The organism is Streptomyces sp. NPDC107559 (assembly GCF_055657365.1).
On the sequence record NZ_JBVKBD010000021.1, the window covers coordinates 1 to 57,671 of the forward strand.

At 71.9% G+C, this 57,671-nt stretch carries 44 protein-coding genes and 1 pseudogene (1 of these 45 running past the window's edge); 10 read left to right on the forward strand and 35 right to left on the reverse strand.

The annotated features are described in order from the left end of the window. Nucleotides 1-259, reverse strand: a pseudogene (locus ACZ7OY_RS37890) (methylmalonyl-CoA carboxyltransferase); the annotation flags it as partial. Nucleotides 260-479: 220 nt separating this feature from the next. Further along, on the reverse strand, nucleotides 480-1,010 hold the full coding sequence (locus tag ACZ7OY_RS37895; protein ID WP_472250128.1) for a hypothetical protein: 531 nt from the start codon (nucleotides 1,008-1,010) through the stop codon (nucleotides 480-482). Between the two features lie 270 nt (nucleotides 1,011-1,280). Here ACZ7OY_RS37895 and ACZ7OY_RS37900 point away from each other — a divergent pair, with 270 nt between their 5' ends. Together ACZ7OY_RS37900 and ACZ7OY_RS37905 are read left to right on the forward strand one after the other, a co-directional pair. Beyond that, nucleotides 1,281-1,901, forward strand: a complete 621-nt coding sequence (locus ACZ7OY_RS37900; RefSeq protein WP_472250129.1) for a YceI family protein — start codon at nucleotides 1,281-1,283, stop codon at nucleotides 1,899-1,901. Nucleotides 1,902-2,207: 306 nt separating this feature from the next. Beyond that, entirely contained in the window at nucleotides 2,208-2,990 is a 783-nt protein-coding gene (locus tag ACZ7OY_RS37905) for a serine protease (protein WP_472250210.1), read from the forward strand. 100 nt (nucleotides 2,991-3,090) lie between these two features. On the opposite strand, the gene ACZ7OY_RS37910 is transcribed toward ACZ7OY_RS37905, so the two are convergent. Both ACZ7OY_RS37910 and ACZ7OY_RS37915 read right to left on the reverse strand, forming a co-directional pair. Further along, nucleotides 3,091-4,518 (reverse strand): hypothetical protein, encoded by a 1,428-nt coding sequence (locus tag ACZ7OY_RS37910; RefSeq protein WP_472250211.1) that lies wholly within the window; start codon nucleotides 4,516-4,518, stop codon nucleotides 3,091-3,093. A 69-nt stretch (nucleotides 4,519-4,587) separates the two neighbouring features. After that, nucleotides 4,588-7,608: a glycoside hydrolase family 3 protein gene (locus tag ACZ7OY_RS37915; protein WP_472250130.1), complete on the reverse strand. Its 3,021-nt coding sequence runs from the start codon at nucleotides 7,606-7,608 to the stop codon at nucleotides 4,588-4,590. A gap of 288 nt (nucleotides 7,609-7,896) precedes the next feature. Between ACZ7OY_RS37915 and ACZ7OY_RS37920 the strand changes: the two genes are divergently transcribed. Next, nucleotides 7,897-9,759, forward strand: a complete 1,863-nt coding sequence (locus tag ACZ7OY_RS37920; protein WP_472250131.1) for a ricin-type beta-trefoil lectin domain protein — start codon at nucleotides 7,897-7,899, stop codon at nucleotides 9,757-9,759. Between the two features lie 54 nt (nucleotides 9,760-9,813). On the opposite strand, the gene cimA is transcribed toward ACZ7OY_RS37920, so the two are convergent. The 5 genes from cimA to ureA form a co-directional block, all read right to left on the reverse strand. Beyond that, nucleotides 9,814-11,418, reverse strand: coding sequence for a citramalate synthase (gene cimA / locus ACZ7OY_RS37925; protein ID WP_472250132.1), 1,605 nt, complete (start codon nucleotides 11,416-11,418; stop codon nucleotides 9,814-9,816). 351 nt (nucleotides 11,419-11,769) lie between these two features. After that, nucleotides 11,770-12,390, reverse strand: coding sequence for a TetR/AcrR family transcriptional regulator (locus ACZ7OY_RS37930; RefSeq protein ID WP_472250133.1), 621 nt, complete (start codon nucleotides 12,388-12,390; stop codon nucleotides 11,770-11,772). A gap of 17 nt (nucleotides 12,391-12,407) precedes the next feature. Continuing rightward, a complete protein-coding gene (locus ACZ7OY_RS37935) occupies nucleotides 12,408-13,445 on the reverse strand; it encodes an agmatine deiminase family protein (RefSeq protein ID WP_472250134.1) in 1,038 nt (345 codons plus the stop codon). 9 nt (nucleotides 13,446-13,454) lie between these two features. Beyond that, nucleotides 13,455-15,164 (reverse strand): urease subunit alpha, encoded by a 1,710-nt coding sequence (locus ACZ7OY_RS37940; protein ID WP_351613328.1) that lies wholly within the window; start codon nucleotides 15,162-15,164, stop codon nucleotides 13,455-13,457. Continuing rightward, nucleotides 15,161-15,865, reverse strand: coding sequence for an urease subunit gamma (gene ureA, locus ACZ7OY_RS37945; protein ID WP_472250135.1), 705 nt, complete (start codon nucleotides 15,863-15,865; stop codon nucleotides 15,161-15,163). Before ureA ends, ACZ7OY_RS37940 begins: the two co-directional genes overlap by 4 nt. A 179-nt stretch (nucleotides 15,866-16,044) precedes the next feature. Between ureA and ACZ7OY_RS37950 the strand changes: the two genes are divergently transcribed. Beyond that, on the forward strand, nucleotides 16,045-17,484 hold the full coding sequence (locus ACZ7OY_RS37950; protein ID WP_472250136.1) for a cytosine permease: 1,440 nt from the start codon (nucleotides 16,045-16,047) through the stop codon (nucleotides 17,482-17,484). Nucleotides 17,485-17,491: 7 nt separating this feature from the next. On the opposite strand, the gene ACZ7OY_RS37955 is transcribed toward ACZ7OY_RS37950, so the two are convergent. Together ACZ7OY_RS37955 and ACZ7OY_RS37960 are read right to left on the reverse strand one after the other, a co-directional pair. Then, nucleotides 17,492-18,580 carry a branched-chain amino acid aminotransferase gene (locus ACZ7OY_RS37955; RefSeq protein ID WP_472250137.1) on the reverse strand — a complete coding sequence of 363 codons (1,089 nt, stop codon included), beginning with the start codon at nucleotides 18,578-18,580 and terminating at the stop codon, nucleotides 17,492-17,494. Between the two features lie 248 nt (nucleotides 18,581-18,828). Next, nucleotides 18,829-19,872, reverse strand: coding sequence for a 3-isopropylmalate dehydrogenase (locus tag ACZ7OY_RS37960; RefSeq protein ID WP_472250138.1), 1,044 nt, complete (start codon nucleotides 19,870-19,872; stop codon nucleotides 18,829-18,831). Nucleotides 19,873-20,024: 152 nt separating this feature from the next. Here ACZ7OY_RS37960 and ACZ7OY_RS37965 point away from each other — a divergent pair, with 152 nt between their 5' ends. Next, a complete protein-coding gene (locus tag ACZ7OY_RS37965; protein WP_472250139.1) occupies nucleotides 20,025-21,623 on the forward strand; it encodes a purple acid phosphatase family protein in 1,599 nt (532 codons plus the stop codon). Nucleotides 21,624-21,691: 68 nt separating this feature from the next. Here the strand turns inward: ACZ7OY_RS37965 and ACZ7OY_RS37970 are convergent, their stop codons facing one another. From ACZ7OY_RS37970 to ACZ7OY_RS37985, 4 genes are all read right to left on the reverse strand, one after another. Next, complete coding sequence (locus ACZ7OY_RS37970; RefSeq protein ID WP_472250140.1) at nucleotides 21,692-21,823, reverse strand: hypothetical protein; 132 nt, start codon at nucleotides 21,821-21,823, stop codon at nucleotides 21,692-21,694. Between the two features lie 181 nt (nucleotides 21,824-22,004). Further along, complete coding sequence (locus tag ACZ7OY_RS37975; RefSeq protein WP_472250141.1) at nucleotides 22,005-22,886, reverse strand: alpha/beta fold hydrolase; 882 nt, start codon at nucleotides 22,884-22,886, stop codon at nucleotides 22,005-22,007. Between the two features lie 81 nt (nucleotides 22,887-22,967). Continuing rightward, nucleotides 22,968-24,599 (reverse strand): L-glutamate gamma-semialdehyde dehydrogenase, encoded by a 1,632-nt coding sequence (gene pruA, locus ACZ7OY_RS37980; protein ID WP_472250142.1) that lies wholly within the window; start codon nucleotides 24,597-24,599, stop codon nucleotides 22,968-22,970. Nucleotides 24,600-24,637: 38 nt separating this feature from the next. Continuing rightward, nucleotides 24,638-25,564 carry a proline dehydrogenase family protein gene (locus tag ACZ7OY_RS37985; protein ID WP_162468506.1) on the reverse strand — a complete coding sequence of 309 codons (927 nt, stop codon included), beginning with the start codon at nucleotides 25,562-25,564 and terminating at the stop codon, nucleotides 24,638-24,640. A 163-nt stretch (nucleotides 25,565-25,727) separates the two neighbouring features. On the opposite strand from ACZ7OY_RS37985, the gene ACZ7OY_RS37990 reads away from it, so the two are divergent. Continuing rightward, nucleotides 25,728-27,008 carry a PucR family transcriptional regulator gene (locus ACZ7OY_RS37990; protein ID WP_472250143.1) on the forward strand — a complete coding sequence of 427 codons (1,281 nt, stop codon included), beginning with the start codon at nucleotides 25,728-25,730 and terminating at the stop codon, nucleotides 27,006-27,008. A gap of 68 nt (nucleotides 27,009-27,076) precedes the next feature. Here ACZ7OY_RS37990 and ACZ7OY_RS37995 read toward each other — a convergent pair whose 3' ends face one another. Then, nucleotides 27,077-27,649 carry a TetR/AcrR family transcriptional regulator gene (locus ACZ7OY_RS37995; protein ID WP_472250144.1) on the reverse strand — a complete coding sequence of 191 codons (573 nt, stop codon included), beginning with the start codon at nucleotides 27,647-27,649 and terminating at the stop codon, nucleotides 27,077-27,079. Nucleotides 27,650-27,746: 97 nt separating this feature from the next. Here ACZ7OY_RS37995 and ACZ7OY_RS38000 point away from each other — a divergent pair, with 97 nt between their 5' ends. Beyond that, nucleotides 27,747-29,309, forward strand: coding sequence for an MFS transporter (locus ACZ7OY_RS38000; RefSeq protein ID WP_472250145.1), 1,563 nt, complete (start codon nucleotides 27,747-27,749; stop codon nucleotides 29,307-29,309). Nucleotides 29,310-29,479: 170 nt separating this feature from the next. On the opposite strand, the gene serA is transcribed toward ACZ7OY_RS38000, so the two are convergent. The 6 genes from serA to ACZ7OY_RS38030 form a co-directional block, all read right to left on the reverse strand. Then, nucleotides 29,480-31,069, reverse strand: a complete 1,590-nt coding sequence (gene serA, locus ACZ7OY_RS38005) for a phosphoglycerate dehydrogenase (protein WP_351600650.1) — start codon at nucleotides 31,067-31,069, stop codon at nucleotides 29,480-29,482. Between the two features lie 300 nt (nucleotides 31,070-31,369). Beyond that, nucleotides 31,370-32,368, reverse strand: coding sequence for a ketol-acid reductoisomerase (gene ilvC / locus ACZ7OY_RS38010; protein ID WP_472250146.1), 999 nt, complete (start codon nucleotides 32,366-32,368; stop codon nucleotides 31,370-31,372). A gap of 119 nt (nucleotides 32,369-32,487) precedes the next feature. Then, complete coding sequence (gene ilvN, locus ACZ7OY_RS38015) at nucleotides 32,488-33,012, reverse strand: acetolactate synthase small subunit (protein ID WP_152887256.1); 525 nt, start codon at nucleotides 33,010-33,012, stop codon at nucleotides 32,488-32,490. 20 nt (nucleotides 33,013-33,032) lie between these two features. Then, entirely contained in the window at nucleotides 33,033-34,889 is a 1,857-nt protein-coding gene (locus ACZ7OY_RS38020; protein WP_472250147.1) for an acetolactate synthase large subunit, read from the reverse strand. Between the two features lie 235 nt (nucleotides 34,890-35,124). Next, a complete protein-coding gene (locus ACZ7OY_RS38025) occupies nucleotides 35,125-38,205 on the reverse strand; it encodes a putative bifunctional diguanylate cyclase/phosphodiesterase (RefSeq protein WP_472250148.1) in 3,081 nt (1,026 codons plus the stop codon). A gap of 393 nt (nucleotides 38,206-38,598) precedes the next feature. Then, entirely contained in the window at nucleotides 38,599-39,549 is a 951-nt protein-coding gene (locus ACZ7OY_RS38030) for a 2-hydroxyacid dehydrogenase (protein ID WP_472250149.1), read from the reverse strand. A gap of 74 nt (nucleotides 39,550-39,623) precedes the next feature. On the opposite strand from ACZ7OY_RS38030, the gene ACZ7OY_RS38035 reads away from it, so the two are divergent. Continuing rightward, nucleotides 39,624-40,622 (forward strand): aldo/keto reductase, encoded by a 999-nt coding sequence (locus ACZ7OY_RS38035; protein ID WP_472250150.1) that lies wholly within the window; start codon nucleotides 39,624-39,626, stop codon nucleotides 40,620-40,622. A 139-nt stretch (nucleotides 40,623-40,761) separates the two neighbouring features. After that, nucleotides 40,762-41,931, forward strand: a complete 1,170-nt coding sequence (locus tag ACZ7OY_RS38040; protein ID WP_472250151.1) for a PQQ-dependent sugar dehydrogenase — start codon at nucleotides 40,762-40,764, stop codon at nucleotides 41,929-41,931. A 34-nt stretch (nucleotides 41,932-41,965) separates the two neighbouring features. Here the strand turns inward: ACZ7OY_RS38040 and ACZ7OY_RS38045 are convergent, their stop codons facing one another. The 12 genes from ACZ7OY_RS38045 to ACZ7OY_RS38100 form a co-directional block, all read right to left on the reverse strand. Next, nucleotides 41,966-42,208, reverse strand: coding sequence for a DUF6191 domain-containing protein (locus tag ACZ7OY_RS38045; RefSeq protein ID WP_472250152.1), 243 nt, complete (start codon nucleotides 42,206-42,208; stop codon nucleotides 41,966-41,968). Nucleotides 42,209-42,244: 36 nt separating this feature from the next. Continuing rightward, nucleotides 42,245-45,373: a helix-turn-helix transcriptional regulator gene (locus ACZ7OY_RS38050; protein WP_472250212.1), complete on the reverse strand. Its 3,129-nt coding sequence runs from the start codon at nucleotides 45,371-45,373 to the stop codon at nucleotides 42,245-42,247. A 260-nt stretch (nucleotides 45,374-45,633) separates the two neighbouring features. Then, entirely contained in the window at nucleotides 45,634-45,819 is a 186-nt protein-coding gene (locus tag ACZ7OY_RS38055; RefSeq protein ID WP_351600672.1) for a hypothetical protein, read from the reverse strand. A 217-nt stretch (nucleotides 45,820-46,036) separates the two neighbouring features. Beyond that, complete coding sequence (locus ACZ7OY_RS38060) at nucleotides 46,037-46,660, reverse strand: hypothetical protein (protein WP_472250153.1); 624 nt, start codon at nucleotides 46,658-46,660, stop codon at nucleotides 46,037-46,039. Between the two features lie 69 nt (nucleotides 46,661-46,729). Then, nucleotides 46,730-48,958 carry an MMPL family transporter gene (locus ACZ7OY_RS38065; RefSeq protein WP_472250154.1) on the reverse strand — a complete coding sequence of 743 codons (2,229 nt, stop codon included), beginning with the start codon at nucleotides 48,956-48,958 and terminating at the stop codon, nucleotides 46,730-46,732. Between the two features lie 193 nt (nucleotides 48,959-49,151). Beyond that, nucleotides 49,152-49,763 (reverse strand): hypothetical protein, encoded by a 612-nt coding sequence (locus ACZ7OY_RS38070; protein ID WP_472250155.1) that lies wholly within the window; start codon nucleotides 49,761-49,763, stop codon nucleotides 49,152-49,154. Nucleotides 49,764-50,054: 291 nt separating this feature from the next. Further along, the gene (gene gatB, locus ACZ7OY_RS38075; RefSeq protein ID WP_472250156.1) at nucleotides 50,055-51,569 is read right to left on the reverse strand and encodes an Asp-tRNA(Asn)/Glu-tRNA(Gln) amidotransferase subunit GatB; all 1,515 of its coding nucleotides are present in this window, start codon (nucleotides 51,567-51,569) and stop codon (nucleotides 50,055-50,057) included. A 15-nt stretch (nucleotides 51,570-51,584) separates the two neighbouring features. Beyond that, nucleotides 51,585-51,827, reverse strand: a complete 243-nt coding sequence (locus tag ACZ7OY_RS38080) for a hypothetical protein (RefSeq protein WP_351151463.1) — start codon at nucleotides 51,825-51,827, stop codon at nucleotides 51,585-51,587. After that, nucleotides 51,824-53,317 (reverse strand): Asp-tRNA(Asn)/Glu-tRNA(Gln) amidotransferase subunit GatA, encoded by a 1,494-nt coding sequence (gene gatA / locus ACZ7OY_RS38085; RefSeq protein ID WP_351600686.1) that lies wholly within the window; start codon nucleotides 53,315-53,317, stop codon nucleotides 51,824-51,826. Before gatA ends, ACZ7OY_RS38080 begins: the two co-directional genes overlap by 4 nt. Nucleotides 53,318-53,324: 7 nt before the next feature. Then, nucleotides 53,325-53,621 carry an Asp-tRNA(Asn)/Glu-tRNA(Gln) amidotransferase subunit GatC gene (gatC, locus tag ACZ7OY_RS38090; RefSeq protein WP_015036350.1) on the reverse strand — a complete coding sequence of 99 codons (297 nt, stop codon included), beginning with the start codon at nucleotides 53,619-53,621 and terminating at the stop codon, nucleotides 53,325-53,327. 102 nt (nucleotides 53,622-53,723) lie between these two features. Continuing rightward, on the reverse strand, nucleotides 53,724-54,215 hold the full coding sequence (locus ACZ7OY_RS38095) for a cupin domain-containing protein (RefSeq protein WP_472250157.1): 492 nt from the start codon (nucleotides 54,213-54,215) through the stop codon (nucleotides 53,724-53,726). 63 nt (nucleotides 54,216-54,278) lie between these two features. Continuing rightward, the gene (locus tag ACZ7OY_RS38100) at nucleotides 54,279-54,650 is read right to left on the reverse strand and encodes a DUF4267 domain-containing protein (protein WP_472250158.1); all 372 of its coding nucleotides are present in this window, start codon (nucleotides 54,648-54,650) and stop codon (nucleotides 54,279-54,281) included. Nucleotides 54,651-54,737: 87 nt separating this feature from the next. Here ACZ7OY_RS38100 and ACZ7OY_RS38105 point away from each other — a divergent pair, with 87 nt between their 5' ends. Further along, complete coding sequence (locus ACZ7OY_RS38105; protein ID WP_472250159.1) at nucleotides 54,738-55,325, forward strand: TetR/AcrR family transcriptional regulator; 588 nt, start codon at nucleotides 54,738-54,740, stop codon at nucleotides 55,323-55,325. A gap of 127 nt (nucleotides 55,326-55,452) precedes the next feature. On the opposite strand, the gene ACZ7OY_RS38110 is transcribed toward ACZ7OY_RS38105, so the two are convergent. Next, on the reverse strand, nucleotides 55,453-57,671 hold the 3' portion of the coding sequence (locus ACZ7OY_RS38110) for a putative bifunctional diguanylate cyclase/phosphodiesterase (RefSeq protein ID WP_472250160.1). The gene runs 16 nt beyond the window's last position; the window shows 2,219 of its 2,235 coding nt (coding positions 17-2,235); the start codon falls outside the window, past its right edge — the gene reads right to left on this strand; its stop codon occupies nucleotides 55,453-55,455.

Sequence of the window (57,671 nt, forward strand, 5' to 3'; positions counted from 1 at the left end):
GCTCGATCCGCTCCCGGGCCGTCAGCTTGCCCTTGGCATGCTGCGCCTCGGTCGCCCTCTCGCTGGGTCCTGCCAGTGCCTGCACGCGGATCTCGTGCAGCTCGGCCACACGCCCGCGCGCGTCCGTCGGCTCACCCGTCGTCTCTTCCAAAACGGTCATGTAGCGACCATACGAAGCCCGCCAAGGAAAGCGAGCCGTCGACTCCGTACAGTCTCCGGACCGTTTTCCTGGTGCCACTGAACAGAACGGTGGCCCCATGCAAGCCTTCCGACTGCTCAGGGGGCTCCCGGCTTGTAGGGGTCGCACAAACTCCAGGACCGAGAGCCTGCTCACATCCACGGGTGGCACATGCCATCGCCGGAGTGACACCGGGACCCGTTCGGCGGTGTGCCGGACGCGGGGTCCGCCGTCGGCACGCAGTATGAACGGCCCTCGCGGCAGGACGCCGCGAGGGCCGTTCACGAGGACGCGGAGCAGGTCAGCAGCCGCCGCAGTTGTAGTAGAGGACGTCCCAGTGGTTGCCCTCGTCGGCGTAGATGTTGCCGGCGCCGGACCGGTACTGGGGAGCGCCGTCGCCGCGCAGCCCGATGTAGCTGAAGGTGTTCTTGATGTAGTTCGTCACGCAGGTGTTCTTGCCGTAGTCGAGCTTGTAGCCGTTCCAGTGGGAGTACGTGCCGGAGGCGTGGCCGGTCTCGGTGCCTCCCGTGATGTTCAGGGCGCAGCCGCTGGCGCTCTTGAGGGTCTGGGCGCCCTGGGCGGTGGCGAGGTTGAGCTGCTCGAAGGACGTGCAGGTGGAGTTGTTGCGGTCCGAGCAGTTGCCCGAGGACGACCAGGTGATGCCGGACGAGCGGAACATCGAGGTCGCGGTGGCGTGACTGATCTTGGTGGCGGCGAAGGCGTCGCCGGCGGTGCCGAGGACGGCCACACCGGGGGCGACGAGAAGGGCCAGGACGGTGAGGACGGAGCGGAGCCGGAGGTGGAGCGGTCGCGCGGTCTTGGCGGGGACCATGAAAAACCCTTTCCTGCTGTGGGCCGTGCTTCCTGTGGGACGGCTGTGCAGGTGGCGCAGGGAGATGGTGCCCGAGCTCTACGCGCGTCCGCCAGAGGGCGGTGAATAATCACAGACCGTAGCCTGAGAGACACGTAGTGGATGATGTTGAAACCTGTACGGATTGGGGCTAGCGTCTATCCCGCACCTCGTTGAAGATTCAACAGAATCCTCCGCACCGGTTCCGCGGCTTCGGACGAAACCGCGACCCCGTCCCCCAAGGAGCACGTCATGGGCATCTTCGGCCGCAAGGACAGCGACGACACGACCTCCGAGACCGCTGCCACGACCCCCGGCGCGGTGTCCCCCGAACTCGCCGCGCTGACCGGTGAGTACACGATCGACCCGGCCCACTCCTCGTTCGGCTTCGTGGCGCGCCACGCGATGGTCACGAACATCAAGGGCAAGTTCAACGAGTTCTCCGGGTCCCTGCACCTGGACGGCAGCGACCCCGCCAAGTCCACGGCGACCATCGACATCACCATGGCCAGCGTCGACACCGGTTCCGCCGACCGTGACGGCCACCTCAAGAGCGCGGACTTCTTCAAGGCCGACGAGTTCCCGACGATGACCTTCCGTTCCACCGAGGCACAGGCGCTCGGCGGCGACGACTACCGCATCACCGGCGACCTGACCATCCTCGGCGTCACCAAGCCGCTCACCATCGACCTGGAGTTCAACGGCTCCGCCAAGGACCCCTTCGGCAACGAGCGCGTCGGCTTCGAGGGCAAGGCGGAGATCCTGCGCTCCGCGTGGGGCCTGACGTGGAACGCGGCACTGGAGACGGGCGGCGTGCTGGTCTCCGACAAGATCAAGCTGAACTTCGACATCTCGGCGATCAGGAACGCGTGAGGCGCACCGGACAGCCGCCTCTCGCGCAGCGCGCCCGCCTTTCTCCCGCCCCCGGCGGGGAGGGCGGGCGCGCTGCGTGTTCGGCGCCGTCGGTCCGTGCCCGCGCCCGACGGGACGGAGCGCGAGGTGCCGCGCCTCGCGGCGGGGCTGGCCGGAATCGCCCCCTTGTGCGACGGCTCACAGCGTTCTCATAATCCAGCAACAGATTTTGACGAGCTCATGCCAGCACATGGGCATTCCTTTACGGCTCCCCCGGCACGTTTGCTTGGCATGTGCATGTCATCCACCCCCACGGAAGGCATCACGGTGAAGAAGCTCCTCACGGCGCTCCGCAGATGCGCGGTCGCCGGCGCGGCCGCCCTCGCGGTCGTCAGCCTCCAGCCCGTCTCCGCCGCGCAGGCCGCCCCGACGCCCGTCGTCGGCGGGACCCGGGCCACGCAGGGCGAATTCCCGTTCATGGTCCGGCTCTCCATGGGCTGCGGCGGCGCGCTCTACACCCCGCAGATCGTGCTCACCGCCGCGCACTGCGTGAGCCGCACCGGAGCCAACACCGGCATCACCGCCACCGCCGGCGTCGTGGACCTCCAGTCGACCACCGGCCGGGTCCAGGTCAAGTCCACCTACGTCTACCGGGCGCCCGGCTACAACGGCAACGGCAAGGACTGGGCGCTCATCAAGCTCGCCTCGCCCGTCAACCTGCCCACGCTGCCCATCGCCACCACCACGGCCTACAACAGCGGCACCTTCACCATCGCGGGCTGGGGCTCGGCCACCGAGGGCGGCTCCCAGCAGCGCTATCTGCTGAAGGCGACCGTGCCGTTCGTCAGCGACGCCACCTGCCGCTCCTACAGCGGCTACAGCGGTCTGGTCGCCAGCGACGAGATCTGCGCCGGGTACACGGCGGGCGGCGTCGACACCTGCCAGGGCGACTCGGGCGGACCCATGTTCCGCAAGGACAACGCCGGCGCGTGGATCCAGGTCGGCATCGTCAGCTGGGGCATCGGCTGCGCCCGCGCCAACGCCCCGGGCGTCTACTCCGAGGTCTCCACCTTCGCCTCGGCCATCGCCGCGGCCGCCGCCACGCTCTGACCGGCGCCCCGGGTCCCCCTCGGGACCGCCACGGGGCACGGGCTCGCCGCCTCCCGGCGCCGGGCCCGTGCCCCGTCGTACGTCATGCCGCGCCAGTGCGTCAGAAGCCGCCGCCGAAGTCCCCGCCGCCGCCCCCGCCGCCGAAGTCGCCTCCCCCGCCGTCCCCGAACCCGCCGCCGAAGTCGCCCGGGTCGAAGTCCGCGCCCGAGACGTCGCCGCCCTGGTAGCCACCGGCGCCGAAGTCGCCGTAGCCGCTGCCGTAGTCGGACGCGTAGGACGGGGATGCCATCACACCGCCGAGCGCGGTGCCCAGCAGCAGGCCGGGCAGGATGCCACCGCCGAAGTAGCCGCCCGCCCAGGGGCCGTAGGCGGGACCCGCGTCCCAGTAGGGGCGGCGGCCGTACTCGGTGTCGACCTGCCGGATCACCGGGTCGCGGCCGTCGGCCAGCCGGGTCCGGTCGGCCGCGCACACGGGTACCTCGCGCGTGGCGCCGCCCACCGGGGTCCAGGCGGCGTCGGCGACCGAGGGGCCGTGGCGGGGGTCGAAGAAGCACGGCGGCCGGCGTTCGGGCAGCGGGCCGCCCTCCCGGCGGGCGGCGAGCTGGGCCAGGCTGAAGCGGCCGTCCTCGACGGCCTGGGTGACCGCGCGCACGTCCTCCGGCCCGGCCGCCTGCGCCATCAGCGTCTTCGCCCGGTCGTAGGCGTCCAGCGCGCGCTCGTAGTCCGCTCGCATGGCGTCGTCGGCGCCCGCCTCCGCCGGGTGGAAGTCCAGCCGGTCCAACTCCTCGCCGAAGGCGGTGATGTCCTCGTCCACCACGACGCGCAGCTGGTCGAGGGCGGCCCGCCGCTCCGCCTCGCGCCGGCGGCGGTTGCGGCGGGCCAGCCCGAAGGCGGCCGCACCGCCCGCCACCAGGCCGACGCCCACGGTGATCAGCGCGGCGGTCGGCACCCCGCCGGCCCCGCCGGGGGAACCCCAGGCCGAGGGCGCCGAGCCGCCCATGTTGGCCACCGCGCGGCTGGTGAAGTCGCCCAGCTGCGTCTTCGCGTCGCTCTCGCCCTGGACGCTGGTGACGAGGTTCTGCACCGCGCTGCGGGACAGCACGGAGGCGTCGGCGCGGGCGTCGAAGCGGTCGCCGAGGCGGATCGCGTACAGACCGGTGATGCCGGTGGCGGTGCGCAGGTCGGCGAAGAGGTTCGCGGTCGGGTACCCGGCCGGGAGGACCGCGATGAACAGGGGCTTGTCGGCCTTCCTGATCTGCTCGCGCAGGGCGTTCGCCTCGGCGGGCGACAGCTGGTCGGCGGCCGCCGGATCGACGTAGACCGGACTCTCGCGCAGAGCGTCCGCGACGGCGCCGACGCTGGTGACGGACGGGACGGCGCGGACGGCCGGGGCCGCGGCGCCAACCGGGGCGGCCGAGGCGTCGAGGGCGGCCCAAGCGGGTGCCGGGCCCGCCCACACCCCGGCGAGGGCGGCGAGCAGGAGGGCCGGCACCAGTCGGGGGAGGCTTCGGGTCCGTACCACGTCCATCATGGTTCGAAGTTACCCGAAGCCTCCCAAAAGAGGGCATTCACTCGTACGGGAGACGCGGTGCCCGGGTCAGGCCGCCCGGTACGCCTCCGTCAGCTTCTGCACGGCCGCGCCGTAGCGTCCGGTCAGCAGCAGGTGGTCGGCGTCGGCGAAGGGCTTCGCCAGCGCCGCGGTGATGTGCTGCCCCGCCTTCTGCTGGACGAGCAGCCGGGCCTTCGTGACGAGCGCGCGCCCTGCCGTCCCGCGGTGCGCCCGTTCGGCGGCGGCGGCCGCGGCCCCGAGCGCCTTCAGTGCCGGCAGGCCGCCCGCGGGTGCCCTGCCGAGCGTCGTCAGGCCCCAGCCGTACGGGAACTGCGGGTCGTACGCCGTGTCGCCGACGTTGACCGGCAGCTGGGCCTCGGACCTGGGCCAGGTGACGGGGAGCTGCCCGGTGAACGGGCGCTTTCCGTACAGCACGTCCGCCACGCCCGCGCCCTCGGTGCCCGGCAGCCAGGAGGCCACCAGGGCGTCGATGGCGCCGAGCCGGTCGCCGATGAGCTGCGGGCGCCCCGAGACGATCAGCACCGCGCACTTCATGGCCGCGCACACCTTGTCCACCGCCGCCTTGTCGGCCGCGGTCAGCTCCAGGTCGTTGCCGTTGCCGACGTCGCCGACGCCCTCGGCGTACGGGGTCTCGCCGACCACGACCACGCCCACGTCGTAACCGGTGGTCGGCGCCGAGGCGTCCTTGGAGTAGGTGACGTCACCGCCCGCGTCCCGCATGCCCTGGAGGATCGTCGTGCCCTTGGTGATCGGCCCGGACGAGCCCTGCCAGGTGAGGGTCCAGCCGCCGGTCTGGTTGCCGAGGTCGTCGGCGTTCGAACCGGCCACGTACACCTTCTGGGACTTCTTCAGGGGCAGTACGCCGTCCGCGTTCTTCAGCAGGACCTGGGACTCGGCCGCGGCCTGCCGCGCCACGGCCCGGTGCGCGGCCGAGCCGATCCGCGAGGCGCCGCTCGTGTCCGCGTAGGGCTTCTCGAACAGGCCCAGTTCGAACTTCTGGGTGAGGATGCGGGAGACGGCGTCGTCGATCCGCCGCTCGCCGACCCGGCCCGCGGTCACCTCGGCGACGAGCGCCGTACGGAAGTCCTTGTAGGAGTACGGCACCATCATCATGTCGACGCCCGCGTCGACCGAGGTCCGCACGTGCGAGGCGTAGTCGCCGGGGAGCTGGTCGATGGCGTTCCAGTCGCTGATCACGAAGCCGTCGAAGCCCATCCGGCCCTTGAGCACACCGTTGATCATGTCGGCGCGGGCGTGCATCTTCACCGGGCCCAGGCCGTCGCCGACGATGTCGAGCGAGGAGTAGGACGGCATGACCGTGCCGACGCCCCGGTCGACCGCGGTCTTGAAGGGGGCCAGGTGGACGGCCTCCAGCTCCTGCCGGGTGACCTCGGTGACGCCCTGGTCGAGGGTGTACGAGCCCGTGGTGGACGTGCCGTAGCCGGTGCCGCCGTCGCCGACGTAGTGCTTGGCGGTGGCGAGGACCTTGTCGCCGCGCTTGAGGTCCTTGCCGCTGCGGGCGCCCTGGAGGCCCTGGACGACCGTCTCCATGGACTCGACGAGCGCCGGGTCCTCGCCGAAGGACTCGTAGGAGCGGCCCCAGCGTTCGTCGCGCGACACGCACAGGCAGGGCGCGAAGTCCCAGGGGATACCGGTGGCGCGCACCTCGGCCGCGGTCACCGCGCCCGTCCGCTCGGCGAGGGCGGGGTCGCGGGTGGCCCCGATGCCGATGTTGTGGGGCATGACCGTGGCGCCGGCGAGGTTGTTGTGGCCGTGCACCGCGTCCACGCCGTAGATCAGCGGGATCTGGAACCTGGTCGCCTGCGCCCGGAGCTGGAAGCCGTCGATCATCTTCGCCCAGGCCGCGGGGGTGTTGGGGGTCGGCGTGGAACCGCCGCCGGAGAGCAGCGAGCCGAGGTCGTAGGCGGCGACGTCACCGCCGTTGCCCACCGCGCCCCGCTCGGCCTGGGTCATCTGGCCGGCCTTCTCCGCCAGGGACATCCGGGACAGCAGGTCGGCGACCCGCTTCTTCACAGGCAGTTTCGGGTCCAGGTACGGCAGTCCGTGGGCGTCGACGACGACCTGCGGGGTCTCGGCGGGGGCCTTGGCGCCGGTCACCGTGAGCTTGAGCGGGATCGTCTCGGCCGCTTCGGCGGACTTGTCGCGCAGGGTCGGGACCTTGATGACGCGGCTGGTGCCGGACAGGGTGCCCGCCGGGAAGGTGATCTCGCCGTGGACCGGGGTGTAGTCCCGGCCGGGGGTGGCGGTGCCGCCCGCGCTCTCGTAGGCGACGGTCACGGGCTCGTCGATCGGGGCGGCGCCGGTGGTGGCGACGGAGACCTGGACGGCGGCCGTGCCGCCCTCCCGGACCGGGTAGACCGCGGCGTCGGTGGTGACGGAGGCCCGCAGGGACTGGTCGGCCCTGCCGTACAGCTCGACGTCGTCCATGGCGAACTGGCCCTGGAGGCCGACCGGGAGGGTGAGGGCGTAGCCCCACATCTGGGTCAGGCCGAGGACGTGGTCGATCCCGCCGACGGGCTGGTAGTCCGTGCGGTAGACGAAGTCGGCGAAGGGGATCTCGATCTGTTTCCAGCCGGTGAAGTCGTCGGTGAAGGAGGTCGTCCACAGCTCGGAGGCCTCGCCGTTCGCACCGCCGTCCTTGATCTCGAAGGAGATCTTCCTGGTGGTGTTCCGGCCGTCCCACCAGAAGCGGATGCCCCGGTGGGCGGACCAGTCGTGGGCGGGCTCGGTCGCGGCGAAGTCGTGGGTGAAGCCGCCGTAGCCGCTGATGTCGTAGGTGCCGGTGAGGACCTTGGCGCCCTCGGGGGCGTCGGCGCGGTCGGCGAGCTGGAGGGCGGGCGGGTCGTCGGCGTCGCCGCCCCAGGTGAAGATGCCCTCCGCGGGCTGGCCGGCGAAGGGGACCTCGCCCTCGAAGCGGTCGACGGGCACCGGCGGCGGGTCGGCGGCGCCGGACGCGGTGCCGGCGGCGGTCAGCGGCAGCAGGGCGGTGAGCAGGGCGGCGGAGGCGATCAGGGCGGTTCTTCGCATGGACCTTCCCTTTGGCTCTCGTGAGTCCACTGACGACTGGCCGGGGCGCGGCCAGCGCAACACGTGACCCAGTCCAACTCACGACTTAGATCACGGCGTGAGTTAACTGGTGGTCCCGGGCGCCGTCAAGACTTCACACCAGAACCGGTACGCACTCAACTCCCGGCCGGATCTGGCATGTTGATCCTTCAGAATGTGAACGCCCGACCTCTTGACGCCCATCCGAAGCCGTCATTTACTCACGGCTCGCACGCCTCCCCACCCCCACCTCCAGAAGGGCGGCGCTCCATGAAGAGATCGACCCGGGCCATCCGGCTGCTGATCGCCGGGCTGCTCACCACGGCCGGCTTCACCGCGGCCGTACCGGCCCACGCGGCCGGTGAGCAGGTCACGGTCTGGCTCACCACCACCGACGACAGCGGCGGCCGGCATGTGGTCCGCGGCCTCCAGGCGCAGGCCCCGTTCGCCTTCCAGGCCGGGGCGGGCGGCAGCGGTGAGAACATCACCGTCGACGAGAACACCCGCTACCAGACCTTCACCGGTGGCGGCGCGTCCTTCACGGACACCGCGGCCTGGCTGATGAACAGCAGCGGGGCGCTGTCGCAGGCGACCCGGGATGCGACCATGCGCAAGCTGTTCTCGCCGACGGACGGGATCGGACTGTCGTTCCTGCGCAACCCCATGGGCGCCTCGGACCTGGCCCGGTACGGGTACACGTACGACGACGTGCCGGCCGGGCAGAGCGACGCCTCGCTGTCGAAGTTCTCGATCGCGCACGACCTCGCGGACGTCGTGCCGCTGACGAAGCAGGCCCTCCAGCTGAACCCGTCCCTGACGGTGATGGCCTCGCCGTGGACCGCGCCGGCCTGGATGAAGGACAGCGGGCAGCTCAACGGGGGCTGGCTGAAGGCCGAGGACTACGGGGCGTACGCGTCGTACTTCGTGAAGTACCTCCAGGCGTACCGGGACCAGAACGTGCCGGTCTCGTACGTGACCGCGCAGAACGAGCCGACGTGCTGCTCCGGGTATCCCTCGATGAGCTGGAACGCCTCGGGACTGGCCTACTTCACCAAGAGCGAACTGCTGCCGAAGCTGGCCGAGGCGGGACTGTCGACGAAGGTGCTGGCGCACGACTGGAACTGGGACGTGTACGACGGGTACGCGGCGCAGACGGTGGACGACGCGGCGGTCCGCTCGCACCCGAACTTCGGCGGCATCGCCTGGCACGGCTACGGCGGTGACGTCGCGAAGCAGACGAGCGTGCACAACCAGTACCCGGGCCTCGACGCCTTCGGGACCGAGCACTCCGGCGGCACCTGGATCGCGAACCAGCAGCGCGAGGACATGCTCAACATCGTCGACTACACCCGCAACTGGGCGAAGTCGGTGACCAAGTGGTCGCTCGCCGTGGACCAGAACATGGGCCCGCACAACGGCGGTTGCGGCACCTGCACCGGGCTGGTCACGGTGCACAACGGGGACGGGGCGAGCGGCACGGTCGACTACACGATCGAGTACTACACGATGGGGCACCTGACGAAGTTCGTCCGGCCGGGCGCGCAGCGGATCGCCTCCACGGCGTCGTCGGCCGTCCCGAACGTCGCCTGGCGCAATCCGGACGGGTCGAAGGCGCTGATCGCCTACAACGACGGCTCGGCGGCGAGGACGGTCACCGTCAACTGGGGCGGCCAGCACGCGACGTACGCACTGCCCGGCAAGACGTCGGCGACCTTCACCTGGTCGGGCACGCAGTCGGGCGGGGGCGGCCAGTCGGGGGCGTTCGTCGGGCTGGCGGGCAAGTGCCTGGACGTGGCGGGCGCGTCGAGCGCCAACGGCACCGCGGTGCAGCTCTACGACTGCAACGGGACCACCGCGCAGTCCTGGACCGTGCCGGGCGACGGATCCGTGCGCGCGCTCGGGAAGTGCCTCGACGTCACGTCGGGGTCGACCGCCGACGGCGCCAAGGTCCAGCTCTACGACTGCAACGGTTCGGGCGCCCAGCAGTGGTCGTACAACGCCTCGACCGGTGACGTGGTGAACACGGCGGCGAACAAGTGCCTGGACGTCACGGACAACTCGTCGGCGAACGGGGCACGGGCCCAGATCTGGTCCTGCACCGGCGCCGCCAACCAGAAGTGGCGGCTCCAGTAGTCACCGCGCCTCGCGGTCCCCGGGGGTGCTTCCCCCCGGGGACCGCGACAGCGTCTAGGCGGCGGGTTCCACACCGGCCCGCAGCAGGCCGTACGTGTACGCGTCCTCCAGGGCCTGCCAGGAGGCGGCGATGACGTTCTCCGCGACACCGACCGTCGACCACTCGCCCGCGCCGTCCGAGGTGGAGATCAGCACCCGGGTGGTGGACTGGGTGCCGTGCTTGCCCTCCAGGATGCGGACCTTGTAGTCCACCAGCTCCAGCTGGGCGAGCTGGGGGTAGATCTTCTCCAGGGCCACCCGCAGGGCCCGGTCCAGGGCGTTGACGGGGCCGTTGCCCTCCGCCGTGGCGACGATGCGCTCGCCCTTGGCGAAGAGCTTGACCGTGGCCTCGTTGGCGTGCGAGCCGTCGGGGCGGTCCTCGACGATCGCGCGCCAGGACTCGACCTCGAAGTACGTGCGGGCCCGGCCCTCGGCCTCGGCGCGAAGCAGCAGTTCGAAGCTGGCGTCCGCCGCCTCGAAGGTGTAGCCCTTGAGCTCGCGCTCCTTGACCCGTTCGACGACCCGGCCGACGAGTTCGCGGTCGCCGCTGATGTCGATGCCGAGTTCCTTGCCCTTGAGCTCGACCGAGGCGCGGCCGGCCATGTCGGACACCAGCATCCGCATGGTGTTGCCGACTTCCTCGGGCTCGATGTGCTGGTACAGGGCCGGGTCGACCTTGATCGCGGAGGCGTGCAGGCCGCCCTTGTGGGCGAAGGCCGAGACACCGACGTAGGGCTGGTGGGTGGCCGGGGTCAGGTTCACCACCTCGGCGATGGCGTGCGAGATCCGGGTCATCTCGCGCAGCGCGCCCTCGGGCAGCACCTTCTTGCCGTACTTCAGCTCCAGCGCGGCGACCACCGGGAAGAGGTTGGAGTTGCCGACCCGCTCGCCGTAGCCGTTCGCCGTGCACTGGACGTGGGTCGCGCCCGCGTCGACGGCGGCGAGCGTGTTGGCGACCGCGCACCCGGTGTCGTCCTGGGCGTGGATGCCGAGCCGGGCGCCGGTGTCGGCGAGGACGGTGGCGACGACGGCCTGGACCTGGGCCGGGAGCATTCCGCCGTTGGTGTCGCACAGGACCACCACGTCGGCACCCGCCTCCGCGGCGGCTCGCACGACGGCCTTGGCGTACTCCGGGTTCGCGCGGTAGCCGTCGAAGAAGTGCTCGCAGTCGACGAAGACGCGGCGGCCCTGCGAGCGCAGGAAGGAGACGGTGTCGCGGACCATCTCCAGGTTCTCGTCCAGCGTGGTGCGCAGCGCCAGTTCCACATGCCGGTCGTGCGACTTCGCGACCAGCGTGATCACCGGGGCGCCGGAGTCGAGCAGCGCCTTGACCTGGGGGTCCTCGGAGGCCTTGGCGTTGGCGCGGCGGGTGGAGCCGAAGGCGACGAGCGTGGCGTGCTTGAAGTCGATCTCCTGCTGCGCGCGGGCGAAGAACTCCGTGTCGCGCGGGTTGGCGCCGGGCCAGCCGCCCTCGATGAAACCCACGCCGAAGTCGTCCAGGTGCCGTGCGATGGCCAGCTTGTCGGCGACGGTGAGGTTGATGCCCTCCCGCTGGGCGCCGTCGCGCAGGGTGGTGTCGAAGACGTGGAACGAGTCGTCGAGTTCGCTGGTTTCCGTCATGGGTTCAAGGCTCCTGTTTTGGATCTCGGTCTACCGGAATGACCGGCTCCACCGTCCCCCCACGGTTCCGCGCGCTTCGCCCCTGGCTGAAGGTGGGCCGGGAAAACGAAAAACCTCTCGCGGGTGCGAGAGGTCTGCGCGCGGGTCGAGGACACGATGGCCGCCCGTACCTGGTCGTACGTGGCGGTCACTGCGGACCGGCGCGCCTGCTGCCAATAATCATGGCGAACGAGAGCACTGCGGCAGTCTGGCACAATTCGCCCTCGTGCTCACCGTCCGTCTCAGGATGCGAACAGCGCGCTGCTCACCCGTGGACACGGCACACGGGCCGCCCGAAGCCCGGGACAGCTCTCAGCCGTCCGCGGGCTCCGGCCGCTCCAACGTCTGGTCCAGGAACTCCCGGGCGTGGCCGAGGACCTGCGCCCGGCCGGTGCCGCGCAGCCCGATCGCCACGTGGATGGACAGGCCGTCGAGGAGGGCGCGCAGCCGGGTGGCGTAGCGGTCGGGGTCGACCGGGCGGATCTCGCCGCGCGAGATGCCCTCCGCGAGCAGGGCGACGAGATCGCGGTGCCAGGCACCCTCGATCGCGGCCTGGCGGTCGCGGGCGTCGTCGTCCGCGTTCTGCGAGCGGTTCCAGACCTCCAGCCACAGGGTCCAGTGCGGGTCGTGGTGGCCGTCGGGGACGTACAGGCCGACGAACGCGTCGAGGCGTTCGCGGACGGGGGCAGCGCGGGTGAGGAGCCGGCTCCGCTCGGCGCCCAGCCTGCTCTCGCTCCACTCCAGGGTCTGGAGCAGCAGCTCGTCCTTGGAGTGGAAGTAGTACAGCAGATGGCCGCTGCTCATGCCGACCTCGCGGCCGAGCCCCGCCATGGTGAGCTTCTCCAGACCGCGCTCGGCGATCATTTCCATGGCCGCGGCGAGGACCTCCTCGCGTGGCGGCGCGTTCTTGCGCGCCCGCGCCGCACCGGCCATCCGTTGCTCCTGTGGTGTCAGACCTTCGGCTGCTGCTGGGTGATGCAGTGGATGCCACCGCCACCGGAGAAGATCGTACGGGCGTCCACCAGCGTCACCGTCCGCTCGGGGAACAGACGACCGAAGATTCCGGCCGCCTCCTCGTCCCGCGGGTCGTCGAAGCCGCACAGCACCACACCGTCGTTGCAGAGGTAGTGGTTGATGTAGGAGTAGTCGGCCCAGTGGCCGTCGGCCTCCAGGACGGTGGGGGCGGGGACCTCCACGACCTCCAGCGGGCGGCCGTGCGCGTCGGTCTGGGCGCGCAGGATGCCGATGACCTCGCGGGTCACCTCGTGGTCGGGGTGCGCCGGGTCGGGCTGGTGGTGCGCGACCACCACGCCCGGACGGGCGAAGGCGGCGACGATGTCGACATGGCCGAGGGTGCCGAAGCCGTGCGGGGGGTAGTCGCCGGTGAGGCCGCGCGGCAGCCAGATCGCCTTGCGGGTGCCGAGCTGGGCGTGGATCTCCGCCTCCACCTGCTCCCGGGTCCAGCCCGGGTTGCGCTCGGGGCCGAGCTGCACGGTCTCCGTCAGCAGGACGGTGCCCTCGCCGTCGACGTGGATCGCGCCGCCCTCGTTGACGAGCTCCGAGGCGTACGTCCGGGCCCCCGCGAGGTCCGAGACCTGCGCGGCGATCTTCGCGTCGTGCTCCCAGCGGGCCCAGTGCTGGGCGCCCCAGCCGTTGAACGTCCAGTCGACGGCCGCGAGTCCCCCCTTGCCGTCGGTGAGGAAGGTGGGGCCGATGTCGCGCATCCAGGCGTCGTCGAGGTCGCGTTCGACCGTGTCGATGCCGGGTCCGAGGAGCTCGGCGGCCTGCGCGCTCTGCCCGGGGCCGCACACCACGGTGACGGGTTCGAAACGGCGGACCGCACGGGCGACCGACGCCCAGGCGGCGCGGGAGGCGGCGAGGTCCTCGGGGTCGTCGAAGGTCGGGTTGGGGCCCGGCCACGCCATCCAGGTGCGCTCGTGCGGGGTCCACTCGGCGGGCATGCGGAAGCCGTCGGCGGCAGCAGACATGGGTGATCCTTAGAGGAAGTACAGGCGGTTGAGGGCGACCGAGTCGGCCGGTTCGGAGCGGACGGGTTCGCCGTCGAGGGTGACCAGGCCGGTGCGCTGGTCGACGTCGACCGCTCCGGTACGGGAGTTCAGGCGCAGGTCGGCGGGGCCGATGCCCCGGGTGCCGCGCACCGCGACCCGGCGCCGGCGGGTCGGCATCGTGTCGTTGCCCTGGTCCAGGGCGGCCCGGGCGACGAAGGCGACGGAGAGGTCGGCGGGCGTGCCGCCGTGTGCGCCGAACTGCGGTCCGAGCACGAGGGGTTCGCAGGTGTCGGTGGCCGCGTTGGGGTCGCCGGTCACGCCGTACGCCGGGAAGCCGGCCTTGAGCACGAGCTGCGGCTTGGCGCCGAAGTACTCCGGCCGCCACAGCACGATGTCGGCGAGCTTGCCGGTCTCGATGGAGCCGACCTCGTGGGCGAGGCCGTGCGCGATGGCGGGGTTGATGGTCAGCTTGGCCATGTAGCGCAGGACCCGCTCGTTGTCGTGGTCCTCGGGTGCGCCGAACTCGGCCTTCATCTTCCCGGCCATGGCGAACGTACGGCGTACGGTCTCCCCCGCGCGCCCCATGCCCTGCGCGTCGGACGAGGTGATGCCGATCGCGCCCAGGTCGTGCAGCACGTCCTCGGCGCCCATGGTCCCGGCCCGGATGCGGTCGCGGGCCATGGCGGCGTCGCCGGGCAGGTCGGTCTTGAGGTCGTGGACGGAGACGATCATGCCGTAGTGCTCGGCGACCGCGTCCCGGCCGAAGGGCAGGGTGGGGTTGGTGGAGGAGCCGATGACGTTCGGCACGCCCGCCATCTTCAGCACGTTCGGCACGTGTCCGCCGCCGCAGCCCTCGATGTGGAAGGCGTGGATGGTGCGGCCCTCCAGTACCCGCAGGGTGTCCTCGACCGACAGGCACTCGTTCAACCCGTCGCTGTGCAGGGCGACCTGGACGTCGTGCTCCTCGGCGACGCGCAGCGCGGTGTCCAGCGCCCGGGTGTGGGCGCCCATGTCCTCGTGCACCTTGAAGCCGGACGCGCCGCCCTCGGCGAGCGCCTCGACCAGCGGGGCCGCGTGCGAGGAGGAACCCCGGCCCAGGAAGCCGATGTTGACCGGCCAGGCGTCGAAGGCGTTGAACGCGTGCCGCAGCGCCCAGGGCGAGTTGACGCCGACGCCCCAGACCGGCCCGAACTCCTGCCCGATGATCGTGGTCACGCCGGAGGCCAGCGAGGCCTCCATGATGCGCGGCGACAGCAGGTGGACATGGGTGTCGACGGCCCCGGCGGTGGCGATGAGCCCCTCGCCGGAGACGATCGAGGTGCCCGTGCCGACGACCACGTCGACCCCGTCGAGGGTGTCGGGGTTGCCGGCCCGTCCGATGGCGTGGATACGGCCTTCCCGGATGCCGATGGAGACCTTGCGGATCCCCTGCACGGCGTCGATCACGACGACGTTGCTGATCACGACGTCGCAGGTGTCACGGACCGCGGCCGCCTTGAGGTGCAGTCCGTCGCGGGCGGTCTTGCCGAAGCCGGCCAGGAACTCGTCGCCGTGCCGCTGGGCGTCGGACTCGACGCGGATCGTCAGACCGGAGTCGCCGAGGCGGATGCGGTCGCCGGCCCGCGGGCCGTGGGTGGCGGCGTACTCGTGCGGGGTGAGACGGCGGGTCTCGGCGGGGTGGCCTCCGGGGCGGCTCATCGCTCGGCCTCCTGGTCAGGGGTGTGCGGTACGCCGAGGTAGCCGCAGGCGGCGGCCCGGCGCAGGGCCTCTTCCCGGGCCCCCGGCGCGTCGAGCGGCCCGTCGACCAGTCCGGCGAAGCCGATCGCGATCCGCTCGCCGCCGATCGGCACGAGCCCGACCTCGGCGCTCTCGCCGGGGCCGAAGCGCACCGAGGATCCGGCCGGGACCGCCAGGCGCATCCCGTAGGCCTGTCCGCGCGGGAAGTCCAGGCGCGGGTTGGCCTCGAAGAAGTGGAAGTGGGAGGTGACCGAGACCGGAACGGCCGCGGTGTTGGTGACCGTCAGCCGGACGGCGGCCTCGCGCTCGGCGTGCTCGGGGCCCGGCAGCAGCGCGCCGGGGCCCTCCTCGCCCAGTCCGCCGCCGATCGGGTCGCTGACCACCGCGAGGCGCGAGCCGTCGTCGAAGACGGCCTCGACGTGCACCTCGGTGACGATGTCGGCGACGCCCGGCAGGACGTCCTGCGGCCCGAGCACGGACCGGGCCGCGGCGATCGCCTCCGCCAGCCGCCGGCCGTCGCGGGCGGCCTCGCAGACGGTGTCCGCGATGATCGCGGTCGCCTCCGGCACGTTCAGCCGCAGGCCGCGGGCGCGGCGGGCACGGGCCAGTTCGGCCGCCCCGAAGAGCAGCAGCCGGTCACGCTCGGTGGGGGTCAGTCTCACGACACGGCACCTCCTTGCCTTCCTCAGGTTAGAGCATCACTCTAAACGCGGGATTCATTCAACCGAAACATTGACGGTCGACCTTCGAACACGTCACATTGAGCGTCGCTCAAACTGTGCCCCGGGTGGCACGCACTCACCCCTGCCCGAGGTTTGCCGTAGGTCGAAGGAGACCGGTCATGCCGATAGAACAGCGCGGAGTCGACACCATCCCCGACGAGGAACGCACCAGCGGGCCGCGCGACCTCGTGTCGATCCTGCTCGGTTCCAACCTCTGCCTCGGCGTGATCATCTTCGGCTGGCTGCCGCCGTCCTTCGGGCTCGGCTGGTGGGCCTCGGTCAGCTCGGTCGTGGTCGGCACGCTGGTCGGCACCGCCCTGACGGCCCCGCTGGCACTGGTCTCGCTGCGCACGGCGACCAACCTGTCCACCTCCTCCGGCGCCCAGTTCGGGGTGCGCGGCCGGCTGGTCGGCTCGGTCGTCGGGCTGCTGCTCGCGCTCGGCTACACCGCGCTGACGGTGTGGATCGGCGGCGACGTGATGGTCGGCGTGCTGCACCGGCTGTTCGGGATGTCGGCCTCCGGGACCGCGTACACCCTGGTGTACGGGCTGCTCGCGGCCGCGACCGTGGCCGGCGCGGTCTACGGCTACCGGGTGCTGCTGGCCATGTCCCGCGCCCTGGCGATCGTCATGACGGCCCTGCTGGTGCTGGGCGTGATCGCGTACGCCCCGCACTTCACCACCGCCGCGCTGCCGGAGGCCGGCGGCTATCTGCTGGGCGGGTTCTGGCCCACCTGGCTGCTGGCGACGGTGGCCGCCGGTCTGTCCGGGCCGATCGCGTTCATCACCCTGCTGGGCGACTACACCCGCTACATCTCCCCCGCCCGCCACTCCTCCCGCCGGGTCCTGCGCGCCACCTGGCTCGGCCTGATCCTGGGCCTGCTCGTCCCGCAGCTGTTCGGCACCTTCACGGCGTACGCGGCGGGCGCGGCCCTCGACTACGCGGGCCCCCTGGTCGACGCCTCCCCCGGCTGGTACCTGGTCCCGCTGCTGCTCTCCGCCTCGGCGGGCTCGGCCGGCAACGCGGGCCTGATGCTCTACTCCATGGGCCTGGACCTGGACGCCATCCTGCCCCGGGCCTCCCGGGCGCGAGCCACGGTCACGGTCGCCGTGGTGGCGACGGCCTGTGTGTTCATCGGCCACTTCGCATGGAACGCCCAGTCCGCGATGACGTCCTTCGTCCTGCTGCTGACCGCGATCGGCACCCCCTGGGCGGTCATCACCCTCATCGGCTTCGTCCGCAACGGCGGCCACTACGACGCCGACGCCCTCCAGGTCTTCAACCGGCGCGCGCGGGGCGGGATCTACTGGTACCGGGCCGGCTGGAACGTGCCGGCCACGGTCTCCTGGGCGCTGGGCGCGGCGGTCGGCCTGCTGGCGGTGTCGCTGCCGTCGTACGAGGGTCCGCTGCTGTCGCTGACCGGCGGGGTGGACTGCAGCTTCCTGCTGTCGGGGCTGGTCGGCGGGGCGGTCTACCTGCTGTGGACGGCCGGCGCCGCGAACGGCGGAGCCGCCGCGGACGAGGAGTCCACGGCGGCCCTGGTGAGCAGCGAGGCGTAGCGACTAACTAACCCAGCTCGTGCATCCAGCCGTGCTTGTCCTCGGCCGTGCCGCGCTGGATGTCGAGCAGAGCCCGGCGCAGGCGCATGGTGACCTCGCCGGGCTCGCCGCCCGACTGGGTCCACTCGGCGCCGGCCCGCTTGACCTTGCCGACCGGGGTGATGACGGCGGCGGTGCCGCAGGCGAAGACCTCGGTGAGGGTGCCGCTCTCGGAGTCGGCCTGCCACTGCTGGATGGAGACGCGGGACTCCTCCGCCTCGTAGCCCAGGTCGCGGGCGACGGCCAGCAGGGAGTCACGGGTGACGCCCTCCAGGATCGAGCCGCTGAGGGTCGGGGTGACGATCCTGTCCCCGTACACGAAGTACAGGTTCATGCCGCCGAGTTCCTCGACCCACTTGTGCTCGACCGCGTCGAGGTAGCAGACCTGGTCGCAGCCCTGGGCGGCCGCCTCGGCCTGGGCGAGCAGTGAGGCCGCGTAGTTGCCGCCGGTCTTGGCGTCGCCCATGCCGCCGGGGACGGCGCGGACGCGGTCCTCGGACGCCCAGATGGAAACCGGGCGCACGCCGCCGGGGAAGTACGCGCCGGCCGGGGAGGCGATGACGATGAACAGGTACTCGTTGGCGGGCTTGACGCCCAGCCCGACCTCGGTGGCGATCATGAAGGGACGCAGGTAGAGGGACTCCTCGCCGCCGTGCGCCGGCACCCAGTCCTTGTCCTGCTGGACCAGCAGGTCGCACGCCTCGATGAAGGTCTCGACCGGCAGCTCGGGCATCGCCAGACGGCGGGCGGAGCGCTGGAACCGCTTGGCGTTCTGGTCCGGGCGGAAGGTGGCGACGGAGCCGTCGGGGCGGCGGTAGGCCTTGAGCCCCTCGAAGATCTCCTGGGCGTAGTGCAGGACGTTGGTGGCCGGGTCGAGCGGGATCGCCGCGTACGGAACGAGCTGGCCGTCGTGCCAGCCGCGCCCCTCGGTCCACTTGATCGTCACCATGTGGTCCGTGAAGTGGCGGCCGAACCCGGGGCTCTTCAGGATCGCCGCACGCTCCGTGGCGGAGAGCGGGTTGGCGGAGGGCTTCAGCTCGATCGTGGGCGTCGTCATGAGTAGGTGTCCTTCACCGGTTGTAGTGACGGGCCGCGCTCACTCCCGCACGGCCGGTGGCCAGTGCTAGGACGTCCGAGCATTCCCTCATACCGCGGCTCCGCGTTCGATTATCGCGCGGGGGCTGCGGCGGAAGAAAACGGGGTGAATGCGGCCCAGGGGTTGATGGTGGCACCCGGCGAGGCATACGAAAAGCCGCCGGGTGCTGATGCGACCCGGCGGCTTCGAGTGAATCGAGTGGCGCGGGGTCAGCCGGCTACTCGTACGGAGAGGGCGTCGCCGATCTCCGTGGTGCTGCGGGCGGGCTGCCCGACGCGCTCCGCGAGGTCGGCGGAGACGGCGTCCTCGATCCGGGCCGCCTCGGCCTCGTAGCCGAGGTGACGCAGCAGCAGGGCGACGGACAGGACCGTGGCGGTGGGGTCGGCCTTGCCCTGGCCGGCGATGTCCGGGGCCGAGCCGTGCACGGGCTCGAACATGGACGGGAACTCGCCGCCCGGGTTGATGTTGCCGGAGGCGGCGACGCCGATGCCGCCGGAGACGGCCGCGGCGAGGTCGGTGATGATGTCGCCGAAGAGGTTGTCGGTGACGATGACGTCGAAGCGCTCGGGCTGGGTGACCAGGTAGATGGTCGCCGCGTCGACGTGGATGTACTCGGTGGTGACCTCGGGGAACTCCTCGGCCACCTTGTTGAAGACGTTCGTCCACAGATGCCCGGCGAAGGTCAGCACGTTGTTCTTGTGGACCAGCGTGAGCTTCTTGCGCGGGCGGGCCTGGGCGCGGGCGAACGCGTCGCGGACCACACGCTCGACACCGAAGGCCGTGTTCACCGAGACCTCGGTGGCGACCTCGTGCTCGGTGCCCTTGCGGATGGTGCCGCCGTTGCCGGTGTACGGGCCCTCGGTGCCCTCGCGGACCACGACGAAGTCGATCTCGGGCTGGCCGGCCAGCGGCGTGGCGACACCCGGGAGCAGCTTCGAGGGGCGCAGGTTGACGTGGTGGTCGAAGGCGAACCGGAGCTTGAGCAGGAAGCCGCGCTCCAGGACGCCGGACGGCACCGAGGGGTCGCCGATCGCGCCGAGCAGGATGACGTCGTGCTGCTTGAGCGCGTCGAGGTCGGCGTCGGTGAGGGTCTCACCGGTCGCGTGGTAGCGCCGGGCGCCGAAGTCGTACTCCTTGGTCTCCAGCTTCACATCCTGCGGAAGGACGGCGGAGAGGACCTTGAGACCCTCGGCCACGACCTCCTGGCCGATGCCGTCACCGGGGATCACTGCGAGATTGATGCTGCGAGACATGCGGGCACCCTACTCCTCGTCCCATGGAATGACATGGGGCGTCCGCGATACGGACACGCACGGACACTCCGATGGCGGACGGGCTCATCCCGTCGGGTGGCGTTCACCCCTGCGTACGGCAGGTGTTGGCCCGCGCCGGGAAGTTCACCGCCATGGACCTTCCCGACGTCGGTATCCCGCCGCGGCTCGCGCGCCGGCTGAGCATGGCGGAACAGTACGAGTACCTGCGCACGAGGCCGACCAGGCGCCGCGCGCTGGTGACCGCGGGCGCGGTGGCGGGCGGCCTGCTGACCGGCTGCTCCGCGGCAACCGCCGCCGGGACCACGGCGGGCCCGGCCGCCCGGACGACTGCTGGGACGACGGCCGCGGGACCGCGGCCGTCGGCTTCCCGGGTGCCCGGCTCCGCCGTCGTGCCCTTCGGGCGGCATCTCGCCTTCGGCGCCGATCCGCGGACCGCGATGCGGGTCTCCTGGCAGGTGCCGGCCGCGGTGCACCGGCCGTATCTGCGCCTCGGGGCGCGGCCGGACCGGCTGGGCGCCCGGATCGAGGCCGAGGTGCGCGCCCTGCACACACCGGGGGTGGCGGGGGTGCGCCCGGCGGTGGAGCAGTACTACGTGCACGCGGCGCTGGACGGGCTGCTGCCCGGCACGACCTACTGGTACGGCGTCGGCCACGACGGCTTCGACCCGGCCGCGGCCGGGCACCGCGCCACCGTCGCCTCCTTCCGCACGGCACCCGCGGACCCGGGGACGTTCGTGTTCACCGCCTTCGGCGACCAGGGCGTCTCCCGGGCGGCGGCCTCCTGCGACCGGCTGCTGCTGACCCGCGCCCCGGCCTTCCACCTGCACGCGGGCGACCTCTGCTACGCGGACGGCAACGGGCAGGGCAAGACCTCGGACGGCTACGACCCCACCACCTGGGACCTGTTCCTCGAGCAGAACGAGCCGGTGGCCCGCTCCGTGCCGTGGATGGTGACCACCGGCAACCACGACATGGAGGCCTGGTACTCCCCCGACGGCTACGGGGGCCAGCTGGCCCGCTTCTCGCTCCCGGACAGCGGCTTCGACCCGCGCACCGCGCCGGGCGTGTACTCCTTCGTCTACGGCAACGTCGCAGTGGTGGCGCTGGACGCGAACGACGTGTCGTACGAGATCCCCGCCAACCTCGGCCACACCCAGGGCCGGCAGACGGCATGGCTGGAGCGCAGGCTGCGTGAGCTGCGGGCGGCCGACGGCGTCGACTTCCTCGTGGTCTTCTTCCACCACTGCGCCTACTCGACCTCGGCGCACGCCTCCGACGGCGGGGTGCGCGCCGCCTGGGTGCCGCTGTTCGCACAGCACCAGGTGGACCTGGTGATCAACGGGCACAACCATGTGTACGAGCGGACCGACGCCGTGAAGAACGGCGAGGTGGGCAGGCCGGTGCCGGTCGGCGGGTCGACGGACCCGACCCGGGACGGGACCGTGTACGTCACCGCCGGTGGCGGCGGCCGGGACCTGTACGGCTTTCCGGCAGGCGCCGACGAGAGCCACGAGGGCCGGGTGACCCGCCACGAGCCGGTCGAGACGTTCCACTGGACGAGGTCGCGGCAGCAGAGCGCCGAGACCGTGGACTGGTCACGGGTGCGCTACCGCGGTTTCTCCCTGCTGTCCGTGGAGGCGTCCGGCGGGACGTCCCCCCGGCTGCGGGTGTCGGCGCTCGCCGCGAACGGCGCGCGCATCGACCATTTCGAGGTGCGGCGCGGGGCGTAGACCCCGCACCGCAACCCGACGGGTGCGGCTCCCGGCACAGGGCGTTTCATCAGTACAGGGGGTCCGGCTCAGTGGCCGGTCTCGCCGCCGTTGTCACGGCGGTCGAGGGCGCGCTGGAGTGCGGCCGCGGCGTTCTTGCGGTCGGACTCGTTGCTGCGGGAGGTGTGACGGACTCGGCGGCGGACGGTCGTCTCGGCCATGGGAAATCGACTCCTTCGAAATCCGGGAGCGCGGAAAGGGGTACGAGACGCCGGAAAGGGCGGGGAGCCTGGCCGCAGGGGTTGCCTGCACGGGGTTCGGCTCACGACCGCCATTCGCTGGATCGAGCGAGACGTTCGGCTCCTACAACGCTAAGGGAGAAGCTCGCGACTGTCTCTACAATTACTCGGACTTCCTACTATCTGAGACGGCGCACGCCACCGCCTCCGTGAAGCCCGCCGGATCCTCGGTCCACACCATGTGACCGGCCTCCGGCAGGGTCACCCGGCGCACCCTCGGCAGGGCCCGCTCCAGCGAGTCCACGGCCGAGCGGGGCCGGATGTCCTGGGCTCCGTCGAGAATCGTCACCGGTACCAGCAGGGCGCGGCAGGCCTCGTACAGCCGCGCCGTGCCGCAGCGCCGGCGTCGCTCCCGGTCGAGGGCCCGGTTGCACGCCTCGTTGACCGCGAACCACGGATCGGCCATCCGCCCGGCGAGCTCCGGCGCGCGCTCGCGGTCGGCGAACTCGGCCGACCACTGGAGCACCGCCCGCTCCCGCTCCCGGCCGCCGCTCCGCAGCGGCCGGTCCGTCAGCTCCCGCCAGCGGGCCAGGCGTCCGGGACGGTCGCCGAGCCGGGCGAGGAAGTTCGCCGTGAAGGCGTCGCGCCAGCCGGCGTCCGGCCCGATGCCCGTCCCGGCGGCATAGACCAGCGCGCTCACCCGCTCCGGGTGCGCGAGCGCGTAGTCCAGTGCGAGCTGGGCGCCCCAGGAGTGACCGAGCAGGGCCATCCGGTCGAACCCGAAGTGGCGTCGTACGGCGTCCAGGTCGGCCACGAAGCGCGCGGACGTCCACGGTCCCGCGCACCGCTCGGACCGTCCGCACCCGCGCTGGTCCCAGCGGACCACCGTGGCCAGGTCCGCGAGCGGCCCGGCCGCGTCGGCGAACATGTCCCACAGGCCGGGTCCGCCGTGGCACAGCACCAGCGGCTCGCCCCGGCCCGAGCCGCTCGCCCACAGCCGTACGCCGTCGTCCGTGGTCACCGTCTCCTGCTCCGCGCGGGCCATGGGGCAAGTCTGCCCGCGCACACGCCGACGGGCCGGGCCGGATCGAGTCGATCCGGCCCGGCCCGTGCGGGGTCAGGGATGTCAGCCCATGTGCGGGTAGCCGTACTCGGTCGGCGGGACCAGCGTCTCCTTGATGGCGCGGGTCAGCGTCCAGCGCATCAGGTTCTGCGGGGCACCGGCCTTGTCGTTGGTGCCGGAGGCACGGCCGCCGCCGAAGGGCTGCTGGCCGACGACGGCGCCGGTCGACTTGTCGTTGATGTAGAAGTTGCCCGCGGCGTAGCGCAGCTTCTCCATCGTGTACGCGGCCGCCGCGCGGTCGCCCGAGATCACCGAGCCGGTGAGGGCGTAGTCGGACGCCGACTCCATCTGGGTCAGCATCTCGTCGTACTTGTCGTCCTCGTAGACGTGCACGGCGAGGAAGGGACCGAAGTACTCGGTCGTGAAGACCTCGTTCTCCGGGTCCGTGCACTCGACGACGGTCGGCCGCACGAAGTAGCCGACGGAGTCGTCGTACGAGCCGCCCGCGACGATCGTGCAGGTCGGGTCGGCCTGCGCGCGGTCGATGGCCGCCTTGTTCTTGGCGAACGACCGCTCGTCGATGACCGCGCCGATGAAGTTCGACAGGTCGGTGACGTCACCCATGGTCAGTCCGTCGACCTCGGCCGCGAACTCCTCCTTGAAACCGGAGTTCCAGATGGAGGCCGGGATGTAGGCGCGGGAGCTCGCCGAGCACTTCTGGCCCTGGTACTCGAAGGAACCGCGGGTCAGGGCGGTCTTGAGGACCGCGCGGTCGGCCGACGGGTGGGCGACCACGAAGTCCTTGCCGCCGGTCTCGCCGACCAGACGCGGGTAGGAGCGGTACTTCTCGATGTTGTTGCCGACCGTCTTCCACAGGTACTGGAAGGTCTTGGTCGAGCCGGTGAAGTGGATGCCGGCCAGGTCGCGGTGCTCCAGGGCGACCTTGGAGACCTCGATGCCGTCACCGGTGACGAGGTTGATGACGCCCTTGGGCAGGCCCGCCTCCTCCAGGAGCTGCATCAGCAGCACGGCGGCGTGGGTCTGCGTCGGGGACGGCTTCCACACGACGACGTTGCCCATGAGCGCCGGAGCGGTGGGCAGGTTGCCCGCGATCGCCGTGAAGTTGAACGGCGTGATCGCGTAGACGAAGCCCTCCAGCGGGCGGTGGTCCATGCGGTTCCACACGCCCGGGGAGTTCGCCGGCGGCTGCTCGGCGAGGATCTGGCGGGCGTAGTGGACGTTGAAGCGCCAGAAGTCGACGAGCTCGCAGGGGGTGTCGATCTCGGCCTGCTGGGCGGTCTTCGACTGGCCGAGCATGGTGGAGGCGGCCAGCGTCTCGCGCCAGGGGCCGGCCAGCAGCTCGGCGGCGCGCAGGATGATCGCGGCGCGGTCGTCGAAGGCCATCGCGCGCCAGGCCGGGGCGGCGGCGAGGGCCGCGTCCACGGCGTCCTGGGCGTCCTGCTGCGTGGCGTTGGCGTAGGTGCCGATGCGCGCCTTGTGGTTGTGCGGCTGCACGACGTCGAAACGCTCGCCGCCGCCCATGCGCCGCTCGCCGCCGATGGTCATCGGCAGGTCGATCGGGTTCTCGGCCAGCTCCTTGAGCTTGGCCTCCAGACGGGCGCGCTCGGGCGAGCCGGGGGCGTAGCCGTGCACCGGCTCGTTGACGGGGGTGGGGACCTGGGTCACAGCGTCCATTTTTTCCGTAACTCCTTGAGTCGAGCGGGTGTTCGGTCTCAGCCCTTGGTGAGGATCGAGCGGGCGAAGAAGAGGAGGTTGGCCGGCTTCTCCGCCAGGCGACGCATGAAGTAGCCGTACCAGTCGGTGCCGTACGCGGTGTAGACGCGCATACGGTGGCCCTCGGCGGCGAGCCGCACGTGCTCGTCGCTGCGGATGCCGTACAGCATCTGGAACTCGTACTCGTCCAGCTTGCGCCCGGCGGTCCGCGCCAGCTCCTGTGCGATCGAGATGAGACGCGGGTCGTGGGACCCGATCATCGGGTAGCCCTCGCCCTCCATCAGGATCTTCAGGATCCGGACGTACGCCTTGTCGGTCTCGGACTTCTTCTGGTACGCGACCTCGGCGGGCTCCTTGTAGGCGCCCTTGACGATGCGTACGCGGCTGCCGGCCGCGGCGAGCCGGCGGGCGTCGTCCTCGGTGCGGAAGAGGTAGGCCTGGATCACACAGCCGGTCTGCGGGAAGTCCTTCCGCAGCTCCTCGTGGATGGCGAACATCGAGTCGAGGGTGGTGTGGTCCTCGGCGTCGAGCGTGACGGTGGTGCCGATCGCGGCGGCGGCCTCGACGACCGGGCGGACGTTGGCCAGGGCCAGCTCGTGGCCGCCCTCCAGGGCCTGTCCGAACATGGAGAGCTTGACCGACATCTCGGCCTTGGTGCCGAGGCCGAGCTCCTTGAGGCGGCCGATCAGCTCCAGGTACGCGTCCCGGGCGGCGTACGACTGCTCGGGGGTGGTGATGTCCTCGCCGACGACGTCCATCGTGACTTCCAGGCCCTTGCCCGTGAGGTCCTTGATGATCGGGACGACCTGGTCGACGGTCTCACCGGGGATGAAGCGGTCGACGACCGGCTTGGTCACCGGAGCGGCCGAGATCAGACGGCGCATCCGGTCGCTGCGCGACGCGGCGAGAATCACGGGACCCAGCACGGGGCACCTCCACAGACAAGCATGAAACGGCCGCTTCCCGACGATTCGGGAACGGCACGGAGAACCACCGTGAAACCTAAGGATCTCTCCGATCGTGGGCCATCGACAGCTGTCACGCATCCGCGCCCCGGTTCTCAGACAGATGTATGAAAGGCCCCTGCGGATGCGGGAGAATGCCGGAGTGACGTCGGACGCCGCGCCCTTCCACCACCGGGCTGACTACCAGGAGCTGGTCGACGAGCTCTCGGAGCTGCTGGGCGCTCCGGCGACGCTGGAGAACCGCGACTTCGAGCTGATCGCCTTCGGCGCGTACGACAGCGAGGACGAGCTGGACGCCGCGGCCCTGGACCCGGTGCGCACCCGCTCGATCCTGACCCGCCGCTCCACGGCGGCGGTGCGCACCTGGTTCGAGGGCTTCGGCATCACCCGGGCGGCCGGTCCGGTGCGGATCCCGCCCACCCCGGAGGCGGGCGTGTACCGGGGGCGCATCTGCCTGCCGGCCCGTCATCGGGGTGTCGTCCTCGGATACGTGTGGCTACTGGACGACGACCCGGGCCCCTCCGAGGCACAGCTGGCCGCCGCCATGCGGGTCGCCGGCCGGATCGGGGAGCTGCTGGCCGACGAGGCGCAGCACGGCGCCGACCTGTCCCGGGAGCTGCGGGCGGTGCTGACGGCCGAGCGCGGCTGGCAGCAGGAGATGGCGGTGGCGGAGCTGCGTACGGCGCTGGGCGCCCGCGCGGACGGTCTGCACACGCTCGTCTGTGTGGCCCCCTGGCGGACGGCCGATCCGCAGGGCGCTCCGTCGGCGCGGGCGGTGCCGCACGCCACCGCCCTGTGCACGGTCCCCTGGGGCGCCACCGGGCAGAGCCTCGCGGTGCTGGTGCGGCTGCGGTCCGCGGACGTGCGCGCGCCCGCGCTGACCACGGCCGCGCGGCTGCTGAAGGAAGGGGCGCCGGGGGCGGCCGGGGCGAGGGAAGGGGCCGCGGGCGCGGCCGGGACGAAGGAGGGGGCCGCCGCGGCCGGGGTGAGCGAGGCGCGCACCGGACTCGCCGAGCTGGCCACCGCCTGGCACGAGGCCGCGGCGGCGGCGCGGGCGGCGCTGGCGGAGCCCCGCCTCGGGCCGGTCGCCGAGTGGTCGGCCATCGGGCCGTACCGGTTGCTGACCGCGCTGCCCCCGGCGGCCGCCAGCGACAGCGCCGTACAGGCCTTGCTGTCCCCGGCCCAGAGGGACCTCGCGCGCACCGCCGAGGCCTACCTCGACTGCGCGGGCCAGGCCGGCCGTACGGCGGCGGAGCTGGGCATCCACCGGCAGACCCTGTACTACCGGCTGTCCCGTGTCGAGCAGCTGACGGGACTGGACCTGGACGACGGGGAGGACCGGCTGCTGCTGCACATGGCACTGAAGGGCGCGCGGCTGCGCGACGACGGGGCCGCCGCGCACTGAACGCCTGAACGCCGCCGCCCCCGGCACGCCGCCGGCACGTCAGGCCCGGTCGGCGGCCTCGATGAGCGTCAGGCCCGGTTGGCGGCCTCGATGATCTGCCGCAGCCCCTCCGTCAGCACGTCCCCGTCGGGCGCGGTCTTCGGGTCGAAGGTCCACTGCGCGATGAGGCCCGACATCAGCGTCATGTAGAAGCGGCCCAGCGTGTCCGCGGTCTCGTCGGACACCTCCTCCTCCGGCACGCCCATGAGGAGTGAGACGAGGCCCCGGCCGCCCTCCCGCTGGGCGCGGGCCAGATGGTCGCGCACCTCGGGCAGGTCGATGGTGATGACCTCCATGCCGAGCCGCCACATCGAGCCGGGCTGCCGCATCGACTCGGCGATGTTCGACCACACCTCGCGGAAACGCTCCAGCGAGCCGGGCGGGGCGCCGATCCCGTTTCCCCCGTCCCCGTCGAAGGGCACCTCGTCCACCAGCGAGAGGTACGCCTGCGCGAGGAGCGCGTCCTTCGACCCGTAGTGGTAGCCGATGGACGCGAGATTCGTCCCCGACTCCTTCACGATGTCGCGCGCCGTGGTGCGCGCGAAGCCCTTCGCCAGCAGGCAGCGCTTGGCGCCTTCCAGCAGATCCTCACGATGTCCCATGCCCAGCACCCTACCGCCGATCCATACAGCCGTCCTAGACACACGACTTATACAATCGTTCTAGACAACCGTTTAAGACGCGCGTACATTCCTCGGCATGACGAACTCTCCGAGCACCAACCCACCCGGCACCGACCCGGCCGGCCCCACCGCGACGGGCACCACCACGGCCCCGGCCGCCCTCGCCGGCCGCCGCGAGTGGACCGCCCTGGCCGTGCTGATGCTTCCGCTGCTGCTGGTCTCGATGGACGTCTCCGTCCTCTACTTCGCGATCCCGGCGATCAGCGCGGACCTCGCCCCCAGCGGCACCCAGCAGCTGTGGATCTTCGACATCTACGCATTCGTCCTGGCGGGCCTGCTGATGACGATGGGCTCGCTCGGCGACCGCATCGGCCGGCGCAGGCTGCTGCTGATCGGCGCCGCCGCCTTCGGCACCGCCTCGGCGGTGGCCGCCTACGCGAACAGCCCCGAGACCCTGATAGCGGCCCGCGCGGTCCTCGGCATCGGCGGCGCGACCCTGATGCCGTCGACGATGGCGATCATCCGGACGATGTTCACCGACCCCGGACAGCGCACGAAGGCGATCGGCCTGTGGTCCGGTGTCATGACCGGCGGCATCGCCCTCGGTTCGGTGCTGAGCGGAGTCCTCGTCCAGTACTTCTGGTGGGGCTCGGTCTTCCTGGTCAACCTGCCCGCGATGGCGCTGCTGCTGGTCCTCGGCCCGTTCCTGCTCCCCGAGTCCAGGGACCCGCGGCCCGGCCGCTTCGACTGGCCGAGCGTCCCCCTGTCCATGGCCGCGGTGCTCCCCGTCGTCTACGGCCTGAAGGGCATCCCCTCCGACGGCTGGAACGTGCGGTACGTCCTCGCGATCACCGTCGGCCTGCTCTTCGCGGCCCTCTTCGTCCACCGCCAGCGCACGGTCGAGCACCCGATGATCTCTCCGGCGCTGTTCCGCGGCCCCGGCTTCGCCCCCGCCGTCGTCCTCAACCTCGTCTCGTCCTTCGCGATACTGGGCTCGGCGTTCTTCACCACCCAGTACCTCCAGTCGGTGCTGGACAAGAGCGCGATGGAAGCGGCCCTGTGGTCGCTGCTGCCGTCCGTGCCGATCGGCATGGCCGCCCCGGCGGCGACCGCCCTGGTCCAGAAGGGCGTCAACCGCGCCTACGTCGTCACCGCCGGCCTGGTGATCGGCGCGGCCGGCTACGGTCTGCTCGCCCTGGCCGGCACCGACTCGCTCTGGCTGGTCCTGACCGCGTGCGGGGTGCTCGCCTCCGGCATCGTCATGGTCATCTCCCAGATGATGGACCTGGCGCTGAGCGCGGCCCCGGCCGAGAGCGCGGGCGCCGCCGCCTCCCTCCTGGAGACCGGCGCGGAGTTCGGCGGCGCCCTGGGCATGGCGGTCCTCGGCTCCATCGGCACCGCGGTCTACCGGCACGCGATGCCGTCCTCGGCACCGGCCGGGGCCCACGAGACGCTGGGCGGCGCGCTCGCCCTCGCCGGCCGGCTCCCGGGGCGCACGGGTGACGCCCTGGCAGCGGCGGCGCGGGCGGCCTTCACCGACGGGATGCAGGCGGCCGGGATCGCGGGGGCGGCGCTGCTGATCGCGGCGGCGGTACTGGCGGCGGTGACCCTGCGGAAGATCCGCGTCGAGGCCGGATGACCACGCACGCACAAAGCGCCGGGCGGGCTGAGAACCCTCAGCCCGCCCGGCGCTTTCGTCACACTCTGTCGGCCCGCCCGGCCCATCCGGCCCGTCCGACGTTTGGGGACGAGGCCGTTCGGGCCGAAGCGGGGCCCGGGGGCGGCAGCCCCCGGACACGACGCGCAACCTCAGACGAGGTTGACCGATCGGGCCGACGTCGCGCCGATCTCCGCCGAGACCTCGGCCAGCACCGCCGGCGGCACCGTGTCGTCCACGGTCAGCACGGCCAGCGCCTCGCCACCGACCGCCGCACGGGCGACCTGCATACCGCCGATGTTGATGCCGGCCTCGCCCAGGATGCGGCCCACCGTGCCGACGACGCCCGGACGGTCCTCGTAGCGCAGCACCACCATGTGGTCGGCGAGCGCGAGGTCGACGTCGTAGTCACCGACGGCGACGACCTTCTGGAGGTGCTTGGGGCCGGCCAGCGTGCCGGAGACGGAGACCTCCTCGCCGTTGCCGAGGGTGCCGCGCACGGTGACCACGTTGCGGTGGTCGGGCGACTCGGAGCTGGTGGTCAGCCGTACCTCGACGCCACGCTCCTGCGCGAACAGCGGGGCGTTGACGTAGGAGACCGTCTCGGCGACGACGTCCTCGAAGACGCCCTTGAGCGCCGACAGCTCCAGCACCTTCACGTCGTGCTGGGTGATCTCGCCGTACACCTCGACGTCGAGGCGGACCGCGACCTCACCGGCGAGCGCCGTGAAGATCCGGCCGAGGCGCTCGGCGAGCGGCAGGCCCGGCTTGACGTCCTCGGCGATGACACCGCCCTGGACGTTCACCGCGTCCGGCACGAGCTCGCCGGCGAGGGCGAGGCGTACGGACCGGGCGACCGCGATGCCCGCCTTCTCCTGCGCCTCGTCGGTCGACGCGCCGAGGTGCGGGGTGGCCACGACCTGGTCGAACTCGAACAGCGGGGAGTCCGTGCAGGGCTCCTTGGTGTACACGTCGAGACCGGCACCGGCGACCCGGCCCTCCTTGAGGGCGGAGTACAGCGCCTCCTCGTCGACGATGCCGCCGCGCGCGGCGTTGACGATGCGCACGCTCGGCTTGACCTTGCGCAGCGCCTCGTCGCCGATCAGACCGACCGTCTCGGGGGTCTTGGGCAGGTGGACGGTGATGAAGTCGGAGACCTCCAGCAGCTCGTCCAGCGACAGCACCTTCACGCCCATCTGGGCGGCGCGCGCGGGCTGCACGTACGGGTCGTAGGCGACGACCTTCATGCCGAACGCGGACATGCGCTGCGCCACGAGGGCACCGATGCGGCCCAGACCGACCACACCGAGGGTCTTCTCGGCCAGCTCGACGCCGGTGTACTTGCTCCGCTTCCACTCGCCGTTCTTCAGGGCGGTGTTGGCCTGCGGGATGTGGCGCGCGGTGGCCAGCAGCAGACCGCAGGCGAGCTCGGCGGCGGTCACGATGTTCGAGGTGGGGGCGTTGACGACCATCACGCCGGCCTTGGTGGCCGAGGAGACGTCCACGTTGTCCAGGCCGACGCCGGCTCGCGCGACGACCTTGAGCTTCTTGGCGGCGGCCACCGCCTCGGCGTCGACCTTGGTGGCCGAGCGGATCAGAATCGCGTCGACGTCGGCAATGGCCGGGAGCAGTTCGGCTCGGTCGGCTCCGTTGCAGTGCCGGATCTCGAAGTCCGGGCCCAGCGCCTCCACGGTCGCGGGCGACAGCTCTTCAGCGATCAGTACGACAGGTTTCGAGCTCACGTGAGTCCTCACAAGTCTGGGGCACCTCCCATGCCCGCCAGGCCATGGGGGCGCGTGCGGACGGCCGTCCCGACGGCCGCAGGCGGAGGAGGGGGCTAGCCGCGTGGAAGACGCACGACGCTGTGGGCCTGACGCGTATGTAGTGGAGCAGTGTAGTAGCGCGGCAGAGGCTGTCTTGCGCCTCTGCGTAAGGATCACCCGTCCGTGGCTGGACGGGTTGGACAACACACTGATTCCCGGTGTTACCCAGGGTCTGCCGAAGGGCCGGAGCGCGCCGCCCCGGCCCTTCGGTCACAAGGCTTACGCCTCCTCGTCGACCCAGCTCATCAGCTTGCGCAGCTGCTTGCCGGTGGTCTCCAGCAGGTGCTCGGAGTCCTGCTGCTTGTACTCGTTGTACTTCTTCAGACCGCCGTGGTACTCGTCCATCCAGTTCTTGGCGAACGTGCCGTCCTGGATCTCGGCGAGGACCTTCTTCATCTCGGCCTTGGTGGCGTCGGTGATGATGCGCGGGCCGGTGACGTAGTCGCCCCACTCGGCGGTCTCGGAGATCGACCAGCGCATCTTCTCCAGGCCGCCCTCGTACATGAGGTCGACGATCAGCTTCAGCTCGTGCAGGCACTCGAAGTACGCGATCTCCGGCTGGTAGCCGGCCTCGGTCAGCGTCTCGAAGCCCGCCTTGACCAGCGCGGCCGTACCACCGCAGAGGACGGCCTGCTCACCGAACAGGTCGGTCTCGGTCTCCTCGGTGAAGGTCGTCTTGATGACGCCGGCCCGCGTGCCGCCGATGCCCTTGGCGTACGACAGCGCCAGCGCGAAGGCGTTACCGGTGGCGTCCTGCTCGACGGCGGCGATGCACGGAACGCCGCGGCCCTCCTCGTACTGACGGCGCACCAGGTGGCCCGGGCCCTTCGGGGCGACCATGCAGACGTCCACGCCGGCCGGGGGCTTGATGAAGCCGTAGCGGATGTTCAGGCCGTGGCCGAAGAACAGGGCGTCGCCGTCCTTCAGGTTCGGGGCGATGGACTCCTCGTAGACCTGGGCCTGGAGCGGGTCCGGCACCAGGATCATGATGACGTCGGCCTCGGCCGCGGCCTCGGAGGGCGTCACCACGCGCAGCCCCTGCTCCTCGGCCTTCGCCTTGGACTTGGAGCCCTCGTGCAGGCCCACCCGCACGTCGACACCCGAGTCACGCAGCGACAGGGCGTGCGCGTGGCCCTGGCTGCCGTAGCCGATGACCGCGACCTTGCGGCCCTGGATGATGGACAGGTCGGCGTCGGCGTCGTAGAACAGCTCGGCCACTTTGGGTTCTCTCCTTGGTGTGCAGGTGTTGCTCTCACCGTATGACGATGAGGGGAAGGGTAGGTTTCGGGTCTCGGTATACGGGCGGCCCGCCGACGGCCGGCCGCCCCTACCCAGGCTTACGCAGAACGGTCCAGCGCGCGCAGCGACCGGTCCGTGATCGAGCGGGCGCCGCGGCCGATGGCGATCGTGCCGGACTGGACGAGCTCCTTGATGCCGTACGGCTCCAGCATCTTGAGCATGGCCGACAGCTTGTCGCCGCTGCCGGTGGCCTCGATGGTCACGGCCTCCGGGGAGACGTCGACGGTCTTGGCGCGGAACAGCTGGACGATCTCGACGATCTGGGAGCGCGTCTCGTTGTCGGCGCGCACCTTCACCAGAACGAGTTCGCGCTGAACGGCCGAACCCGGCTCCAGTTCGACGATCTTGAGCACGTTGACGAGCTTGTTGAGCTGCTTGGTGACCTGTTCGAGCGGCAGGTCCTCCACCTGCACCACGATGGTGATGCGGGAGATGTCGGGGTGCTCGGTGACCCCGACCGCGAGCGAGTCGATGTTGAAGCCGCGGCGGGAGAACAGGGCGGCGATCCGGGCGAGGATGCCGGGCGTGTTCTCGACCAGGACGGAGAGCGTGTGCTTGGACATTGCGGTGTGGTCTCTCTCGCTCAGTCGTCTTCGTTGTCGCCGAAGTCGGGGCGGACGTCCCGGGCGGCCATGATCTCGTCGTTGGACGTGCCGGCGGCGACCATCGGCCACACCATCGCGTCCTCGTGGACGATGAAATCCACGACGACCGGGCGGTCGTTGATGGAGTTCGCCTCCGCGATGACCTTGTCGAGGTCGTCCGGCGACTCGCAGCGGATCGCGTAGCAGCCCATCGCCTCCGACAGCTTCACGAAGTCCGGGATGCGGGTGCCGGCGCTCGGCTCCCTGCCCGTCGCGTCCGGGCCGGAGTGCAGCACGGTGTTGGAGTAGCGCTGGTTGTAGAACAGGGTCTGCCACTGGCGGACCATGCCCAGGGCGCCGTTGTTGATGATCGCGACCTTGATCGGGATGTTGTTCAGGGCGCAGGTCGTCAGTTCCTGATTGGTCATCTGGAAGCAGCCGTCGCCGTCGATCGCCCAGACGGTCCGGTCCGGCACACCCGCCTTGGCGCCCATGGCGGCGGGGACCGCGTACCCCATGGTCCCGGCGCCGCCGGAGTTCAGCCAGGTCGCGGGCTTCTCGTACTGGATGTAGTGCGCCGACCACATCTGGTGCTGGCCCACGCCCGCCGCGAAGACCGTGCCCTCGGGGGCGAGCTGGCCGATGCGCTGGATGACCTGCTGCGGCGAGAGCGAGCCGTTCTCGGGCTGCTCGTAACCCAGCGGGTAGGTCTGCCGCCAGCGGTCGAGGTCCTTCCACCAGGCGGAGTAGTCGCCCTTCTGGCCCTCGCTGTGCTCCTTCTGCACCGCCTGGACCAGGTCCGCGATCACCTCACGGGCGTCGCCCACGATCGGCACGTCCGCCTCGCGGTTCTTGCCGATCTCCGCGGGGTCGATGTCCGCGTGGACGATCTTGGCGTGCGGGGCGAAGCTGTCCAGCTTGCCGGTGACCCGGTCGTCGAAGCGGGCGCCGAGGGCGACGATCAGGTCGGCCTTCTGCAGCGCGGTGACGGCGGTGACCGAACCGTGCATGCCCGGCATCCCCACGTGCAGCGGGTGGCTGTCGGGGAACGCGCCCAGCGCCATGAGGGTGGTGGTGACGGGCGCTCCGGTGAGCTCGGCGAGGACCCTCAGCTCGGCGGTGGCGCGGGCCTTGAGCACCCCGCCGCCGACGTAGAGGACGGGCCGCTTCGCGGAGGTGATCAGCTTGGCGGCCTCGCGGATCTGCTTGGCGTGCGGCTTGGTCACCGGGCGGTAGCCCGGCAGGTCCATCACCGGCGGCCAGGAGAACGTGGTCTGCGCCTGGAGGGCGTCCTTGGCGATGTCGACCAGGACCGGTCCGGGGCGGCCGGTGGAGGCGATGTGGAACGCCTGCGCGATCACCCGCGGGATGTCCTCCGCCTTCGTGACCAGGAAGTTGTGCTTGGTGATCGGCATGGTGATGCCGACGATGTCCGCCTCCTGGAACGCGTCGGTCCCGATCGCCTTCGAGGCGACCTGGCCGGTGATCGCGACCAGCGGCACGGAGTCCATGTGGGCGTCCGCGATCGGCGTGACCAGGTTGGTCGCACCCGGGCCCGAGGTCGCCATGCACACACCGACCCGGCCGGTGGCCTGCGCGTACCCGGTGGCCGCGTGGCCGGCGCCCTGCTCGTGGCGGACCAGGACGTGGCGCACCCGGGTCGAGTCCATCAACGGGTCGTAGGCAGGGAGGATCGCACCGCCGGGAATGCCGAATACCGTGTCGGCCCCGACCTCCTCAAGAGAGCGGATGAGGGACTTCGCGCCCGTGACGTGCTCGACGGACGCGGACTGTCCTCCGGATCGGGGCCGCGGCTGCGGATGGTGGGCCCCGGTGGCCTGCTCGGTCATCGTCATTCTCTTCTCGATGCTGAGGGTTTTTGCGAAGTTCGTGCGGTGTGCGGCTGTTGCACGCCAGGCTCTGTGCAACAAAAAACCCCTCGTGCCGAAAGGCAAGCGAGGGGAGCGCGCCGGTGAGGTCGCTGGGGATTCCGGATCCTCTCCGGTCGTTCCCAGCTCAGCCGACGCGCTGTCCAAGTACGAGAATTCGGGTGCGCATGGCACTGACCCTCCCCCCGGCGCACATCCACTGTCAAGTGGGTGGGACGGGAGTCTCATTATGTGAGCGGAGAGCCGTCCCGCCCCCGAGGACGGCGGCCACCCCGCCCGGGTACGCCCCGGCACCGCCGCCGCCCACGAACGCGGGCTCGGCCGGTCCGTGGGGCACCGGATAGTGGCCGGAAGCGAGTGCCCGGCGCAGCCGGTACTCGTCGAGCGGGCCGGAGAACGCCATGCCCTGGCCATGGGTGCAGCCCATGGCGCGCAGGGCGACGACCTGCTCCGGGAGGTCCACGCCGTCGGCCACGGACTGGAGCCCCAGATCGCTCGCGATCCGCAGCAGCCCGCTGGTGATCTTGTGCAGCCGGGCCGACTCCACGACCCCCTCGACGAGCGAGCGGTCGAGCTTCAGCATGTCGACGGGGAGTCTGCGAAGCGCCGTGATGGCCGCGTAACCGCTTCCGAAGCCGTCCAGGGCGATACGGACACCCAGGCGCCGCAGGGCGCTCAGGCGGCGCTCCAGCTCGTCCAGCGGCACCCTGGGCTCGGTGTCGGCGAGCTCTATCACCAGGGACCCCGACGGCAGGCCGTGCCGGGTCAGCAGGGCCTCGACGGAACCGAGCGGCATCGAGCGGTCGAGCAGCCGACGGGCGCTGACCCGCACGACCACCGGCACGCCCAGACCGGTCCCGATCCGTTCGGCGGCCTGTTCGACGGCCTCCTCCAGGACCCAGCGGCCCAGCTCGGCGGTCTTGTCGCTGTCCTCCGCGACCCGCAGGAACTCGGCGGGCGTGAAGAGCACCCCCTGGGAGGAGCGCCAGCGGGCCTGGGCGGTGACCGACGTGATCCGGCCGTCCTCCAGACCGACCACGGGCTGGTGCAGCAGCGCGAACTCGCCGTCGTGCAGCGCGGCCCGCAGTCGCGTGGCCAGTTCGGCCTTGCGTACGACGTCCTGCTGCATCTGCGGCTTGTACAGCTCGACCCGGCCCTTGCCGGCCGCCTTGGCGCGGTACATGGCGAGGTCGGCGTTGCGCAGCAGCTCGCCCGCGCCGAGGCCGGACTCGGCGAAGGCGACGCCGATGGACGCGGCGACGCGGACCTCGTTGCCGTCGATCACGTACGGCTGCGAGAGCGTGACCCTGAGGCGGTCGGCGAGCTCCAGGATGTGACGCTCCCGGGCGGTACGGTCACGGGTTCCGTCGCCGGTGATCAGGGCCGCGAACTCGTCGCCGCCCAGCCGGGAGGCGGTGTCCCCGTGCCGGACGGCGTCCTGGAGCCTGCGGGCGGCCTGGACCAGCAGTTCGTCCCCTGCCTGGTGCCCGATGGTGTCGTTGACGGCCTTGAAGCCGTCGAGGTCGATGAAGAGCACGGCGGTGCCGCGCAGGGCGGTGCGGTCGGCGGCCCGGCGGCCCGACAGCGCCTGCTGCACCCGCCGGGTGAACAGCGCGCGGTTGGGCAGGTCGGTGAGCGGGTCGTGCTCGGCGTTGTGCTGGAGCTGTGCCTGCAGCCGCACCCGCTCGGTCACGTCCCGGCTGTTGAAGATCAGACCGCCGTGATGGCGGTTGACGGTGGACTCGACGTTCAGCCAGCCGCCGTCCCCCGACCTGAAACGGCACTCGATACGGGTGGTGGCCTCCTCCAGGGGGCTGGCGGCGAGGAAGCGGCGCACCTCGTGCACCACGCAGCCCAGGTCCTCCGGATGGATGAGACCGGCCAGCTCGGTGCCGACCAGGTCCTCCGCGGGCCGTCCGTAGACCCCGGCGGCGGCCGGGGAGACGTACCGGAGGATGCCGTTGGGTGCGGCGATCATGATGACGTCGCTGGAGCCCTGCACCAGGGAGCGGAAGTGGTTCTCCTGCTGCGCCAGTTCCTGGGTGAGGGTGATGTTGTCGAGGAGCATGATGCCCTGGCGCACCACGAGGGCGAGGACGACCGTGCCGCCGGTGAAGAGCACCACGCGGTCGACGCTGTGTCCGTCGAGGACGTTGTAGAGGATGCCGAGGGTGCAGACGGCGGCGGCGAGGTAGGGCGTGAGGGCGGCCAGGGAGCCGGCGATGGGCCGGGTGGCCGGATACCGGCTGTGATCACCGCCCTGCGGTGCTCCGGGGGGCGCTTCCTCGGGCGTCTCCCGGGAGGCGCCGGGCGGCGTGCCCCGGGTCGTGCCGCGCGGTGTCTCCTGCGGCGGCCCGGCGGGGTGACCGCCGGGACGCTGTCCGGGCAGGTGCTCGCGCACCACACGCGTGTGCCCTTCGCCGCCCGCCGGCTCCTTGGGCCGGGGCGCGGCCCAGGGGGCGTACGCGAGCAGCAGGGAACCGGCGAACCAGCCCGCGTCGAGCAGCTGGCCGGAGCGGTAGTTGTCGTGCAGCAGCGGCGAGGTGAACAGGGCGTCGCACATCACGGTCAGGGCGAGCGCGCCGATCGCGGTGTTGACCGCGGTGCGGTTGACCGCCGAGCGCCGGAAGTGCAGCGCGAGCACCATGCTGACCAGGGCGATGTCGAGCAGCGGGTAGGCCAGCGACAGCGCGGTGTGCGCCACGCTCGGCCCGTCGAACTTCGCCGCCTGGGCGAGCGCCAGGCTCCAGGACAGGGTGATCAGCGAGCCGCCGATCAGCCATGCGTCCAGGGCCAGGCAGACCCAGCCGGCCTTGGTCACCGGCCGCTTGGCCAGCACCAGCAGCCCCACGATCGCGGGCGGGGCGAAGCACAGGAAGAACAGGTCGGCATAGCTGGGGCTGGGCACGGGCCGCTCCAGGACGACCTCGTACCACCCCCAGACGCCGTTGCCCAGGGCGGCCATCGCCGAGGACAGGGCGAACAGCAGCCAGGCGGATCGGAAGCGGACGCGCCGGGTGCGCGCGTAGAGGAAGCACGAGACGGCGGCGCTGCCCGCCGCGGCGCTCAGCCCGAAGTCACCCATGATCAGCGCGACTTCGCCGGAGCCCCAGCCGAGCGCGGATCCGACGGCGTAGACCGCGCACGCCAGGGCCAGGGCGAGTTGGTGGACCAGGTTCGATCCGCCGCCGGGGGCCGACGGGCCGAACAGCGGTGCCCGCACGGCAGGCTGCGCGCGCAGCGTCCCGTCGAGGGTGGACACGGAAGGCCGGAGCGAACTCACCGGTCCCTCCCGCTCCGCGCGGCTCCCGGGTCCCGCGGGTCCCGGTGCGCTGGATGCGCTCTCCTGCGACAACTGTGCCTGCGCTGGTGATGGTTGTGGTTACCACTGTGATCGGCATGGTGACCGCGTCGTCTGCGCGCGGCCGTGCGCCAGGGCCGCCGTCGGCGGTCCCGACGCGTCGGGTCGTTCGTCCATAGGCCGTGCATCGCCCGTCGCCCCCCTCACAAGTCTGAAATATCCATCCCCGGCGCCGAACGGTGCGCGGCGCAGCCCCTGTCGGGACGATACACCAGTCCCGTCACTCAGGGACATAGTTCCTCTACGCTCCGTGACGACGCAGGACAGGCGGGCACACACCGCGCCCGCAGGACTGCGGAGGGTGCTCGCCGTGGATCACAGATCGGCCGTGCCTGTCGTACGGATCACGTGGCGCAGCGGCTGCCGGTTCACGAAGCGCCCCAACTGGTCGACCAGCAACCGCTTGGCGCGGGGCAGGAACGCGGACGTCGGACCGCCGACGTGCGGGCTGATCAGCACGCCCGGCGCGTGCCACAGCGGGTGACCGGGGGGCAGCGGCTCGGGGTCCACGACGTCCAGGGCGGCGGTGATGCGGCCGCTCTCCAGTTCCCTGAGCAGCGCCTCGGTGTCGACGACCGGCCCGCGGGCGACGTTGACCAGCAGCGCGCCGTCCTTCATCCGGGCCAGGAAGGCCTCGTCGACCAGGCCGCGGGTGCTCTCCGTGAGCGGCGTGGAGAGGACGACGACGTCCGCCTCCGGGAGCAGGGCGGGCAGTTCGGTGAGCGGATGCACCCGACCGCGCGCCGTGGTGCGCTCAGAGCGCGCGACTCGCGCCACCCGCGCCACCTCGAACGGGACGAGCCGGTCCTCGATGGCCTCGCCGATGGCTCCGTACCCGACGACGAGGACGTTCTTGTCGGCGAGCGCCGGCCGGAAACCGCCGGCCCACCGGCCCTGTTCCTGGGCCCGCACGAAGTCGGGGATGCCCCGCAGCGAGGCGAGGATCAGCGCCAGCGCGAGTTCGGCCGTGCTCGCGTCGTGCACTCCGCGCGCGTTGCACAACTGCACGCCGGGGCGCAGGTACTTGAGACCGGGTTCCACATTGTCGGTGCCGGCGGAGAGCGTCTGGACCACCTGGACGGAGCTCATCGCCGGCAGGGGGCGCAGGCCGACGTCGGCGGGTTTCATGTAGGGCACGACGTAGAAGGCGCAGTCGGCCGGGTCCGCGGGGAAGTCCGCCTCGCCGTTCCAGAACAGGTATGCGGGCCCTTGCGGAAGGCCCTCGATCTCGTCCGGCGGAATGGGAAGCCATACGTCAGCACTCATGGTCAGGAGGCTATGTCAGGCCAACCGGAGGCAGAGGTTAGGTTGGGGGCCGGGCGAGGGAGGTTCACGAGCAGGTGGAGCGCAGGACGATCGGTGCGGGGGCACTCGCGACGGGGGCCGTCGGACTCGGGTGCATGCCGATGAGCTGGGCCTACAGCGGGTCGCAACAACGCGGCGACGAGTCGCTGAGAGCGGTGCACCGGGCCCTGGACCTGGGCTCGACGCTCCTCGACACGGCTGACATGTACGGCCCGTTCACCAACGAGCTTTTGGTGGGGCGGGTGTTGAAGGAGCGGCGCGGGGACGCGTTCGTGTCCACCAAGGTCGGCCTGCTGGTCGGCGAGCAGCACATCGTGGCCAACGGGCGCCCCGGATACGTGAGAAGAGCCTGCGACGCCTCGCTGCGCCGGCTCCAGACGGACGTGATCGACCTCTACCAGCTGCACCGGGCCGACCCCGAGGTTCCCGTCGAGGAGACCTGGGGCGCGATGGCGGAGCTCGTACGGGCCGGGAAGGTGCGGGCACTCGGACTGTGCGCGGTGGGCGCGCGCGGCGGACGCCGCACCGGGGGGCAGCTGCACGACGCGACGATCCGTCAGTTGCAGCGAATACAACAGGTGTTCCCGGTGAGCGCGGTGGAGGCCGAGCTGTCCGTGTGGTCGCCGGAGGCGCTGGACGCGCTGGTGCCGTGGTGCGCGGCGCGCGGGGTCGGCTTCCTGGCGGCGATGCCGCTCGGCAACGGCTTCCTGACCGGCACGCTGACCCCCGGCGAGGGCTTCGAGCCGGACGACATGCGCGCCCGCCACCCCCGCTTCACCGCCGAGATGATGGCCGCGAACCAGCCGATCGTCGCCGGTCTGCGCCGGGTGGCCCGGCGGCACGGTGAGCACGTCACGGCGGCCCAGGTGGCCCTGGCCTGGGTACTGGCCCAGGGGCGGCACGTGCTGCCCGTGCCGGGTGCGAAGCGGGAGCGGTGGGTGACGGAGAACGCGGCGGCGGCCGCGCTGCGGCTGACCGCCGACGATCTGGCGGAAGTGGCCGCGCTGCCGGGGGCGATGGGGTCCTGGGACTGAGCCGGGAAGCCCTCGGGGCCCGCACGGACCCGATCGCACAAACGTTTCCCCAAGCCCGTTCGGGCATCGGGGTCCCCGTCCGGGAACCCTTCGGGCGGGAGCGGCGTAGACAAGGAGAACCCTCCGCGTCGAAGGGACCATGATCGTGCAACGTCGAGCTGTGACGTCCGTGCTGGCCGCGGGCACCCTCCTGTTGACGGCAGGCTGCTCCTCCGACGCCGGAGGATCCGGCCGGGACCCCTCGGGCACCACGTCGGCCCGTACGGGCGCGACGGCGTCCGCCACCGGCCCGGCGGCCGAGTCGGCCCCGCCCTCGAAGGGCTCGGTGAAGGTGCTGCGCACGGTCGCCGAGGGACTCAAGACCCCCTGGGGGCTGGCCCCGGTCCCCGGCGGCGGCCTGCTCGTCTCCTCCCGGGACGAGGGGACGATCACCCTCGTCGACGAGAAGACCGGCAGGAAGACGGAGCTGGGCGAGGTGCCGGGGGTGTCCCCGGCCGGTGAGGGCGGCCTGCTGGGCATCGCGCTCTCCCCGGACTTCGCCTCGGACCACATGGTCTACGCGTACTTCACCTCCGCCTCCGACAACCGCATCGTCCGGATGCTCTACGACCCCGCGAAACCGGCGGGCGAGCAGCTGGGCGCGCCCGACACGGTCTTCAAGGGCATCCCCAAGGGGATGATCCACAACGGCGGCCGGATCGCCTTCGGCCCCGACCGGATGCTCTACGCCGGTACGGGCGAGACCGGCGACCGGGGCCTGTCGCAGGACCGGAAGTCCCTGGGCGGCAAGATCCTGCGGCTGACCCCGGAGGGGGAGCCCGCCCCGGGCAACCCGTTCCCGGACTCCCCCGTGTACTCGTACGGGCACCGCAACGTCCAGGGGCTGGCCTGGGACGCGAAACAGCGGCTGTTCGCCTCGGAGTTCGGCCAGGACACCTGGGACGAGCTCAACGCGATCGAGCCGGGCGGCGACTACGGCTGGCCGGACGCCGAGGGCAGGTCGTCCGATCCGAAGTACCGCAACCCGGTGGCCCAGTGGCACACGGACGACGCCTCCCCCAGCGGTGCCGCCTACGCGCAGGGCTCCGTCTGGATGGCGGGGCTGAAGGGCCGGCGCCTGTGGCGCGTCCCGCTGCGGGGCACCGAGGCCTCGGCGGCTCCGCAGGCCTTCCTCACCGGCACGTACGGGCGGCTGCGCACGGTGGTGCCGGCGGGCGGCGACAAGCTGTGGCTGGTCACCAGCAACACGGACGGCCGGGGGGACCCGAAGCCGGGGGACGACCGGATCCTGGAGCTGGAGGTGAGCTGAACCGCCCGCCCCGGCCGGTCCGCTCCCGGGTCGCTCATCCGCCGCCGGGGCCGGGCGCGTCCGGCCCCGGGTCCGCGTCCGGAGCGTCCGGTTCCGGGTCCGACGCGTCCGGGTCCGGCGGGGGCAGGCGTACGACGACCTTCCCCGACGTGAGGTCTATCGGCCCGCGTCCGGGATCGCTGTCCCCGGTGTCCTCACGGGTCAGCTCCAGCCGGTTCTGTTCGTCACGGGTGTGCTTGCGGCCCGGGGCGAAGAGTTCCGCGAAGGCATCGAACACAGGTCCTCCTCCTGGCGGTTTCCTCCACCCTACGGCTCAGGTCCGCGGGCCGGAGGGCAGCGGACCCGAGGGCGGCGGGCCGGCCGGGAACAGCCCGGCCCGGTGCGCCAGCGCCGCCGCCTCTCCCCGGCCCGAGACCCCGAGCTTGCCCAGGATGTTGGAGACATGGACGCTGGCCGTCTTCGGGGAGATGAAGAGCTCCTCGGCTATCTGCCGATTGGTGCGCCCGGCGGAGACCAGACGCAGCACGTCACGCTCCCGGCAGGTCAGGCCGAGGGCTTCGGCCGGGTCGGCCGGGTCGGCCGGCCGCTCCGGGGCGCGGCCCGGGAACAGACGTGCGCCCCGGGCGAGCCGGGTGACGGCGTCGGCCAGCGGGCGGGCGCCGAGCTCCTCGGCGACTGCGTGGGCGAGACGGAGCAGCTCGGCGGCGCGGGCCCGTGCGTCGCCGTCGCCGGCCGGGGTGCCGCCCGGGCGCTCGGCACCGGTGACGAGCAGCGCCTCGGCGAGCCGGTACCGGATGCGGGCCAGGTCGTAGGGCCGCTCGAGCTCCTCGAAGGCGGTGACCGCCTCCGACCAGGTCTCGGCGGTGGCCCGCCCCTCGGCCAGGTGCACCTCGGCACGGACCCACCGCTCGTGGGCGAGCCACACGGGTGCGGCCGTGGTGAGGGCCTTCGCGGACTCCAGGATGCGCTCCAGGGTCCGTCGGCGGCCCGGCTGCGCGACGGGCAGGGCGCGGGCGTCCGCCTCGGCGGCGGCGGCCGTCAGGAGCAGGGGCCAGGCGTAGCGCTGGGTACCGGGCGGGAAGCCGGCGTCGAGGACGGGGTCGAGCGCGGCGCGCGCGTCGAGGATGCGGCCCTCGGCGGCGGCGAGGCCGACGGTGACCCAGGCCAGCGGGATCGACTGCTGCGGCAGGACGTCATGGGAACCGAAGTACGCCGCCGCCAGAGCCAGTTGACGGCCCGCCTCGGGCAGGTCTCCCCGCGACAGGGCGATCTGGGCCAGGCAGAGCGGGGCGTCCCCCAGCGGTCCCGCGTTGCGGCCGAGCCGCAGGGCCTGGCGCGCCGCGTCGGAGGCTGCATCCCAGCGGCCCAGCGAATGGAGCGATTCGGCCAGGTTGCACCACACCCAGCTCTCGGCGTCCACGAGGCCGAACTTCCGCGTGTAGACGGCCCCTTCCTCAAGAAGCGGGACGGCTTCCCGGGACCGGCCGACGGCCTCCAGCTCCGCGGGCAGGTTCACATGGGCGCGCCCGGCGACGTAGGCGATGCCGAGCCGGAGCGCCCGCTCCCTGACGTCGCGCATCTGGGCGAGTCCGGCCTCGATGTCCCCGGCGTCGACCATGAGGGCGCCGAGGGTGAGACGGTCGTTCAGCTCGATCTCGTCGGCGCCGACCATCCGGGCGTACTCCACGGCCCGTTCGGCGGCCGAGAGGGCCTCGGGGCCGGGCGTGTGCGCCATCAGCCAGGACGCCACGGCACCCAGCACCTCGGCGTGCACCCGCGACGGGGGCAGGCCGCGTACGAGCTCCTGGGCGGCGGCCAGTTCCGCCCAGCCGTCCCCGCGGGCCTGGGCCTGCATCAGCCGGGAGCGCTGGACCCAGAACCAGGCGGCGCGCAGAGGGTCCCGCTCCTCGTCCAGCAGGCGCAGCGCCCGCTTGGTGATCTTCAGGGCGCGTTCGCGCTCGCCGCAGATCCGGCCCGCGACGGCCGCCTCGGCCAGCAGGTCGAGGAAGCACAGGGCGGCGGGACCGCGGCCGTCATCGTCCCCACGGCTGTCGACGTCATCGGTGCCGTCGCGGCCGTCGGCCGGGTAGGCCTGTACGCAGTCGAGCGGGCGGAGCCGGGACCGTACGGCCTCGGGGGCGGCGTCCCACAGCTCCATGGCGCGCTCCAGCAGCCGCAGCTGCTCGCTGTAGGCATGCCGGCAGCGGGCCGTGGCGGAGGCTTCGAGGACGGCGGGCAGGGCCTTGGCCGGGTCGTGGGCGTGATACCAGTAGCTCGCCAGGCGCATGACATGTTCGTCGGCCGGGACGAGCGTGGGATCGGCTTCCAGGGCCTCGGCGTAGCGGCGGTTGAGGCGGGAGCGCTCACCGGGCAGCAGGTCGTCGCCGACCGCCTCGCGGACCAGGGAGTGCCGGAAGCGGTAACCGTCACCGGACGGGGCCACGAGCAGGATGTGGGCGTTCACGGCGGCACGCAGCGCCTCGATGAGGTCGTCCTCGCCGAGCCCGGCGACGACGGCGAGCAGCCGGTACTCGACGGTGGAACCGCCCTCGGCGACGATCCGCGCGACGTTCTGGGCGCACTCGGGCAGGCTCTCGACCCGCACCAGGAGCAGGTCGCGCAGCGAGTCGGTGAGCCCCGTGGAACAGCCCGCGTCGGCGGCCACGGCGAGTTCCTCGACGAAGAAGGCGTTGCCGTCGGAGCGTTCGAAGATGTGGTCGACCTGGGCGGGGGCCGGTTCGGTGGCGAGGATGCCGGCGATCTGGCGGCTCACCTCCGCCCGGTCGAAGCGGGCGAGTTCGATCCGGCGGACCGTGCGCTGCCGGTCCAGCTCGGCGAGCAGGGGCCGCAGCGGATGCCGGCGGTGGATGTCGTCGGCACGGTAGGTGGCGAGGACGACGAGCCGGCCGGTACGCAGGGTGCGGAAGAGGTAGGCGAGAAGGTGGCGGGTCGAGGCGTCGGCCCAGTGCAGGTCCTCCAGGGCCAGCACCACGGTGCGGTCGGCCGCCAGCCGCTCCAGCAGCCGGGCGGTGAGTTCGAAGAGGCGGGCCATGCCCTCCTCGTCGTAGCGGCCGAGGACACCCTCGCCCAGCTCCGGCAGGAGCCCGGCCAGCTCCTCCTGCCGTCCGGCGGCCGCGGCGGCCAGCGCGTCGGGCAGTTCCCGGCGCAGCGCGCGCAGGGCGGCGGAGAACGGCGCGAAGGGCAGTCCGTCGGCGCCGATCTCGACACAGCCGCCGACGGCGACGACGGCGCCCCGGCCGCGGGCGACGGACGCGAACTCCTCGACGAGCCGGGTCTTGCCCACCCCGGCCTCACCGCCGATCAACAGCGCCTGCGGCTCGCCCTCGACCGCACGGGCCAGCGCGTCGTCCAGGGTGCCGAGCTCCGCGGCACGGCCGACGAACACGGGACTGACGGAACTGTTCTGCACGGGCCCGAGCATCGCACAGAGCTCGGTCCGGGCCGGGCCGGACGACGGGAGGAACGGGGCCGGGGCGAACGACCGGGAGGACGGGGCCGGGACGGACAGCAGGAAGGACAGCGCCGGGGCGGACGGCAGGAAGCACGGGGCCGGGGCGGTCCCGCCCACGGCCCCGCCGCCCGCTCCCGCCTCGGCCCGCTCGGCCGTGCGCTCCGTCCGGGCCCCGGCCCCGCCCCCGGCCGGCTCCCGGGGGCGTCCGGCCGCCGGGGCCCCGACCGCGTTCACGCGGCGCGGTTCGGCCGCAGCCGCCGGAGCCGGTAACTATGCGACTCGCCGCTCCGGAGCCGTTGCGCGGCCTCCCGGCGGGCGGCGCGGCGGCCACGGACGGCCGCGCGGGCCAGCCGCTCCTCGTCGGCGCGACGGATCAGCTCGGCGGAACGGATCTGCTGGATCTCGTACTCGTACATGGTGTGTCCCCTGTGCGGTGAGTGTCGGTGTCGTGCCATCGCTCGCTGCGATGACTCCACCTTCGTCCGCCAGGGGGGTCCGCCACATCGGGAGAGTTCCGCATCTTCCGGGGGCGGCGGGGCCTTAGACGCGCGTAAGGGGCCCCGCGGCGCGCGTAAGGCACTTACGTACGCCGCGGGGCCCCTCTGGGGGGCTGCGGGGTGGTGGCCCTGGGGGTCAGCTCGCGGAGGGCAGTCCGAGCAGGATGTCCGTGTACTTGAGGACGGCCAGCAGAAGGCCGACCACGCCCAGCGCGATACCGGCCCAGGCGACCGACTTGATCCACGGCGCCTGCGGCCTGCCGGGGGCGCCGAACGCGGGCCGGACGAGCACCACGACACCGACGATCAGGGCGGCCAGGGCGAACACGCCGCCCCACAGGGCGGTGGTCTGCCAGGCGTCGCCGTAGATCTCCTTGACCTGTGTGGCGACGCTCGCGGACGACGAGGTCTTGAGCTGGCCGATGAGCGTCTCGCGCGCGGCGGCCACCGTGGAGATCCAGCTGCCGGTGAGCGAGACCAGGCCGAGGGCCGCGGAGACCACGGCGGCCGCGCCCTGGCCGACCCCGGAGGCCCCGTCCTCCCGCGGCACCTCGACACCCTCGACACCCTCGGCGTCCTCGTCGTCCTCGGCGTCGGAGTCCTCCGCGCCGTCCGCGTCCTGCGCGTCCTCGGCCTCGGCCTCGACGCCGGTCACCCCGGCCGCGGTGACGTCGGTCGCGGTGACGTCCTGCTTCTCCTCGTCGTTCGTCGCCTCGGCGCCCGTCTCGGCACCGGTCTCGTCAAGTGTCTTCGTTCCCATGGCCCGCACCGTACGGACGGAGTCTGAGAGCTCTCTTAACGATCGTTGTGAGCGGTACGCGCGCTGCCGCTACTTCACCGCTACGTCCGTCTCCGCCATGACGCTGCTCTCCGGTACGCCCGCGAGGGCCGCGAGCCTCTCGTGCGCGGCACGGCACTCGGGGGCTTCGATGCTGATGCGCGGCAGTCTGCGGTCGAGCCAGCCGGGCAGCCACCAGTTGGCGCCGCCGAGCATGTGCATCAGGGCCGGCACGAGCAGGGTGCGCAGGACGAAGGCGTCGATGGCGACGGCGGCGGCGAGGGCGATGCCGAACATGGCGATCACCCGGTCGCCGCTGAGCACGAAGGCGAGGAAGACCGAGATCATGATGACCGCGGCGGAGTTGATCACCCGGCTGGTCTCGGCGAGGCCGACCCGGACGGCGCGGCGGTTGTCGCCGGTCTCCAGCCACTCCTCGTACATCCGGCTGACCAGGAAGACCTGGTAGTCCATCGAGAGGCCGAAGAGCACCGACACCATGATCACGGGCAGGAAGGGCTCGATCGGGCCGGCGCGGCCCAGGCCGAGCAGTTCGCTGCCCCAGCCCCACTGGAAGACCGCGACGACGACACCGAAGGCGGCGGCGACGGCGGCCACGTTCATCGCGGCGGCCTTGAGCGGGATGCCGATCGAGCGGAAGGCGAGCAGCAGCAGGACGCAGCCGAGCCCGATGACGACCCCGACGAACAGCGGCAGCTTGCCGACGATCACACCGGCGAAGTCGTCGTACGCCGCGCTCACCCCGCCGACGCTCACGTCCAGGGTGGTGCCCTTCTCGGCGCGCGGCAGCACCTCGGTGCGCAGCCGGTCGACGAGGTCGCTGGTGCTGCGGGACTGCGGCGCGGATTCGGGGACGACGGTGAGGTAGGCGGTGCGGCCCTGGGCGTCGTAGGCGACCGGCGTCACGGCCGCCACGCCCTCGGTGCTGCGCAGCGTGGCGTCGAGGTTGTCGAGGGCGACCTTGTCCTCGGCCCCGCCGACACCGGTGACGAGGGTGAGGGGACCGTTGACCCCGGGGCCGAAGCCCTCGGCGAGCAGGTCGTAGGCCTGGCGGGTGGTGGCGGTCTTCGGGTTGTTGCCCTGGTCGGAGGTGCCCAGATGCAGGGAGAAGGTGGGCAGCGCGAGGACGCCCACGACGACGACGGCGAGAGTGCCGAGCAGCTTGGGGTGGCGCTCGACGAACGCCGACCAGCGGGCGGCGAACCCGGTCGGCAGCTCCGGCTGGGGTCCGAGTTCCAGGAGCCGGCGGCGCTCGCGGCGGCTGAGGGAGCGCGGGCCGATGAAGGACAGCAGGGCGGGCAGCAGGGTCACGGAGGCCGCGACCGTCAGCATCACGGTGAGGGCGGCGGCTATCGCCACACCGTTGAGGAAGCTCAGCCGCAGGATCAGCATCCCCAGCAGGGCGATACAGACGGTGGCTCCGGCGAAGACGACGGCGCGTCCGGTGGTGGCGACGGCGTTGGCGACGGACTCGTCGACCGCCAGGCCGCGTTTCAGGCCGCGCCGGTGCCGGGTGACGATGAACAGGGCGTAGTCGATGCCGACGCCCAGCCCGACCAGCATGCCGAGCATGGGGGCGAAGTCGGCGACGGTCATGGCGTGCCCGAGCAGCTCGATCCCGGCGTAGGCGGTGCCCACACCGACCAGCGCGGTGGCGATGGGCAGCAGCGAGGCGGCCAGTGAACCGAAGGCCAGGAACAGCACGACACCGGCGACGACCACGCCGACGATCTCGGAGACGTGTCCGCCCGACGACTCGGTGAGTGCGATCGCGCTGCCGCCCAGCTCCACCTGGAGACCGTCGCTCCGGGCCGACTCGGCGGCGTCGACCACGGGCCGCACATCGGACTTGGTGATCTGTTCGACGGGGCGGTCGAAGGTGACGGTGGCGTACGCGGTCCGCCCGTCGGCGCTGATCCTGCTCGCGCCCTGGTCGCCGTAGGGGCCGTCCACGGAGGCCACCCCGGGCAGGTCCGCGATCTTGTCCAGGGTGCCGGTCATCGTCTGTTCGACGTCGGCGGCGCGGACGGTGCCGGAGGTGGTGTGCCAGACGACCGTGTCGCTGTCTCCGCCCAGGCCGGGGAAGCCGCTCTGGAGCAGCTGCACGGCGCGGCCCGACTCGGTGCCGGGGACCTCGTAGTCGTTGGAGTAGGCGGACCCGACGGCGGACGCCGCCGCGGTCATCCCGCCGAGGGCGAGGAGCCACAGTACGACGACGAGGATGCGGTGTCGGACACACCAGCGTGCAAGAGCTGCCACAGTCGTGCTCCCGGAATGGGGGTCGATGGATCTTTGACCGGGAACAGCTGCGAAGAACTGAAGAGCCAGCAAAGAACGCATGGGCGATGCGGTGCCACTCTTACAGGCTTAAGCGATCGTTTGTCGGATTCGTCGGCTTCTGGGAGACAAGTCACAGTGCGCCGCCGGAATCTCCACCGCTCCTTCGGCCACTTCAGTCGACCTGGTCGCCGACGGCCATCACCATCACTCCGGCGATCAGCAGCCACAGCGCGCGCCGGGTGTGTCCGCGGTGCCCGAGGACCGCGGCGGCCGCGCAGACGGCGGCACCGAGGGCGTAGGCCGCGGGAGCGATGGCCGGTGCGGGGCCGACACAGCGCAGCAGGGCCGCGGCGACGCCCATCAGGGTCAGCAGGACGCCGGTGACGGACGCCGTCCACCGGGCCCGCCGCGCGTCCTCGGCGTGGTCCTCCGGGTCGTCGGGATCGTCGGCGTGGTCCTCCGGGTCGTCGGGATCGTCGGCGTCGTCCAGGCCCTCCGGACCGTCCGGGCCGACCCGGCCGACCGGGCCGATCGAGTCCCCGGGGCTCTCCGGCTCCCCCTGACCGTCCGCCGGTCCTTCCGCCTCCGCCGGGCCTTCCGCCTCCGCCGGGCCTTCCGCGTCCGCCGACTCCGCCGCTTCCGCCGAGTCCGCCGTGTCCTCGGGGTCGTCCGGACCCTCCGGGGCCTTCGGGCCGTCGGGAAGGTCGCTCTCGTCCCGCACCCCGGCCTCGGCTATGTCGGCGTCCCTCTCGGTGTCCGTCGTGGAATCAGTAGGTCCGCTCATGGCGGGCGAGCGTAGTCGCTCCGGCCGGGAACTCCGGCCACGGGGCGGACCGGCACCGGCCCGCACCCCGGCCGCCCGGCGCCCCCGGCACATCGCCGCCGCCCCGGACAGGTGCATTTTTTGACGGTTCGACCGAGCTCCTGCACCACCCGTCCGCTTCCCGAGGGTCCGAGCGGCCCGGTCGCCCATGTCCGAGATCACATCCCGGGCCGGCCCGCGGGCCGGCCGATCACGCACCTGGGGGGATGCATCGGTGTCGATGCATCCCCCCAGGGTTCACGGATTCGGGACTCAGCCCTCGCTGACGCCGAGCTTCTCCAGGATCAGCTCCTTGACGCGGGCCGCGTCGGCCTGACCGCGCGTGGCCTTCATGACCGCGCCGACCAGGGCGCCGGCCGCGGCCACCTTGCCGCCACGGATCTTGTCCGCGACGCCGGGGTTGCCCGCGATGGCCTCCTCGACGGCGGTCGTGAGCGCGCCCTCGTCGGAGACGACCTTCAGACCGCGCTTGTCGACGACCTCGTCCGGGGTGCCCTCGCCCGCGAGGACGCCCTCGATGACCTGGCGCGCCAGCTTGTCGTTCAGGTCGCCCTTGGAGACCAGCTCGGTGACCCGGGCGACCTGCTCCGGCGTGATGGCCAGCTCGTCCAGCGCCGTGCCGGACTCGTTGGCGCTGCGCGCCAGCTCGCCCATCCACCACTTGCGGGCGGAGGCGGCGTCGGCCCCGGCGTCGATCGTCGCGACGATCAGGTCCAGGGCGCCGGCGTTGAGGATCGACTGCATGTCGGTCGCCGAGATCGCCCACTCCTCGAGGAGCCGGTTGCGGCGCACCAGCGGCAGCTCGGGCAGTCCGGCGCGGATCTCCTCGACCCACTCGCGGGACGGCGCCACCGGCACCAGGTCCGGCTCCGGGAAGTACCGGTAGTCCTCGGCCTCCTCCTTCACGCGGCCCGAGGTCGTCGACCCGGTGTCCTCGTGGAAGTGCCGGGTCTCCTGGATGATCGTGCCGCCGCCGTTCAGCACGGCCGCGTGCCGCTGGATCTCGAAGCGGGCCGCGCGCTCGACGGAGCGCAGCGAGTTGACGTTCTTGGTCTCGCTGCGGGTGCCGAACTTCTCGCGGCCGTGCGGGCGCAGCGACAGGTTCACGTCGCAGCGCATCTGGCCCATCTCCATGCGGGCCTCGGAGACGCCGAGGGCCTTGATGACCTCGCGCAGCTCACGGACGTACGCCCGCGCGACCTCGGGGGCCCGCTCGCCCGCACCCTCGATCGGCTTGGTGACGATCTCGATGAGCGGGATGCCCGCGCGGTTGTAGTCGAGCAGGGAGTGCGAGGCGCCGTGGATACGGCCGGTGGCGCCACCCACGTGGGTGGACTTGCCGGTGTCCTCCTCCATGTGGGCGCGCTCGATCTGGACACGGAAGGTCTCGCCGTCCTCCAGCTGCACGTCGAGGTAGCCGTTGAAGGCGATCGGCTCGTCGTACTGGGAGGTCTGGAAGTTCTTCGGCATGTCCGGATAGAAGTAGTTCTTCCGGGCGAAGCGGCACCACTCGGCGATCTCGCAGTTGAGCGCGAGACCGATCTTGATGGCCGACTCGATACCGATCGCGTTGACGACCGGGAGCGCGCCGGGCATGCCGAGGCAGGTCGGGCAGGTCTGCGAGTTGGGCTCGGCGCCCAGCTCGGTCGAGCACCCGCAGAACATCTTGGTCTTGGTGCCGAGTTCCACATGGACCTCGAGGCCCATGACGGGGTCGTACGACGCCAGCGCGTCCTCGTACGACACCAGGTCGGTCGTGGTGGTCACGGTGAAACTTCCCTCTCAGCCCAGCAGGACGTCGTCGTCGCCCAGCCGCTTCAGCTCGCGGTAAAGGATGGCGAGGCCGGTGACGATCGCGACGGCGGACACCGTGGCGTCGATCAGGCGCAGTGTGTCGTGCTCGGCGCGGGCCTTCTTGATCTGCTTGGCGACACCCATCGCGCCGAAGGCGGTGGTGGCCATGGACAGGTACGTGCCGGACTTCGACTTCTTGAAGCCCTTGGCCTTGGACAGTGCCTTGCTCACAGCGACGGAGCCTCCTCGATCAGCGGATGCCCCCACCTTTCCACGAAGGCGGCCTCGACGGCGGCGCCGACCTTGTACAGCCGGTCGTCCTTCAGCGCCGGGGCGATGATCTGGAGCCCGACCGGGAGGTTGTCCTCCGGGGCGAGGCCGCACGGCAGCGACATGGCCGCGTTGCCCGCCAGGTTGGTCGGGATCGTGCACAGGTCCGCGAGGTACATCGCCATCGGGTCGTCGGCGCGCTCGCCGATCGCGAAGGCGGTGGTCGGCGTGGTCGGCGAGACGATCACGTCGACCTGCTCGAACGCCTTCTCGAAGTCCCGCGTGATGAGCGTGCGGACCTTCTGCGCGGAGCCGTAGTACGCGTCGTAGTAGCCGGAGCTCAGGGCGTACGTGCCGAGCATGATGCGGCGCTTGACCTCGGGGCCGAAGCCCGCCTCACGGGTGAGGGAGGTGACGTCCTCGGCCGAGCGGGTGCCGTCGTCGCCGGTGCGCAGACCGTAGCGCAGGCCGTCGAAGCGGGCCAGGTTGGACGAGCACTCCGAGGGCGCGATCAGGTAGTACGCCGACAGGGCCAGGTCGAAGGACGGGCAGTCCAGCTCGACGATCTCGGCGCCCAGCTCCTTGAGCAGCTCGACGGACTCGTCGAAGCGCTGGATGACACCGGCCTGGTAGCCCTCGCCGCGGAACTGCTTGACGACGCCGACCCGCATGCCGGCCACGCTGCCGTTGCGGGCGGCCTCGACGACCGGCGGGACCGGGGCGTCGATGGAGGTGGAGTCGAGCGGGTCGTGCCCGGCGATCACCTCGTGCAGCAGCGCCGCGTCCAGGACCGTACGGGCACAGGGGCCGCCCTGGTCGAGGGAGGACGAGAAGGCGACCATGCCGTAGCGGGAGACCGCGCCGTAGGTCGGCTTCACGCCGACCGTGCCGGTGACGGCGGCCGGCTGGCGGATGGAGCCGCCGGTGTCGGTGCCGATGGCCAGCGGGGCCTGGAAGGAGGCCAGGGCGGCGCTGGAGCCGCCGCCGGAGCCACCAGGGATCTTGGTCAGGTCCCAGGGGTTGCCGGTCGGGCCGTAGGCGCTGTTCTCGGTCGAGGACCCCATGGCGAACTCGTCCATGTTGGTCTTGCCGAGGATGACCACGTCGGCGGCCTTCAGCCGCTTGGTGAGGGTCGCGTCGTACGGCGGGATCCAGCCCTCGAGGATCTTCGAGCCGACGGTCGTCGGGATGCCCTCGGTGGTGAAGATGTCCTTCAGCGCGAGCGGGACGCCGGCCAGCGGGCCGAGCTTCTCGCCGCGCTCGCGCTTGGCGTCGACGGCGCGGGCCTGCGCGAGGGCGCCCTCGCGGTCGACGTACAGGAAGGCGTGCACCTTCTCGTCGACGGCTTCGATCCGGGCGAGGTGGGCCTCGGTGACCTCGACGGCCGTGAGCTCGCCGGAGGCGATCTTCTCAGCGGTCTCGGCGGCGGTGAGCTTGATGATGTCCGTCATGATGGTCTTAGTCCTCCCCCAGGATCTGCGGCACCTTGAAACGCTGCTGCTCCTGGGCCGGGGCGCCGGAGAGCGCCTGCTCGGGGGTGAGCGACGGACGGACCTCGTCCGCCCGCATGACGTTCGTCAGCGGGAGCGGGTGCGAGGTCGGCGGTACGTCTTGGTCGGCGACCTCGCTGACGCGGGCCACCGCGCCGATGATGTCGTCCAGCTGTCCGGCGAAGTGGTCGAGCTCTTCGCCCTTCAGCTCCAGACGCGCCAGCCGAGCGAGGTGGGCGACCTCCTCGCGCGTGATGCCAGGCATGCAGCGTTCCTCTGGGGTGAGTGAGTGGTTTGGCCCCAATCCTAGGGGGCCGGGCGCGGTGCCCGCGCAACGGTTTACCCCGGACCGGCCCCCGGACCCTCGTCAGCGGCGGCCGTCCCAGGCCTCGCTGCGCAGGAAGTGGTTGTCGTAGAGCTCCTGCACCTCCAGCAGACTCTCCGGGCTCACCTCACCCAGGCGGATGCGCTGGAGGTGGCGGAAGTAGCCGAAGCGCTCGACGCCCGGGGTGATCACGACGAGGATGTCGGCCGCGCTGCCGGGGGCGGCGGCGAAGGCATGGGGCCTGCCCGGCGGGACGATCACCAGGTCGCCGCGTTCGGCGGTGACGACATCGTCGCCGGAGAGCAGTTCGGCGACGCCGTCCAGCATGAAGAACATCTCGGCGGAGTTGCGGTGCAGGTGCGGGCGGGCGCCGTCGGCACCCTGCGCGAGGGTGACCCGCACGGTGGACAGCGCCCCGCCGGAGGCGCCGCTGTCGGCCAGCAGCCGGACCGCGACGGGATCGTCGCCGATCCTCTCGGCCTCCGCCTCACGGACGATCACGGACGAATCGAACTTCGGCACGAACATCGACATGGTCAAACCCCCTGTTGATCACCACGGAACAGAACGGGACGCAACTGGTCGTAACGGGCGAGTTCAGACCGCGAAGAGCAGTCCGGCGCTGATCAGCACCACCACCGCGGTGGCGAAGTGGATCCCGAAAGCGGTTGCCTTCGAGCCGCCGTGGCGCAGCACTATCAGCGTGTCGGCGAGCGGCACGAGCGCCACCACGAGCATGAACCACGCCTCGGCGCGGGCACCGGCGAAGGCGAGAAGAGCCAGTCCCATCAGACCGAAGACGCTGTCCTTCGATCCCTTGACCGTGAGGTAGGCGCCGGTGTCCCCGGCGGGATCCGCGGGGACGCCGTAGCCGGTGGCGGCGGGGCCCGGCTGAAACAGGAACCGGGCCCCGATGAACAGGACGAACAGGTCGAGCACAACAGCCAGGGTGTACGCGGTGACGGTCACGCCGGATCTCCTTGCTAGCAGCGCTAGGGACAAGAGCGAAGCTAGCAGAGCGACGACAGAATGGCTAGCGATGCTAGAATCACGGTCATGTCGATCCAGACGCGCCGGGAGCGCGAACGAGCGGAACGCGAGCGGCTGATCGTCACGGTCGCGCGGGAACTGGCCGAGGCCGAGGGCTGGGACGCGGTCACCACACGGCGGCTGGCCGCCGAGATCGAGTACAGCCAGCCGGTCCTCTACAGCCACTTCAAGGACAAGGGCGCCATCATGGCGGCGGTCGCGGTGCAGGGGTGCGCGGAGCTGGCCGCCGAGCTGCGCACGGCCCGTACGGCGGCCGGCGACGACGCCGGGCGCGCGCTGGCGGCGGTGGGCGAGGCGTACACCTCCTTCGCACAGCGGCGGCCCGCGCTGTACGACGCGATGTTCACGCACCTGGTGGACCTGCCCTTCGCCACGCCCCAGGCTCCGCCGGAGCTCCAGGAGGCGTTCGGGGAGCTGTACAGCGCCGTGCTGCCGATCGCGGCCGACAGCGACGACCCGGGCCTGCTCACGGAGACGTTCTGGGCGGGGCTGCACGGGCTGGTGACCCTCATGCGCAGCGGGCGGCTCCCCGCGGGCGCCCACGACCGCCGGCTGGCCCTGCTGATCGGCCACTTCACGGCGGGCACGTCCTGAACCGGACGGGGCGAACGAACCCCGGGTACGGCGGACCCTGCGTGTGACGTGCCCCGCGTACGGCGGGGGCGGCGGGCCGCGGTCGGCGGGTCGCGGGTCGGCGGGAGCAGGGGCGGCGGACCGACCGTCAGTCGTCGGACGCCGCCGCGGGCAGGGCCGCTGCCGGACGCTGCCAGCCGCGCGACCCGCGTGCCCGCAGCCAGGCCGTGGTCTCCTCCGGGGGCATCGCGGCGGCGACCAGCCAGCCCTGCACGGCGTCGCAGCCGAGGTCGCGCAGCCGTTCCCAGGTCTCGTCGTCCTCGACACCCTCGGCGACGACCAGCAGGCCCAGGGAATGGGCCAGGTCGACCGTGCAGCGGACGATCTCCGCGTCCTCCGGGTCCACGGCCAGCCGGGCCACGAACGAGCGGTCGATCTTCAGCTCGCTGACCGGCAGCCGGCGCAGATGCACCAGCGAGGAGTAGCCGGTGCCGAAGTCGTCCAGCGACATCTTCACGCCGTGACCGGTCAGCGCGGCGAGGGTGTCGGCGGCCCGCTGCGGGTCCTCCAGCAGGACGTGTTCCGTTATCTCCAGCTGGAGCGCCCCGGCGGGCACTCCGTGCCGGGCGAGACGGGCGGCGACGGAGCCCGCGAAGCCGGGCGTGTGGACGTCGCGCGGGGAGACGTTGACCGCGACCGGCACGTACAGCCCCTCGGCGCGCCACCGGGCGACCTGCGCCAGCGCCGTCTCCAGGACGTACTCCGTCAGATGCGGCATCAGCCCGGAGGACTCGGCGATCGCTATGAACTCGTCCGGCGGGACCTTGCCGCGCTCGGGGTGCACCCAGCGGACCAGCGCCTCCAGGCCGGCCACCTGTCCGTCGAAGCGGACCTTGGGCTGGTAGTGCAGCTGGACCTCGTGGGCGTCGAGGGCGCGGCGCAGATCACCCAGCAGGCCGAGCCGGTCCGGGGTGTTCGAGTCGCGCTTGGACTCGTAGACCTCGACCCCCGTGCGGTCCCGCTTCGCCTGGTACATGGCGACGTCCGCCCGGCGCAGCATCCCCTCGGCGTCGAGGGCGTGGTCGGGGAAGACGGCGACGCCCGCACTGGCCTCCAGGACGAGGGTGAGTCCGTCGAGGTCGAGCGGGGAGCTGAGGGCGGCGACCAGGCCGCGGGCGATGCGGGTGGCGGACGTGGTGGAGTCGGCGACCGGCAGTAACACGGCGAACTCGTCTCCGCCGAGCCGCGCGGCCTCCGCCCCGCGCGGCAGGGCCACCCGCAGCCGGTCGGCTATCTGGAGCAGCAACCGGTCGCCGGCCAGATGGCCCAGGGTGTCGTTGACCGAACGGAAGCGGTCCAGGTCGATCAGCATGAGGGCGGAGCGGGCGCCTATGCGCTCGGCGTCGTCCAGGGCCGTCCAGATACGTTCCAGCAGCCACTGACGGTTGGGCAGGCCGGTGAGCGGGTCGCGCAGTTGCTCCTCGGCGCGGGCCCGGGCTATCCACAGGGTGGAGTCGAGGGCGACCAGCGGGATGGAGAACAGCGGCAGCAGGACGGGTTCGGCGGCGGCGACCACGCAGACCAGGGGGGCTATGCCGAGCAGCGCGACCACGACCAGGCCCTGTCTGACCAGGGCGGTGCGGGCGACGGTGGGCACTCCGGCGTTGCGCGCGGAGTGCAGGTACCACAGCAGGGTGCGGGTCACCGCGAGGTAGGCGGCCGCGACCAGCACCACCTGGGGGGCCGCGTAGAGGGTCCAGCTGCCGGGGTCCCAGGGGGCCTCGACGGACGGCACCCGCCCGAAGGCCGCGAGCACCAGGGCCCCGGCGCCGATGCCGAGGATGTCCACCGCTCCGTGCAGGACGCCCTGCCGCCAGCGGTGGCGCCTGGCTATGCCGACCAGCACGACGACGGTGAGGCTGACCATGCCGGCCGCGACCCAGCCGTAGAGCAGCAGCACGGCGAGCGTGAGGGCGGCGCCCGATCCGGTGCCGCCCCACCAGCGGGAGCGGCCCAGCATGACCAGGTGGCCGACGATGATGCCGGTCAGGATGGCCAGCGACCAGCCGACGGTGCCGCACGGGAAGAGCGCGTGGCTGCCGGTGAACGCCCGGTAGAAACCGGCGCCCAGGACGAAGGCGGCCGCCGCGACGACCGCCGCGGGCAGCGCGGGCCAGGACAGGTGACGTTCGGCTTCGGCACCGGGCAGGTCGGCCACGAGGTCGTGGGCGGGGCCGTCCACGGGGGTGCGCAGGACGATCGCGCGCCCCTCCGCACCCTCGTGCGCCGGAGGCCGCGTCCCCCACCGGCTGTCCCGCCAGGCGCCGGTGACCCGGCGCAGGCGCAGCCATGCGTCCGGAGCGGCGC

Excerpts from the sequence above, each read along its gene's own strand:
- ACZ7OY_RS38070 (WP_472250155.1), bottom strand. The coding sequence starts at position 49,763 with ATGAGCGGACCTACTGATTCCACGACGGACACCGAGAGGGACGCCGAC.
- ACZ7OY_RS37970 (WP_472250140.1), bottom strand. The coding sequence starts at position 21,823 with ATGGCCGAGACGACCGTCCGCCGCCGAGTCCGTCACACCTCCCGCAGC.
- ACZ7OY_RS37930 (WP_472250133.1), bottom strand. The coding sequence starts at position 12,390 with ATGGCCGGTGCGGCGCGGGCGCGCAAGAACGCGCCGCCACGCGAGGAG.
- ACZ7OY_RS37995 (WP_472250144.1), bottom strand. The coding sequence starts at position 27,649 with ATGGGACATCGTGAGGATCTGCTGGAAGGCGCCAAGCGCTGCCTGCTG.
- ACZ7OY_RS38060 (WP_472250153.1), bottom strand. The coding sequence starts at position 46,660 with ATGGGAACGAAGACACTTGACGAGACCGGTGCCGAGACGGGCGCCGAG.
- gatA (WP_351600686.1), bottom strand. The coding sequence starts at position 53,317 with ATGACGGACATCATCAAGCTCACCGCCGCCGAGACCGCTGAGAAGATC.
- ACZ7OY_RS38095 (WP_472250157.1), bottom strand. The coding sequence starts at position 54,215 with ATGTCGATGTTCGTGCCGAAGTTCGATTCGTCCGTGATCGTCCGTGAG.
- ACZ7OY_RS37920 (WP_472250131.1), top strand. The coding sequence starts at position 7,897 with ATGAAGAGATCGACCCGGGCCATCCGGCTGCTGATCGCCGGGCTGCTC.
- ACZ7OY_RS37960 (WP_472250138.1), bottom strand. The coding sequence starts at position 19,872 with ATGTCTCGCAGCATCAATCTCGCAGTGATCCCCGGTGACGGCATCGGC.
- cimA (WP_472250132.1), bottom strand. The coding sequence starts at position 11,418 with ATGACGGAAACCAGCGAACTCGACGACTCGTTCCACGTCTTCGACACC.
- ACZ7OY_RS37900 (WP_472250129.1), top strand. The coding sequence starts at position 1,281 with ATGGGCATCTTCGGCCGCAAGGACAGCGACGACACGACCTCCGAGACC.
- ACZ7OY_RS37895 (WP_472250128.1), bottom strand. The coding sequence starts at position 1,010 with ATGGTCCCCGCCAAGACCGCGCGACCGCTCCACCTCCGGCTCCGCTCC.
- ACZ7OY_RS38000 (WP_472250145.1), top strand. The coding sequence starts at position 27,747 with ATGACGAACTCTCCGAGCACCAACCCACCCGGCACCGACCCGGCCGGC.
- ACZ7OY_RS38030 (WP_472250149.1), bottom strand. The coding sequence starts at position 39,549 with ATGAGTGCTGACGTATGGCTTCCCATTCCGCCGGACGAGATCGAGGGC.
- pruA (WP_472250142.1), bottom strand. The coding sequence starts at position 24,599 with ATGGACGCTGTGACCCAGGTCCCCACCCCCGTCAACGAGCCGGTGCAC.
- ACZ7OY_RS37955 (WP_472250137.1), bottom strand. The coding sequence starts at position 18,580 with ATGACGACGCCCACGATCGAGCTGAAGCCCTCCGCCAACCCGCTCTCC.
- ACZ7OY_RS38040 (WP_472250151.1), top strand. The coding sequence starts at position 40,762 with ATGATCGTGCAACGTCGAGCTGTGACGTCCGTGCTGGCCGCGGGCACC.
- gatC (WP_015036350.1), bottom strand. The coding sequence starts at position 53,621 with ATGCCTGGCATCACGCGCGAGGAGGTCGCCCACCTCGCTCGGCTGGCG.
- ACZ7OY_RS38020 (WP_472250147.1), bottom strand. The coding sequence starts at position 34,889 with ATGACGATGACCGAGCAGGCCACCGGGGCCCACCATCCGCAGCCGCGG.
- ACZ7OY_RS38055 (WP_351600672.1), bottom strand. The coding sequence starts at position 45,819 with ATGTACGAGTACGAGATCCAGCAGATCCGTTCCGCCGAGCTGATCCGT.
- ACZ7OY_RS37910 (WP_472250211.1), bottom strand. The coding sequence starts at position 4,518 with ATGGACGTGGTACGGACCCGAAGCCTCCCCCGACTGGTGCCGGCCCTC.
- ilvN (WP_152887256.1), bottom strand. The coding sequence starts at position 33,012 with ATGTCCAAGCACACGCTCTCCGTCCTGGTCGAGAACACGCCCGGCATC.
- ACZ7OY_RS37965 (WP_472250139.1), top strand. The coding sequence starts at position 20,025 with ATGGACCTTCCCGACGTCGGTATCCCGCCGCGGCTCGCGCGCCGGCTG.
- ACZ7OY_RS38050 (WP_472250212.1), bottom strand. The coding sequence starts at position 45,373 with ATGCTCGGGCCCGTGCAGAACAGTTCCGTCAGTCCCGTGTTCGTCGGC.
- ACZ7OY_RS38105 (WP_472250159.1), top strand. The coding sequence starts at position 54,738 with ATGTCGATCCAGACGCGCCGGGAGCGCGAACGAGCGGAACGCGAGCGG.
- ACZ7OY_RS37975 (WP_472250141.1), bottom strand. The coding sequence starts at position 22,886 with ATGGCCCGCGCGGAGCAGGAGACGGTGACCACGGACGACGGCGTACGG.
- ACZ7OY_RS37950 (WP_472250136.1), top strand. The coding sequence starts at position 16,045 with ATGCCGATAGAACAGCGCGGAGTCGACACCATCCCCGACGAGGAACGC.
- ACZ7OY_RS37940 (WP_351613328.1), bottom strand. The coding sequence starts at position 15,164 with ATGAGCCGCCCCGGAGGCCACCCCGCCGAGACCCGCCGTCTCACCCCG.
- ACZ7OY_RS37935 (WP_472250134.1), bottom strand. The coding sequence starts at position 13,445 with ATGTCTGCTGCCGCCGACGGCTTCCGCATGCCCGCCGAGTGGACCCCG.
- ACZ7OY_RS37915 (WP_472250130.1), bottom strand. The coding sequence starts at position 7,608 with ATGCGAAGAACCGCCCTGATCGCCTCCGCCGCCCTGCTCACCGCCCTG.
- ACZ7OY_RS37990 (WP_472250143.1), top strand. The coding sequence starts at position 25,728 with ATGCGGGAGAATGCCGGAGTGACGTCGGACGCCGCGCCCTTCCACCAC.